This window comes from Planococcus sp. CAU13 (assembly GCF_000775575.1).
Lineage (GTDB): Bacteria > Bacillota > Bacilli > Bacillales_A > Planococcaceae > Planococcus.
The window spans coordinates 1-57,671 of the sequence record NZ_JRGN01000047.1 but is presented as its reverse complement, the minus strand read 5'-3'; the positions used below and the strand labels follow the sequence as shown (position 1 = coordinate 57,671).

The 57,671-nt window shown below is 41.0% G+C and carries 57 protein-coding genes, 1 pseudogene and 1 other annotated feature (1 of these 59 running past the window's edge); of the genes and pseudogenes, 20 read left to right on the top strand and 38 right to left on the bottom strand.

What is annotated here, in order from left to right:
* From KW93_RS01960 to KW93_RS01925, 8 genes are all read left to right on the top strand, one after another.
* Window positions 1-1,591: the 3' portion of a PTS fructose transporter subunit IIABC gene (locus KW93_RS01960; protein WP_033541268.1), read on the top strand. The gene continues 344 nt to the left of window position 1, outside the view; the window shows 1,591 of its 1,935 coding nt (coding positions 345-1,935); its start codon lies off the left edge, out of view; the stop codon is at window positions 1,589-1,591.
* 115 nt (window positions 1,592-1,706) lie between these two features.
* Window positions 1,707-2,459 carry an AAA family ATPase gene (locus tag KW93_RS01955; RefSeq protein ID WP_033541267.1) on the top strand — a complete coding sequence of 251 codons (753 nt, stop codon included), beginning with the start codon at window positions 1,707-1,709 and terminating at the stop codon, window positions 2,457-2,459.
* Window positions 2,460-2,563: 104 nt separating this feature from the next.
* The gene (locus KW93_RS01950; RefSeq protein ID WP_033541266.1) at window positions 2,564-3,283 is read left to right on the top strand and encodes a 3-ketoacyl-ACP reductase; all 720 of its coding nucleotides are present in this window, start codon (window positions 2,564-2,566) and stop codon (window positions 3,281-3,283) included.
* 155 nt (window positions 3,284-3,438) lie between these two features.
* A complete protein-coding gene (locus KW93_RS01945) occupies window positions 3,439-3,897 on the top strand; it encodes an SRPBCC family protein (protein ID WP_235318343.1) in 459 nt (152 codons plus the stop codon).
* A 72-nt stretch (window positions 3,898-3,969) separates the two neighbouring features.
* Window positions 3,970-4,422, top strand: coding sequence for an SRPBCC family protein (locus KW93_RS01940; protein ID WP_033541264.1), 453 nt, complete (start codon window positions 3,970-3,972; stop codon window positions 4,420-4,422).
* 596 nt (window positions 4,423-5,018) lie between these two features.
* Window positions 5,019-5,501, top strand: coding sequence for an NUDIX hydrolase (locus KW93_RS01935; RefSeq protein WP_033541263.1), 483 nt, complete (start codon window positions 5,019-5,021; stop codon window positions 5,499-5,501).
* Window positions 5,502-5,637: 136 nt separating this feature from the next.
* The gene (locus KW93_RS01930; protein WP_033541294.1) at window positions 5,638-7,644 is read left to right on the top strand and encodes an ABC1 kinase family protein; all 2,007 of its coding nucleotides are present in this window, start codon (window positions 5,638-5,640) and stop codon (window positions 7,642-7,644) included.
* 51 nt (window positions 7,645-7,695) lie between these two features.
* The gene (locus KW93_RS01925) at window positions 7,696-8,304 is read left to right on the top strand and encodes a 3'-5' exonuclease (RefSeq protein ID WP_052131425.1); all 609 of its coding nucleotides are present in this window, start codon (window positions 7,696-7,698) and stop codon (window positions 8,302-8,304) included.
* A 438-nt stretch (window positions 8,305-8,742) separates the two neighbouring features.
* Here KW93_RS01925 and KW93_RS01920 read toward each other — a convergent pair whose 3' ends face one another.
* From KW93_RS01920 to KW93_RS01900, 5 genes are all read right to left on the bottom strand, one after another.
* The gene (locus KW93_RS01920; RefSeq protein WP_033541262.1) at window positions 8,743-9,138 is read right to left on the bottom strand and encodes a VOC family protein; all 396 of its coding nucleotides are present in this window, start codon (window positions 9,136-9,138) and stop codon (window positions 8,743-8,745) included.
* A gap of 50 nt (window positions 9,139-9,188) precedes the next feature.
* Window positions 9,189-9,902, bottom strand: a complete 714-nt coding sequence (locus tag KW93_RS01915; protein WP_052131424.1) for a hypothetical protein — start codon at window positions 9,900-9,902, stop codon at window positions 9,189-9,191.
* Window positions 9,903-9,939: 37 nt separating this feature from the next.
* Window positions 9,940-11,544: a pyruvate oxidase gene (locus tag KW93_RS01910; protein WP_033541261.1), complete on the bottom strand. Its 1,605-nt coding sequence runs from the start codon at window positions 11,542-11,544 to the stop codon at window positions 9,940-9,942.
* Between the two features lie 144 nt (window positions 11,545-11,688).
* Window positions 11,689-12,669, bottom strand: a complete 981-nt coding sequence (locus KW93_RS01905; RefSeq protein ID WP_033541260.1) for a carbohydrate kinase family protein — start codon at window positions 12,667-12,669, stop codon at window positions 11,689-11,691.
* A gap of 31 nt (window positions 12,670-12,700) precedes the next feature.
* Entirely contained in the window at window positions 12,701-14,170 is a 1,470-nt protein-coding gene (locus KW93_RS01900) for a glycoside hydrolase family 32 protein (protein WP_033541259.1), read from the bottom strand.
* Window positions 14,171-14,586: 416 nt separating this feature from the next.
* Here KW93_RS01900 and KW93_RS17065 point away from each other — a divergent pair, with 416 nt between their 5' ends.
* From KW93_RS17065 to KW93_RS01890, 3 genes are all read left to right on the top strand, one after another.
* The gene (locus KW93_RS17065) at window positions 14,587-14,796 is read left to right on the top strand and encodes a hypothetical protein (RefSeq protein ID WP_081986906.1); all 210 of its coding nucleotides are present in this window, start codon (window positions 14,587-14,589) and stop codon (window positions 14,794-14,796) included.
* 339 nt (window positions 14,797-15,135) lie between these two features.
* Window positions 15,136-15,834 (top strand): Na-translocating system protein MpsC family protein, encoded by a 699-nt coding sequence (locus tag KW93_RS01895; RefSeq protein WP_033541258.1) that lies wholly within the window; start codon window positions 15,136-15,138, stop codon window positions 15,832-15,834.
* 66 nt (window positions 15,835-15,900) lie between these two features.
* Window positions 15,901-16,596: a Na-translocating system protein MpsC family protein gene (locus KW93_RS01890; RefSeq protein WP_033541257.1), complete on the top strand. Its 696-nt coding sequence runs from the start codon at window positions 15,901-15,903 to the stop codon at window positions 16,594-16,596.
* 115 nt (window positions 16,597-16,711) lie between these two features.
* On the opposite strand, the gene KW93_RS01885 is transcribed toward KW93_RS01890, so the two are convergent.
* The gene (locus tag KW93_RS01885) at window positions 16,712-17,467 is read right to left on the bottom strand and encodes an amidohydrolase family protein (protein ID WP_052131423.1); all 756 of its coding nucleotides are present in this window, start codon (window positions 17,465-17,467) and stop codon (window positions 16,712-16,714) included.
* A gap of 327 nt (window positions 17,468-17,794) precedes the next feature.
* Window positions 17,795-18,595, bottom strand: a complete 801-nt coding sequence (locus KW93_RS01880; protein WP_033541256.1) for a nucleotidyltransferase domain-containing protein — start codon at window positions 18,593-18,595, stop codon at window positions 17,795-17,797.
* 303 nt (window positions 18,596-18,898) lie between these two features.
* Here KW93_RS01880 and KW93_RS01875 point away from each other — a divergent pair, with 303 nt between their 5' ends.
* On the top strand, window positions 18,899-20,008 hold the full coding sequence (locus KW93_RS01875; protein ID WP_033541255.1) for an NAD(P)-dependent alcohol dehydrogenase: 1,110 nt from the start codon (window positions 18,899-18,901) through the stop codon (window positions 20,006-20,008).
* A gap of 232 nt (window positions 20,009-20,240) precedes the next feature.
* Here KW93_RS01875 and KW93_RS17720 read toward each other — a convergent pair whose 3' ends face one another.
* Both KW93_RS17720 and KW93_RS17715 read right to left on the bottom strand, forming a co-directional pair.
* Complete coding sequence (locus KW93_RS17720) at window positions 20,241-20,531, bottom strand: hypothetical protein (RefSeq protein WP_235318341.1); 291 nt, start codon at window positions 20,529-20,531, stop codon at window positions 20,241-20,243.
* Window positions 20,474-20,746, bottom strand: coding sequence for a nucleotidyltransferase domain-containing protein (locus KW93_RS17715; RefSeq protein WP_081986905.1), 273 nt, complete (start codon window positions 20,744-20,746; stop codon window positions 20,474-20,476). Before KW93_RS17715 ends, KW93_RS17720 begins: the two co-directional genes overlap by 58 nt.
* Window positions 20,747-21,143: 397 nt before the next feature.
* On the opposite strand from KW93_RS17715, the gene KW93_RS01865 reads away from it, so the two are divergent.
* From KW93_RS01865 to KW93_RS01840, 6 genes are all read left to right on the top strand, one after another.
* Window positions 21,144-21,605: a PH domain-containing protein gene (locus KW93_RS01865; RefSeq protein ID WP_033541254.1), complete on the top strand. Its 462-nt coding sequence runs from the start codon at window positions 21,144-21,146 to the stop codon at window positions 21,603-21,605.
* Between the two features lie 246 nt (window positions 21,606-21,851).
* On the top strand, window positions 21,852-22,202 hold the full coding sequence (locus KW93_RS01860) for a PadR family transcriptional regulator (RefSeq protein WP_033541253.1): 351 nt from the start codon (window positions 21,852-21,854) through the stop codon (window positions 22,200-22,202).
* Window positions 22,186-22,884, top strand: coding sequence for a permease prefix domain 1-containing protein (locus KW93_RS16855; protein ID WP_052131422.1), 699 nt, complete (start codon window positions 22,186-22,188; stop codon window positions 22,882-22,884). The genes KW93_RS01860 and KW93_RS16855 overlap by 17 nt, the downstream gene beginning before the upstream one ends.
* 25 nt (window positions 22,885-22,909) lie before the next feature.
* Window positions 22,910-23,698, top strand: coding sequence for an ABC transporter permease (locus KW93_RS01850; protein ID WP_033541252.1), 789 nt, complete (start codon window positions 22,910-22,912; stop codon window positions 23,696-23,698).
* On the top strand, window positions 23,682-25,181 hold the full coding sequence (locus KW93_RS01845) for a permease (RefSeq protein WP_235318340.1): 1,500 nt from the start codon (window positions 23,682-23,684) through the stop codon (window positions 25,179-25,181). The genes KW93_RS01850 and KW93_RS01845 overlap by 17 nt, the downstream gene beginning before the upstream one ends.
* 14 nt (window positions 25,182-25,195) lie before the next feature.
* Window positions 25,196-25,834 carry an ABC transporter ATP-binding protein gene (locus tag KW93_RS01840; protein WP_033541251.1) on the top strand — a complete coding sequence of 213 codons (639 nt, stop codon included), beginning with the start codon at window positions 25,196-25,198 and terminating at the stop codon, window positions 25,832-25,834.
* A gap of 122 nt (window positions 25,835-25,956) precedes the next feature.
* On the opposite strand, the pseudogene KW93_RS01835 reads toward KW93_RS01840, so the two are convergent.
* From KW93_RS01835 to KW93_RS16850, 6 genes and pseudogenes are all read right to left on the bottom strand, one after another.
* Window positions 25,957-26,280: pseudogene (locus tag KW93_RS01835) on the bottom strand (polyprenyl synthetase family protein); the annotation flags it as partial.
* Between the two features lie 106 nt (window positions 26,281-26,386).
* Window positions 26,387-27,070, bottom strand: coding sequence for a hypothetical protein (locus KW93_RS01830; protein WP_152602406.1), 684 nt, complete (start codon window positions 27,068-27,070; stop codon window positions 26,387-26,389).
* Between the two features lie 88 nt (window positions 27,071-27,158).
* Window positions 27,159-27,356: a hypothetical protein gene (locus KW93_RS01825; RefSeq protein ID WP_033541249.1), complete on the bottom strand. Its 198-nt coding sequence runs from the start codon at window positions 27,354-27,356 to the stop codon at window positions 27,159-27,161.
* Between the two features lie 101 nt (window positions 27,357-27,457).
* Window positions 27,458-28,147 carry a hypothetical protein gene (locus KW93_RS01820; protein WP_033541248.1) on the bottom strand — a complete coding sequence of 230 codons (690 nt, stop codon included), beginning with the start codon at window positions 28,145-28,147 and terminating at the stop codon, window positions 27,458-27,460.
* 94 nt (window positions 28,148-28,241) lie between these two features.
* Window positions 28,242-28,811, bottom strand: coding sequence for a TetR/AcrR family transcriptional regulator (locus tag KW93_RS01815; protein WP_033541247.1), 570 nt, complete (start codon window positions 28,809-28,811; stop codon window positions 28,242-28,244).
* A 395-nt stretch (window positions 28,812-29,206) separates the two neighbouring features.
* A complete protein-coding gene (locus KW93_RS16850; protein ID WP_052131420.1) occupies window positions 29,207-29,947 on the bottom strand; it encodes a helix-turn-helix domain-containing protein in 741 nt (246 codons plus the stop codon).
* Between the two features lie 119 nt (window positions 29,948-30,066).
* On the opposite strand from KW93_RS16850, the gene KW93_RS01805 reads away from it, so the two are divergent.
* Window positions 30,067-32,310: an ATP-binding cassette domain-containing protein gene (locus KW93_RS01805; RefSeq protein ID WP_033541246.1), complete on the top strand. Its 2,244-nt coding sequence runs from the start codon at window positions 30,067-30,069 to the stop codon at window positions 32,308-32,310.
* Between the two features lie 236 nt (window positions 32,311-32,546).
* Here KW93_RS01805 and KW93_RS16845 read toward each other — a convergent pair whose 3' ends face one another.
* From KW93_RS16845 to KW93_RS01740, 12 genes are all read right to left on the bottom strand, one after another.
* Entirely contained in the window at window positions 32,547-33,227 is a 681-nt protein-coding gene (locus KW93_RS16845) for a hypothetical protein (RefSeq protein WP_052131419.1), read from the bottom strand.
* Window positions 33,228-33,423: 196 nt separating this feature from the next.
* Window positions 33,424-34,113, bottom strand: a complete 690-nt coding sequence (locus KW93_RS01795) for a hypothetical protein (RefSeq protein WP_033541245.1) — start codon at window positions 34,111-34,113, stop codon at window positions 33,424-33,426.
* A 77-nt stretch (window positions 34,114-34,190) separates the two neighbouring features.
* Window positions 34,191-35,561 carry an MATE family efflux transporter gene (locus KW93_RS01790; protein WP_052131418.1) on the bottom strand — a complete coding sequence of 457 codons (1,371 nt, stop codon included), beginning with the start codon at window positions 35,559-35,561 and terminating at the stop codon, window positions 34,191-34,193.
* A gap of 179 nt (window positions 35,562-35,740) precedes the next feature.
* Entirely contained in the window at window positions 35,741-36,397 is a 657-nt protein-coding gene (locus KW93_RS01785; RefSeq protein WP_033541244.1) for a potassium channel family protein, read from the bottom strand.
* Between the two features lie 349 nt (window positions 36,398-36,746).
* Complete coding sequence (locus KW93_RS01780) at window positions 36,747-37,301, bottom strand: TetR/AcrR family transcriptional regulator (protein WP_033541243.1); 555 nt, start codon at window positions 37,299-37,301, stop codon at window positions 36,747-36,749.
* Window positions 37,302-37,811: 510 nt separating this feature from the next.
* Complete coding sequence (locus KW93_RS01775) at window positions 37,812-38,195, bottom strand: winged helix-turn-helix transcriptional regulator (RefSeq protein ID WP_033541242.1); 384 nt, start codon at window positions 38,193-38,195, stop codon at window positions 37,812-37,814.
* Between the two features lie 215 nt (window positions 38,196-38,410).
* Window positions 38,411-39,184, bottom strand: a complete 774-nt coding sequence (locus KW93_RS01770; protein ID WP_033541241.1) for an SDR family NAD(P)-dependent oxidoreductase — start codon at window positions 39,182-39,184, stop codon at window positions 38,411-38,413.
* 50 nt (window positions 39,185-39,234) lie between these two features.
* Window positions 39,235-39,801: a TetR/AcrR family transcriptional regulator gene (locus KW93_RS01765; protein ID WP_033541240.1), complete on the bottom strand. Its 567-nt coding sequence runs from the start codon at window positions 39,799-39,801 to the stop codon at window positions 39,235-39,237.
* Window positions 39,802-40,536: 735 nt separating this feature from the next.
* Window positions 40,537-41,049 carry a type 1 glutamine amidotransferase domain-containing protein gene (locus tag KW93_RS01755; protein ID WP_033541238.1) on the bottom strand — a complete coding sequence of 171 codons (513 nt, stop codon included), beginning with the start codon at window positions 41,047-41,049 and terminating at the stop codon, window positions 40,537-40,539.
* A 431-nt stretch (window positions 41,050-41,480) separates the two neighbouring features.
* On the bottom strand, window positions 41,481-42,731 hold the full coding sequence (gene tyrS / locus KW93_RS01750; protein ID WP_033541237.1) for a tyrosine--tRNA ligase: 1,251 nt from the start codon (window positions 42,729-42,731) through the stop codon (window positions 41,481-41,483).
* A gap of 46 nt (window positions 42,732-42,777) precedes the next feature.
* Window positions 42,778-42,991, bottom strand: a binding site (T-box leader).
* A 17-nt stretch (window positions 42,992-43,008) separates the two neighbouring features.
* Complete coding sequence (locus tag KW93_RS01745; protein ID WP_235318339.1) at window positions 43,009-43,371, bottom strand: MarR family winged helix-turn-helix transcriptional regulator; 363 nt, start codon at window positions 43,369-43,371, stop codon at window positions 43,009-43,011.
* A 408-nt stretch (window positions 43,372-43,779) separates the two neighbouring features.
* A complete protein-coding gene (locus KW93_RS01740; protein ID WP_033541235.1) occupies window positions 43,780-44,265 on the bottom strand; it encodes a hypothetical protein in 486 nt (161 codons plus the stop codon).
* A 403-nt stretch (window positions 44,266-44,668) separates the two neighbouring features.
* On the opposite strand from KW93_RS01740, the gene KW93_RS01735 reads away from it, so the two are divergent.
* On the top strand, window positions 44,669-45,247 hold the full coding sequence (locus KW93_RS01735) for a DUF7010 family protein (protein WP_033541234.1): 579 nt from the start codon (window positions 44,669-44,671) through the stop codon (window positions 45,245-45,247).
* 1,849 nt (window positions 45,248-47,096) lie between these two features.
* On the opposite strand, the gene KW93_RS01725 is transcribed toward KW93_RS01735, so the two are convergent.
* From KW93_RS01725 to KW93_RS17710, 11 genes are all read right to left on the bottom strand, one after another.
* Window positions 47,097-48,899 carry an ABC transporter ATP-binding protein gene (locus KW93_RS01725; protein ID WP_200883313.1) on the bottom strand — a complete coding sequence of 601 codons (1,803 nt, stop codon included), beginning with the start codon at window positions 48,897-48,899 and terminating at the stop codon, window positions 47,097-47,099.
* A gap of 184 nt (window positions 48,900-49,083) precedes the next feature.
* Entirely contained in the window at window positions 49,084-50,853 is a 1,770-nt protein-coding gene (locus tag KW93_RS01720; protein WP_033541232.1) for a sensor histidine kinase, read from the bottom strand.
* Window positions 50,850-51,530, bottom strand: coding sequence for a response regulator transcription factor (locus KW93_RS01715; protein WP_152602405.1), 681 nt, complete (start codon window positions 51,528-51,530; stop codon window positions 50,850-50,852). The genes KW93_RS01720 and KW93_RS01715 overlap by 4 nt, the downstream gene beginning before the upstream one ends.
* A 176-nt stretch (window positions 51,531-51,706) precedes the next feature.
* Window positions 51,707-52,195: a DedA family protein gene (locus tag KW93_RS01710; RefSeq protein WP_033541230.1), complete on the bottom strand. Its 489-nt coding sequence runs from the start codon at window positions 52,193-52,195 to the stop codon at window positions 51,707-51,709.
* Window positions 52,195-52,719 (bottom strand): CDP-diacylglycerol--serine O-phosphatidyltransferase, encoded by a 525-nt coding sequence (gene pssA, locus KW93_RS01705; RefSeq protein ID WP_033541229.1) that lies wholly within the window; start codon window positions 52,717-52,719, stop codon window positions 52,195-52,197. The genes KW93_RS01710 and pssA overlap by 1 nt, the downstream gene beginning before the upstream one ends.
* 232 nt (window positions 52,720-52,951) lie before the next feature.
* The gene (locus KW93_RS01700) at window positions 52,952-54,520 is read right to left on the bottom strand and encodes a serine hydrolase domain-containing protein (protein ID WP_033541228.1); all 1,569 of its coding nucleotides are present in this window, start codon (window positions 54,518-54,520) and stop codon (window positions 52,952-52,954) included.
* Window positions 54,521-54,733: 213 nt separating this feature from the next.
* A complete protein-coding gene (locus KW93_RS01695; RefSeq protein WP_033541227.1) occupies window positions 54,734-55,201 on the bottom strand; it encodes a GNAT family N-acetyltransferase in 468 nt (155 codons plus the stop codon).
* 73 nt (window positions 55,202-55,274) lie between these two features.
* Window positions 55,275-55,862 (bottom strand): GNAT family N-acetyltransferase, encoded by a 588-nt coding sequence (locus KW93_RS01690; protein WP_033541226.1) that lies wholly within the window; start codon window positions 55,860-55,862, stop codon window positions 55,275-55,277.
* 11 nt (window positions 55,863-55,873) lie between these two features.
* The gene (locus KW93_RS01685; protein WP_052131429.1) at window positions 55,874-56,767 is read right to left on the bottom strand and encodes a GNAT family N-acetyltransferase; all 894 of its coding nucleotides are present in this window, start codon (window positions 56,765-56,767) and stop codon (window positions 55,874-55,876) included.
* 180 nt (window positions 56,768-56,947) lie between these two features.
* On the bottom strand, window positions 56,948-57,421 hold the full coding sequence (locus KW93_RS16740) for a hypothetical protein (RefSeq protein WP_235318338.1): 474 nt from the start codon (window positions 57,419-57,421) through the stop codon (window positions 56,948-56,950).
* A gap of 82 nt (window positions 57,422-57,503) precedes the next feature.
* A complete protein-coding gene (locus tag KW93_RS17710; RefSeq protein ID WP_235318342.1) occupies window positions 57,504-57,644 on the bottom strand; it encodes a GNAT family N-acetyltransferase in 141 nt (46 codons plus the stop codon).
* Between the last annotated feature and the right edge of the window lie 27 nt (window positions 57,645-57,671).

Sequence of the window (57,671 nt, the reverse complement as noted above, 5' to 3'; positions counted from 1 at the left end):
AGCATTGTCACGACTGGCAACATTTCTGATGGATGAAAAATTCCGGGAAAGAATTCTTGCTGCCGCTACGAAAGAAGAAGTGTTGAAAGCTGTATCGGATAAAGAAACCGAAGTGGACGGACCGGAAGAAGATCCGACATCACAAGGAGATCCGGCACCACAGGGAGAAACGGCAGGAACCGGCAAGAAAGTGCTTGCAGTCACCGCTTGTCCAACAGGAATTGCCCATACGTACATGGCTGCTGAAAAGCTTAATGAACGTGCAAAAGAACTTGGAATTGCACTGAAAGTGGAAACGAATGGCTCCAGCGGCGTGAAAAATCGGCTGACCGATGCCGATATCGCAGAAGCGGACGCCATCATTGTGGCCGCGGACACGAAAGTGGATATGGCCCGTTTTGACGGCAAGCCGGTCATCCAGACAGCCGTCGGCAAAGCGATTTATGAGACGGATAATCTGCTGAACCGCGCCGTTACCAATGACGCACCGGTCTATAAACATGACAAGTCGAAAGACGAAGCAAGTGATTCAGATTCAAAAGGCGGATTCTACAAGCATTTAATGAACGGTGTCTCGAACATGCTGCCGTTTGTTGTCGGCGGCGGGATTCTGATTGCCATTTCGTTTTTCTGGGGAATAAATGCCAACGATCCCACGCACCCCGATTATAACGAATTTGCCGCAATGCTGAATACAATTGGAGGTGGCAACGCATTCTTCCTGATGGTTCCAGTACTTGCCGGTTTTATTGCCATGAGTATTGCTGACCGCCCCGGATTTGCGCCGGGTATGATTGGCGGTTTAATCGCCATTACGGTTTCCGGTGTTGATGAAGTGAGCGGCGGTTCGGGCTTCCTCGGCGGTTTGATCGCCGGTTTCCTGGCCGGTTACGTGACGCTCTTAGTGAAAAAAGCATTTTCGGGTCTGCCGAATGCACTTGAAGGCTTGAAGCCTGTCCTGTTCTACCCGGTGTTCAGCATTGCCATTACCGGTATCATCATGATGCTCGTCAATCCGCAGCTGACAAGTGTTTATACGGGCATTTCATCGTTTCTGGAAAGTCTCGGAGGCACGAATCTGATCCTCGTCGGCCTGCTTCTTGGCGGAATGATGGCCGTCGATATGGGCGGTCCGGTCAATAAAGCGGCTTATACGTTCGGCATTGCCATGCTGGATGCAGAAAACTTCAATTTCATGGCCACTGTCATGGCTGCCGGCATGGTGCCGCCGCTTGGTATGGCCATCGCGACAACTCTGTTCAAGAAGAAATTCACCAAACCGGAACGTGAAGCTGGCAAAACGGCCTACGTTCTCGGTGCGTGCTTTATAACGGAAGGCGTCATCCCGTTCGCAGCCGCTGATCCAGCCCGTGTCATTCCAGCATCTGTTGCAGGTGCCGCAACGACCGGAGCGCTGGTCATGCTGTTCGATATCGGCCTTCGCGCCCCGCACGGCGGTATTTTCGTCATGGGATTCGTTGAAGGAAGCGCCATGAATATTCTGCTTTATGCTGTGGCCATCATTGCCGGAGCAGTTGTCACAGCAGTGGCGGCAGGTCTTCTGAAGAAGAACATCGCTGCAGCTGCATAATGAAGTAATGTGAGTCCTCAGAAATTGAGGGCTCTTTTTTTAATCATTAAGACTGATGCCATATGATAAAATAAGGGGAATAAGTGCAAAAAATTCAAAGTCTGCAGGTGAAAATATGTCCCTGAAAAAAATAAGCCTGATCAATCGAAATGGAATCGACACGAATAGGTACCCTTTCACGATTCCTTCCATTCAAAGTTTTGAAGAATTGGAATTAAGTGCTGACATTACATTTTTTGTCGGTGAAAACGGTTCAGGAAAATCAACGTTGCTCGAGGCAATTGCTGAAAAATGTGATTTCAATCCAGCGGGAGGAGGCCGCAATAATTATTACGAAGTCCATGCCTCCAATTCAGTTTTGGGTGATTTCATCCGTCTGTCCTGGATGCCCAAAATCACCAATGGCTTTTTCATGAGAGCGGAAACTTTTTATCATTTTGCTACGCACATCGATGAATTGTATCAGGACGGAGCTGATGCCTACCGCAGTTACGGTGGCCGCTCACTTCACGAACAATCACACGGGGAATCGTTTTTCTCTCTTTTTCAGAATCGTTTTCACGAGCGGGAACGGGCCATCTACCTGCTGGATGAGCCGGAAGCTGCACTTTCACCCCAGCGTCAATTGGCTTTCCTGCGCATTCTGCATGATTTAACTGTCAGAGGCAATTGCCAGTTTATTATAGCCACCCATTCACCTATCCTGCTGGGATATCCGGGGGCAACTATTCTGAGTTTTGATGAAGGTAAAATAGAAGAAGTCAGCTACGAGCAGACAGACCATTACCAGATTACCAAGTATTTTCTGGATCACCGGGATAAATTCCTGAAAGATATCCTGGCAGATGAAACAGATATAGAGGAATGAGCTGGAGTCATCTTTCATTCGAATAGACGTGTAGAATTTCCGGAAGAGGGAAACTCTGTAATGGATGATAAATTCGAAAGAGTTCAGAAAGGAATGAAAGATTAATGGCACAATCACTGAAGGGCAAGACAGCATTTATCACCGGAGCGGGAAAAGGGATTGGCCGGGCAACCGCATTGGCGCTTACTGAAGAAGGTGTCAATATCGGTTTGATGGCGCGGACGGAAAGGGATTTGCAGGCGGTGGCGGATGAACTGATGGCTCGCGGCGTTCAGGCAGCCTATGCAGCAGTCGATGTTTCTTCTATGGAACAGGTCGAAGCGGCAGTTGCGAAATTGACAGAAGAACTGGGGGAAGCAGACATCCTCATCAATAATGCCGGGGTGGGCGCATTCGGACCGTTTCTTGAAATCGATCCTGAACAATGGAAGCGGGTAATCGATGTCAATCTGCTGGGCATGTACTATATGACACGCGCTGTCCTGCCGCAATTGATCGGGAAAAACGGCGGCGATATCATCAATATATCATCGATGTCCGGTGTTAAAGGCACAGCGGGTTCAAGTGCCTACAGCGCCTCCAAATTCGGCGTCCTTGGTCTTACCGAATCCTTGTCCCAGGAAGTCCGCAAGCATAATATCCGCGTTTTTGCGCTAACGCCGAGCCGGGTCATCACTGAATTTTCCGGCGGCACTCCACCTGAAAAGAGCGAAGAAAAATTCATGCAGGCAGAAGATATTGCTGAATATATAGTGGCCCAGTTAAAGCTCCATCCGCGGATTTTCATTCCGCAGTCGAGCCAGTGGGCAACCAATCCCTTCTAAAATCGCTCCGGACAGTAAAGTCGTCTTTCCGGACAGTATTTTCAGAATGCGGACAGTATTTCATTGATTCCGGATAGTATTTGGTCCTTTCCGGACGGTATATCCATTCAACTGGAAATAAAACATCCATTAAACAGCTGGGAGGCATTCATTTGGTGAAATGGAAAGAGGAAATGATGATCAAGCAACCGATTGATAAGGTATGGGAGCTGTTTTTGGATGAAAACGCCAAAATTCTCTACCCGAAACTGGAAGATCATGTGCTGGTCGAAAATCAGAACAACGAAATCGGGGCTAAACACGCCCAAAGTTATAAGGAAGGCAAACAGCTTCAGACGTATGTCGTGGAAACTGTTGGACTCGAAGATACGCCAACGAAAAAATTGCGCCATACCCGTTTTCAAATGAACGGACTGTTTGAAATCAATTACAAGTTCACACTGGATAAAAAAAGCGAGAACGAGACTCTTTTTACATATGAAGGGTCGCAGAAGGGGCTGACATTGACTGGAAAGATGATGCTTTTGGCCGGCAGCAAAAAAAGAAGGCAGGAGACCGTCCGTGATTTCATGCAGCGGGTGGAAATGAAAGCTGAAAAAACAACAAGTGAATGATGATTACTATGGAGGATTGATTGCCGGTTTTTCTATATTGTCCACCCAAAGGTCGGAAAGAGGAGATTGAAAATGATTGAATGGGAAGAAGAACGCGTCATCCAACAAAATATTGAAAAGGTCTGGTCGCTGTTTGCGGATGCAAATATCCGTAAAATCATGCCGCAGGTCAAAAAACATGAGCTGATTGAAAAGACGGAGCAGGAGACAGGTGCAAAGCATATGCAGACATTTCGAGAAGGCAAGCGGACCGAGAGCTATGTCGTCGAAACACTGGCCTATGAAGATCAGCCGGAGAAGAAGCATAAGCAAATCTTTTTTACCATAGCCAAGGCTTTTGAAGTCGATTTATGTTTTACACTAATTAAACTGAGCGATAATGAGACGAAGTTCATCTATTCCGGCTGCAACCAGGGGCGTAATTTTATCGGCAAGGCAATGATGAAAATGGCCAGCAATAAAAGCAATTTGAAAACGGTGGAGGATTTCCTGGACAGAGTGGAGCAGGAAGCGCTCAAAGTTTAGCATTCAGCAGGAGCGGGTTATGTTCCTGTTATTTTTTGCTCACTTCTGGAAAGGGTCCAGTTAGAGGAAAGAAAATCGGTATAATTAATTGAAGATAAAAGACAAAATTTATAACACTAGTTATAGGGTTGGTCACAGCTAATATATGTAGTAAATTACATAAGGATTACTTATAATTTTTAAAAAAGCATACAAGAAGTCAAAAGAACCAGCAGGAGTTCACTACTTAACGGTAACAAAGACAAGGCCCCAAATCGATAGTGAATATAGCGGAACTTATACCAAGTTTCCGAGACTTTTAACAAATCATTGGAAAAAACACAGGAAAGGGAAGCCAGCATGATACTAAAGCGGGAATGGAGGAAAGCGAGGGGAAAGGCGTATTAAATCTGAAGCAACAGCAGGTTTATCGAGGTCTGTAAAAAAGATCAAGAATGAAAACATTCATTGAATTGTACTACTGAAATGAGTATCATTTAATCTTGATAGCGGTTGAAATTGAAAATGTTCATTTAACTTATGTAGGTAACTACAAAAGGATTTATTAAAATTAACAAATTCGTAACAAGAAATCCAAAGACCCAGGAGGGAGATAAATGACAGCAGACTATCCGAAACACATTGTGGCCGTATCCGCATATATAACGAATCAAGACGGGGAAGCGCTGCTTGTCAAAGCCCACTGGCGCAAAGATACTTGGGAGCCGCCGGGCGGGCAAGTGGAACAGGGGGAAGCTCTCGATGTGGCCGTGCGCCGTGAAGTGCTGGAGGAGACCGGTATTGCCATAAATGTCCTTGGTATTACCGGTGTCTATTATAATGCAAGCAGTGAAATATTATCTGTCGTTTTCAGGGCCGAATGCAGCAACTGTGAAATCATTATGCAGCCGGAAGAAATTTATGATGCAAGATTTATTAAACTGACTGAAAAAAACATAGGCGAATACATAACCCGTCCACATATGGTCTCCCGTACAATCGATGCGATGCAGGCTGAAAGTTTTGTGCCCTATGAGACGTGGGAAGTCCGTCCCTATAATCTGCTGGGGCGGATGGAAAAGAAAAAGTATACTTTATAGTGGATAGACCGGCTTCCATAATGAGATCTTAACTTCCTCTCGAGGAGGTTTTTTTCATTTTCCTGCAGCTATTTTGCTATACTTATTGAAACTGTATTATCGTGCTTTTCTGATTATGGTGGAAGGAGTTGCCGGAATGTGGTATTTGAAATTCATAATTGAATTATTGGTGATCGCTGTACTGATATATATGATCAGCGGCCGTCTGATGGGACCGAAAGTGGATTTCCGCAAACGGGTGCTTTCAGTTTCGCTGGGAGTCGTCTCTACAACGTTCATCTACTGGTACTCCTATTTGCGATTTACGAATTATTTGGACCTGGATGCAATACAGGTTGTCCAGGATGAGACCGCTATCCTATGGATCGGCAGCATGCTGCTGATTTCGATGCTTCTGTATTTATTCTTTGAACTATTCGATCCTGTGGAACTGGGGGAACTTGGAGACCCCAAGACCGGCGGCGAATTCTTTTTGTTCCGCTGGCGAAACCGGCTGCGTGAACAAAAACGGCTCAGCCGGATTCTGGAAATTTCTGTCCGCAACGGTTTTTCACAGGCGCTGGATTTTGCCCGTCGCCGGGGAGAAAATGACAGGGAACTTGCACGGGCATTCCGTGTTACATTGGAAGAGAGTGGAGGCATCTTCATAAAGTTCGGACAGATGCTTTCCACGCACAGTGAATTATTTCCTCCAGCTTTCATCAAGGAACTCGGTTCATTGCAGCAGAATGTCAAACCGCTGACAAGTCAGCAGGTGGAAAAACTGTTGAATGAAAAACTGGCTTACCGGATTGAAGATGTATTTTCGGAAGTGGATAAAGAACCGCTGGCTGCCGGGTCAATTGGCCAGGTACACCGTGCACTCCTGAAAAACGGCGATGAAGTGGTCGTTAAACTGCTGCGGCCGGATATCCGGAGCATCATGCGGGATGATTTGAACCTGCTTCTGGAATTTACGCAATGGCTGTCGAATAAATCCGCCTGGATCAACAGCATCGGCATCCAGGACCTCGCTGTCGGATTTGCGGACAGCATGAGGGAAGAAGTAAATTTCAATATTGAAATCCGCAATACCATCCAGCTGGGCAATATCATGGAGAAAAGCGACCACCGCCTGAAAGTACCGAAAGTTTACACGGAATACAGCAATGACCGATTGATCGTCCTGGAATATTTGGAAGGCAAAAGCATTGCTGAAGGCCAGGATCTGTTTACTTTCTTTGATGTCGACCGCAGTGAATTCGCCAGGACCGTCCTGTTTTCCTATCTTGAACAGATCTTTTTCAATGGCATTTTCCACGCAGACCCTCATCCGGGCAATATCTTCATTGACCGGATGGATGGCAGTCCAGTCCTTATGGATTTCGGTGCAGTTGGCAGGCTGTCGGAAGATCAGCGGAACGCGCTTTATCAATTTGTGCTCGGCATCCAGCAAAATGACACGGATCTCATGAGTGACGCTGTGCTGCAGCTTGTCCACGACAATGAGTCGCTTGACCGGAATCAATTCGAATACGCTCTTGGGCAGACCGTGATGCGCATTTCTCATATCGATAAGATACCGACAAGGGAATTGATCCATTCCATGTTTGATATCGTCCGTGATTTCGGCCTGAAATTCTATGCGCCGGTCGGTACGGCTTTACGCGCCTTAATCGTGCTCGACAGCACACTTCGTACGGTGGATCCGAATTTCGACATGTTCAGGGAAGCAAAAACGTTTGCCAAAAAGTATAAAGCTTCGTATTTATTCAAGCCATTTACACAGCCATCAGCAACCAAAGCGAAAATCGAAGAAGAACTGGCCGTGTGGCTGCCGGAACTGATGAAAGTCCCGAAACGGCTTGACCGGCTCATACAGCGTGTCGAATCGGGCAAAGTCATTCTCCATCATGATGTATTTTCCGATAAGCACAATTCAATGTTCGTCACACAATTATTTTCCCGTTTCGTCCTTTTGATGTCCGGTATTACGTTTGGCGTGATTTCTGCGGCTTTATTGGCCATCGCGCAGTTTATCGATACGGCTTATGCGGTATATTTAAATATAGCGTCCTACGCCGGTTTATTCCTGAGTGTCGTATTATTGGTAAGACTGTCCATCCAGGCGATTAGGGATATGAAACGGACCAGCGGACTGTAGAACGCTGAAGGCTCGTGCAGGGACACTGCAGGAGCGATAAGGAGTGAAAGTATGGAACGACCAAGCCCAAGAGAAATTCTGGAACAGAAAATGCGCGAAACCCGTCCCAAATGGACTCGCAATGCGCCGGCAAAACCGCGCAAATATAAATCAAGCCTGAAACGCGTCGAAGATTATGTCGTCCTGGATTTCGAGACGACCGGACTGCGTGCCGGAAGCGATAAAATCATCCAGATCGGCGCCGTTAAATATATGAACCACATGCACGTCGATACGATGTATGTGACAATCAATCCGGAATGTCCGATATCCAGTACGATTACACGCATTACCGGCATCACGAATAAGGACGTGCAGGGTGCCCCTGTAATAGAAGAAGTGGCGCATGAACTGATCGCTTTTATCGGCGGACTGCCGATCATCGCGCACAACGCGCCGTTTGACATGGGATTCCTGTATGCGCTGGAGGATATAACGCCGATACCGGAGTATACGGTTATCGATACAGTGAAACTGGCGCGCAGAGTGATTCATGAGACACCGAATCATAAACTGACGACGCTGACAGCATTTCTGGAGCTCGAACACAATGCGCACGATGCGCTCGGCGATTGTCTGGCGACCGCTGCGATCTATCAGTTTTGCATTGGTCGGATGTAATGGTCGAATGTAAATCGCAGCAAATCAAACATGGAAGCCGTTGTATGCAGCGGTTTTCATATTTTTTCTGTTGAAGAGGAATGTGTGATAACGTACGATAGAATGAATAATGGGAAGAGGGGCAAATCTTTGAATATAAGTAAAAAAATAATTAAGTAGACATAATATAAATTATAGGAAGTTGCGTTTCATTTTATAAGTATACTTTTGATATTGAGACGAAAGCGATTTTTTCATTGAATTTGGCTCATTTACGCTTTTTCGTATAAATCACTCTTTGCACAGTTTTACGGAGTTTTATGCAGATACGTCTTGTCGCTGATATTATTTCAGATCGCTGAATTTCAAAAATGATTTCATCTCAAAACAAAAACGAAATCGCTTAACGGCTGTCAGCAATCTCGTTTCGGCATTTTTTTCATTTAATCAATCATTTAATCATTCATTCATAACCAGCAAATTCCAACGATGTCCATCCAAATCGCAAAATCCCGCTCCGTACATGCCATTTTGCTCACCGGGATCAGCGAATACCGTACCGCCGGCTTGCTGGATCCTGAAGATTAAACTGTCAACTTCTTCACGGGTTCCTGCTGACAATGAAAACAAAACTTCGGTTCCGAGCGACGTTTTCGCCACTTCATTACGTGTAATCCCTTTAAACATTTTTTCCTGAAACAGCATGATTCTCACATTATGGTCTTCAACAACGAATCCTGCCATGTTTTCGTTGTCGTGCGACCCTTCATGCAGTAAAAAACCGGATTGAGTGTAAAATTCCTTTGCTGCTTCCAAATCACTCACCGGCAAATTGATCCAAATCTCTTTCGGCATGCGTTTTCACCTCATTTTGGCCAAAAATAAGCCATATTGAATTCTTAATATTACTCTCCCAGAATTTTATCCTTCACTTTCTTCACAGCCTGTACCGCAGCTTTATTGCCAATCGTCGTTTTATCTGTATCGTATTGTTTCGTCTCCGGCAGTTCGAACTGGATACGTTCCGCATAAGGAGCCGGCCGGTTCATGGCATAGGCCGCCATTTCACTGGCAGTAAATTTCCGTGCCTGTTTTACTGTCTTCTTGCCTGTGACGATTTCGTGCATCATATTCAATGCCAGGATATTCGCAGCTTCCAGGTCACAGCGGGCCGCCACTTCCCCTTTTGTCCGTTCAACAATGATGCTGCCGTCAAAAGCGGCAATGTCACTCACTTTATCAGGCGGCACATGGTAATCGATCACCGATTCGAGCATGTCTGAATGCGGTTCGGGAAAATCATGAGGAATTTCATCACGGTAGACAACCGTCCGTTTCCAGGGTCCGTTATAAAACCAGAACAAGCGGCTTGCCGTCGCTTCGTTCGGCGGACCGTAAAAACCGATTGTCTGTTCTGCCGCCATGCGGGACGTCTCCGGCCATAAGCGAATGATCGCTTCAACCTGCTCCATATCCACCCGCGTCACAGAGCCTTTGTCTCCTCCGTGATCTGTATTGTGCAATTCTTTATTGCTGGCGGCTGCAGTTGCTGCGATTCTTGCCCGTTTTTCCGGTTTCAGCTGGCTGGCGGCCGTAGTTAGAGCTTCTATGTTTCTCATCTAATCATTCCTTCCTGCTTGTTCGATTCGGATTCATTTACATCGTCTCAAAATCGATGTCTTCCACATAAGCATCAATCACTGCCGGTTTTCCGCTGTTCTTCGCCTGCATTAACGCCTCTTTCAATTCACTTCTTGTCTTAGCTGTAAAACCCGCTCCGCCGCAAGCTTCTGCAAACGCCGCATAATCGATATTGGCCAAATCGATATTTGTCGCTTTATTTCCCATCTCCTCTTGTTCGGTTTCGATCAGCTGAATTTTTTGGTTATTGAATATAACAATGATCATCGGCAAATCGTATTTGACTGCTGTTACAAAATCCTGCATGCCCATCGAAAATCCGCCATCTCCGGTCAGTGCGACCACTTGTTTATCCGGATACGCCAGTTTTCCTGCTATTGCGCCAGGCAATCCGCAGCCCATTGTCGCAATCCATGCGGAAACGACCATTTTCTGGTCCGTCAAATGCAAGTAACGAGCAGCCCAAAGCGTCACACTGCCGACATCCAATGAAACGACGGCCTCCGGTTCCAAAATGGCCTGAACTTCGGCTATCACTTGCTGCGGCTGCAGATGTTCCGTTTCTTTATCCATATCCGCCTGCAGTTTGTCATACCAATCTTTCCGTTTCTCCTGGTATTTCGTCAGGAAACCATCATCTTTCGGTTCGATGTGTTCAATCAGCCAGGACATCACTGGCTCCAGTTCACTGGCAATGCCCAAAGTCACCGGATAATATTTGCCGATGGCTGCAGAATCAATATCGATCTGAATCGCAGACGCATCGTCCGGGAGATAGTCGCGGTAAGGATATGCCGTCCCTGCCAGTATGAGCAGATCCGCTTCCTTCATCACCTGCTTCGCCGGTTCTGTCCCCAATTGCCCAAGGTGACCCAGGTTATTCGGGTGCTCATCCGGAATCAGCCCTTTTGACGGAAATGACGCAATGACCGGCGCTTTTATCTGTTCCGCAAACATCAGCACTTCAGCTGCTGCACCGTCAGACCCTTTTCCTGCTAAAATCACCGGTTTTTCGGCAGCGTTTATCAGTTTGGCGGCCGTTGCTAAATCCTCATCGGCCGGCAGCATATGTGGCCTCGCATAGACCGCAGAAGAAAGTTCTTTTTCCCGCTTGATTTTTTCGGCAAACAAATCGTCCGACACAATGAGGACAGCCGGCCCTTTTTTTGCATAAGCCGTCTTTATCGCCTGATTCAGCATGTCCGGCAGCTGTTCGGCTTTTTGAACACGGCGATTATATACCGCAACTTCCTCGAACATCGACTCCAGTTTCATCTCCTGAAAAGCATCCGTCCCGACAAGTTCAGTGCTGACCTGTCCCACAAGCGCGAGTACCGGCACTTTGTCTTTTTTCGCGTCATACAGGCCATTTTGCAGGTGAACCGCTCCTGGCCCCGCAATCGACAGGCAGACACCAATCTGCCCGGTCAATTTTGCATATGCTGCCGCAGCCAGTGCACCTGTCTCTTCATGGCGAATCTGGATAAAACGGATGGCTTCTTCCTTCCGCAATTCCTCCATGAACTCATTGATGGAATCCCCGGGCATGCCGTATATATGACTCACCTGCCACTGTTTCAGTAAATCGATGACATATGCGCCTGCCTTCTTTTCAAACATCCAATCACTCCTCCAGGTATTTGTGAACATCGGGTCGCCCCGCCTTCTATTCTTTTCCATACCCGCTCTGACGAAAAGCAATGCTAATCCAATAAAAAAGAAGAAACCCATTGCCGGGTTTCTTCTTTCATCAATAAATCTTTTTCACTGGAGACTGTTTGAACTGAGGAACTTTAACAGCTGTTCTTTGGAAGGAATGGAAGACATAGCTCCTTTTCCGGCAGCAGTCAGTGCACCGCTGGCATTGGCAAACGCCAGCAGTTCTTCAGCATGCCCATTTAAAATTTCTTCTACATTATCGGGATTTGCATTCCTGTCCAGCAATTGATACAAAAAAGCGCCCATGAATGCATCTCCTGCACCTGTTGTATCTTCCACTTTCACGCGATATCCCGCAGAGGAATATTTACTGTTCTGTACGAACAGATCGGCCCCATTTGCCCCTTTCGTACACACAACTGCTTTTACATCACCCGTAAACAACGACGCAATGGCTTTTTGTTCATCCGCTGTCTCTGCAATAAACTCAAGTTCATCATCGGATATTTTGACTATATGCGCCATCGGAAGAAATTCAAGGATGGTGTTTCGGCATTCCTGCGGATTTTCCCATAGAGGCAGCCGTACATTCGGATCAAAACTGATGATCCCGCCGTGAACACGAGCTGATTGAATCGCCTTCCTATGAGCTTGTTTCATGGGGCTTTCCACCAAATCCACAGAACCGAAATGCAGGATATCCCCTTGACTGAACCACTCGGCAACAATGTCTGAAGCTGCAAGCAGCAGATCTGCAGAAGGATTGCGGTAGAACGATAAATCACGTTCTCCGTCCTCTCGCAAAGATACAAATGCCAGTCCGGTGTTTGCTTCTTTTGTTCTAAAAATCTTATCTGTCCCAACACCGGACTCTGTCAGCCGTTCCAAAAGAAAATCACCAAAGGCATCAACTCCTAATTTGGTGATCAACGAAGCATTTCCTCCCAATCTTGCAACGGTTACGGCAACATTTGCCGGAGCACCGCCTGGAACCCGCTCAAAAGAGACAACTTCTTTTAATGCCATTCCCTTTTGCTGGGGAATAAAATCGATCAAGATTTCGCCAATTGACAGCAGACTTCCCATTCGGCACGACTCCCTCTTCCCTGTCATTCTGTTAATAGTCCCATTTTATCGCTTTGAAGGCCATAGTACCGCCATGTGCAAAAAAGCGAATTTCTCTGCTTCTTAAAGCCGGAAAAATCCGGGAGGTGAATACTTCTTCTCCGTCGTTCACAAAAACTTCCACGGATGAAGAATCGACAAACAGGTGGAACTTGATTTTTTCTCCGGAGATTCGGCATTTTCTCACGGTTCCGTACTCTTTTCCTACTTCTTTGCCCGACAGCGTGCGGTCCAGTATGACTTTTCTTTGAGAAGCATCATATTTGATCACCGTTTTTTCGTCTTCCCCCGCACGGAACTCGATTCCATATTCAGCGGCCTCTCCCTGATCAAACTCACATACGAGTTCATAGGTCACCCCGGAAAATCCTTCATACTGTTTCGTTTCATTGGACAGTGTATCTGCTGTTTTGACTCTTTCTTTACGAAGCCGATGGAGTTCTTCGACAGGTTTTTGTATCAGTTTACCATCTCGAGCCGATAATTCTCTTGGCACCGTCAAGCAGTGTGCCCATCCATTGATATCGGTCGGATACTCGACTTCAGGCAAGCCCATCCAGCCGACCAGAATCCGTCTGCCCGCAGGATCCGCCATTGTATGAGGAGCATAGAAATCAAATCCTCTGTCAAGCTCGACAAAACTGCCATGATTCAATACTTTTTGCTGCAAGTCCAGTTTATCACCCAGCACATATCCGGCCTGGTAAATATTCTGATGGAAATCTCCGTCCGATTCCAGTCCCTGCGGAGAGAATATCAGGACTCCATGATTTTCCAGTTCAAAATAATCCGGACATTCCCACATAAAGCCGAAGAGATTTAAAGCAGTAGCGATTTCACCTTCAAATTTCCACTCAAGCAAGTCTGGTGAACTGAGCAAACAGACGCCTCCTGTTTTATCCGTTCTTTGCACACCGATTACAGCATAAAATTTTTTCCCATCTTTCCATACTTTCGGATCGCGGAAATGCTCTGTGTATCCTTCAGGTACTTTATCCAACACAGATTTCTCCAATTTGGTGATGGTTCCATCAAAATCCATTACAGCTATACATTGATGGGGATGCCTTTCGAAATTTCCATCCCGGGTATTGCCAGTATAAAGCAGATATAGTTTTTCGTTATGCTCAATGGCACTGCCCGAGTATGCGCCGTGGCTGTCAAAATAATCGTGTGGTTTAATGGCAATCCCCACATTTTCCCAGTGCACAAGATCTTTTGACTTGGTGTGGTACCAATATTTCAATCCATGAAATGGCCCCAGCGGATGCCATTGATAAAACAAATGATATTCCCCGTTGTAAAAACAGAAGCCGTTTGGGTCATTGAGCAGACCTGAAACCGGTTGAATATGAAAAGTCTGCCGCCAGAAACAATTATTGACCCTTGAAACTAGCGCATCTATTTCTTGCTGGCTTACTTGTTCTATCCGTATATATTTCTTTCTTTTTTGAGCTTCCATTCTCTATTTCGCCCCTTTTGTGGAAGTGGAATACCTTGAAAGTTACAAGACAATTGCTGCGGTTTCCGGGCAGACGGCTTTACTCATTTGAAGGGCAGTACATTAGTTCCTATCTCTATTTTAATCCAAGTATAATCCTGTTAGCTTGTAAAATGAACTGAAATAATGTGACAATTTCAAAAACTTTCGGGCTTTCAAATAATCTGTTTAAGAGGTCCGGAGTGTGTTCAATTTATCAGAAATTTATTTTTATCTTTACTTTTTGTCAAAATGGAGTTAAAGTTTATTTAAAGCAACAGAATTATCAAAATAGATTACATGGTTGAGTATCCCAGACTATAGCGCTGAAGATAACGCCGAAAAGGATTTCTATTCTTTTCGGCGTTTTTTTTATAACCCAAAAGGAGTGAGGGAATATGAAGTTCTTTATCGATCACCTGAGAAAAAGCATTCACTTCCAAAGGTTCGCCGGAGATTCCTGCGGCTTTATTTCAACGCCTGTCGCTTACCGGGAATTCACGAATTGTCCGGTCTATGTCAAACGGCTGATCACCGAGCAGGATTATTCCAAGTGCACTCATTGTGTCACCGCTCCAACGAGACTCACGAAAAAATCGTACAGTTAGCCGTCTCTGTGCACCCTTTATTTCTGGAAACAACGGGTACCTGCCATAAGCTTCCTTTACAACATCCGGGAAATTCTGTATAGTATTCTATACAAGAGTAAGCAATGGCACAGGAATTCAGTGCCTACTCCGTTTTTCCCAGGTTTCCAATAAAAGAGCGAGGCAGAGTATTTCAGACGATAGAGCTGACAATAACGCCAAAAAAGGAATGCAGCATTCCTTTTTTGGCGTTTTTTTTGTTTGAAAATACTTTTAAAACTGTCATCTTTCTGAAGACTGCTGTTGAAAAGCGGAACTTGCTCTTCTTTCTATTCATTCACCGATTAAGGAGTGTTGCAGATGACGGGCGATCAAGCCATTCATTCTCAAATTTCTGCGTATGCAGCTGATTTTCTGAAAGAGCATTTCAACGAAGCACCAAGTGAGACGGTTGTTTTCTTTAAAGCCCCTTTCCTGCTTATCCACTTTAAAGGTTTTTTATTGGCACCCGAACGGCTATTGGTTGGCCAGGGCGAATCAACACGGGTGCTGGAAAGCCGGGATTTACTGCTGAATGCCTTAAAGGAAGACTTTCTTGAAGGTTTGCAGCCGGTTGTAAAAATGCAGCTGAACGATCTCTTTTTTGACTGGAACCTCGAGAAACAGACAGGTTTGCTGCTGGCTGTGGCTGAAAATGAAATTGCAGAAGACAACTTTCCCCCTCCGGGTGAAATTGATGCGGCACCGATTAAAGAGATCATCCAGATGAACAGCGCGCTTTCTCAAAAGAAACCGGAACGCACTGAGTTATTCTGGCTCGGTCCCAGCATACTGCTTGTTAAGAGAAAAGGAATTCTGGTGGATATCGAAAAGGAATTGCTCAAAAATGGGGCCGCGGAAGAATTGCGTTTAGCCAAAAGGCCGCTCGAATACAGGCTTACAAAATTGTTTAATCTGGACTCTTTCCTGCCTGTACCGGTTGAAGAAATCTTCGTTGATTGGAATTTCGGCAGAGACATGAGTTATATGGTGCTGTTACTGGAAAGACAGATGCCTTAAAAATGCTGACTTATGAGCGACTGCTCGCTCTAAAGCTGATTAACTTGTTGAAAGGAATTGCATTACATGCCTAAAGAGAGAAATATAGAAACAGAAATAGGCGGATTCATCTCGACTTTATTGCGAAAACATTTCGGAAAAGGGCCGACTTCTGTTTATGTAAGTGTAAATCCACCCTACATATCGATCCATTTCAGAGGATTCTCCACGACAATGGAAAAAATCCTGATGAAACAGGATGAATGGAAACGTGTTCTGGAAACACGTAATCTGCTGGTAAATGATTTGAAGCCGATCATTCAGGAGCATTTGAAGAATCTTGGCGGATGGACGATCGAAGAGTTTTACGTGGAATGGAACCTGGAACTGGAAACCGGCACATTTTTGACCGTCCTGGAGGACTCCATCATTTCTCAGGAGTTTTCATGGCCCTCTGACGATCAAAAGACCGCTTTTGAAACGGCTATGCAAACTATAGAGAGTACATTGAACCGAGATCCGGAACAGACAGAAAGTCATTGGCTGAATGAGCGGACGTTACTGATCAAATGGACCGGTGTATTGACAGGCATTGAACAAGCTTTGATAGCGGATGGCTACAGTGAAATCCTGAAGTATACGAAACGGTCCTATGAACGGTCCGTGCTGGAAAAGGCCGGGTTTGAAAATGTTTTCGAGCGGCGGATCCAGGAGCTTTTCATGGATTGGAATTTTGATCTGAACGTCGGTTATGTCATTTTCGTGCTGGAAGCGAAAAGATAAAGTGAGCGGCTTCCAGTAAACATTGACGATCATTGACTACATAAGTAAAGCCGGTTTGTCCTTTAGAGACGAGCCGGCTTTTATCTTTTGCAGCATACATCTGCTTATCCTGTTATTACTGAACTCTCATGATTTTCTCGAATTCTCCTATGAATTTTTCATATCGCTCGAAAGTATCCGCGGGATTCGGCACATGTGCTAAAATCTCGTCTTGCGTGTAGACTTCTCCGCCTTTGATGACCAGATCGATTGCTTGGGTATTTTTGATATCCGTCAACGGATTTTCGGACAAGACAATCAAATCAGCCAGCTTCCCTTTATCGATAACTCCACGGTCCGTCAGCCCAATAGATTCAGCCGCTTTTATGGTGGCCGCCTGCAACGCTTCCATTTCAGTAAAGCCGATCTCGACGAATAATTCCAACTCTCTGTGCAGGGCAGCACCAGGATAGGAGTGGATTCCTCCCGGTGTATCTGTTCCGGTTACAACCGTTCCGCCCATATCAAAGTAGATTTTGCTTACTTTCTTCGTGAATGCCAGGAGCAGACCCAGCTGCTTTCTCGCATCATCGATGTATCCGGCCGCAGCCTGCCAGTGTTCATTTAATTGGAAATCACTTGATACGCTTTTGGAAACCTTATTGTGCGGGTTCCAATTATCGGGGTGTTGCATGACTTGATCACTGAGCACCAGCGTCGGACACAGCTTCACTTTGTATGCGAGCATCTCTGTGCATAATTTTATGATTGCACTCTCATCCGGCTCTGTCCAGTTGATTTTCTCCCATTCTTCGGGGGCCGCCTGCGTATTCCATTTTGGATAGAGCACCTGCAAGAAACCAGAAGCATTCTCGAACCATGTGACCCCCATTTTGCTGCATCAAGCACATTGACCTCCACGTAATGTTCATTGACGGCCTATATAAAATCAAAACTGGCAACAAAGAGGATGGTATTGAACTGGCTGCTTCTGCACTCCGCACTCTCGAACAATTGGATGCGCCGAACATAGCTCTCGGGCTTAAAACTTATTTGGATTTTGTCTTGAAGTACACGGCTTAACTTAAAAAAATTAAACGACTTATTTAAGGGATATTTCCAATAAAAGAGAAGAAACTCAAAATCAAGTTTCTTCTCTTTGGAGTAATCTTATGTGCAAGCTGATTAATCATTTTTAAAGATTTCTGTCGTGTAATAGTCAATTCCCTAAATTTGAAACCTCAGTCTTGCTTAAGGGACGACTTTTGATCATTTCTCTTAAAAGTGCTTCAACAAGGGAGCGATCACTTACCTGCGACAGTATCCATTCACACTCTTTTTCTAGCAAATGGCGAATTTTTGAAAAGGCTATCGCATGATTCCTGGGAGTTATATGTTCAAAAATAGCTTCCACTTCCATTAAGACATGATTCGGCAACGATTGGTTCAGCGTTTTTAATCCTAACTGCGCTCTCCCTGGACAATGCTTATATAGCAGCACTCGTGCCAAATGTTCCATCACGTTGGTTAACATTCTAACAGCCCAAATGTCATTCCCTCTTTCTATCGCTTTTTTATACTGGAATAAAAACCAGGCAATATCCGTCGCACTGTCGCTGAATTCACTGTCACTGACCTCCAGACTCTGAGTTTCAATAAATTGCTCTAATAAATTGTCAGGATCATGCAAGACTTTGAAATAATCTTTTTCAGTAAAATTTTCTTCCGTAACGGTAAACAAATCGAGATGCAGTAAATTATCAAATACCGCTATTATTTGAGGAGCGATGATATAAATATCATCATAAAAAATAATATCCCGATAAGCTTTTATATGATCCAGTCTTTTTTCCAAAAAAAGCTCTTCATCATCTTTTCCCACTAAGCAATAAAGATCAATGTCCGAATACTCGTCGTGCTCCCCTCTCCCCATTGAGCCTTTTAAGAAAATAGCCTTCACTAGATTATCTCTTTTTAAGCTTAAACATATTTTTTCCAGTGCCAATTCTTGCTGTAACATATATACCTCCCCAAACGTTTCTGTTTTTAAGCATTACAACAATATACCATATTTATACTTTTATAATACAGCTATAAATATAAGAAAAATTATCTTAGGTGCTTAAGGGATGTAATTTGATGATTCAAAATTCTTTACTGACGTCAATTTTAATATAGCAAATTTAGCATCCAAGAGATTCTATTTAATTAAGCTTTAAATTTTGCTAACAAAAAATAGCTCAGGTAAAATGAAAGCGTGCAGATTTGTTGCGATAAGCGTGTACATCGCAATAAAAATAAATCTTAAGTGAGGTTTTTAACTATGAAAATTCAAGCAATGGTGACCACTCCCGAAAAAGACTTTAAGCAACAAACGTTGAACCTGGTTGAACCGAAGGCTGGAGAAGTGCTCGTTCGCCTTGTTGCTTCCGGGGTATGCCATACAGATGCGACAGTTCTGGATGAAACATTTCCAGTACCGCGTCCAGTAGTATTGGGTCATGAAGGGTCTGGTATTGTTGAAAGTGTAGGGGAGAACGTGACCTCAGTAGTGCCGGGTGATCATGTCGTAATGAGCTTCTCTTACTGTGGTACTTGCGACAATTGCCTGGAAGGTAACGCGGGCGGCTGCGAGAATATGATTCAATTGAACTTCGGGGGCAAAAACCATCACGGTGTGACGCCACTTTCTACAGAAGAAAATGAAGAAGTCTCTCAATTTTTCGGCCAGTCTTCCTTTGCTACTTACTCTACGGCCAATGAAAAGAATATTATTAAAGTAGATAAAGAAGTGGACTTGCGCTATCTGGGGCCATTGGGCTGCGGTATTATGACCGGCAGCGGAACTGTATTTAATTCCCTTAAACCGAATGCCGGCGACAGCTTTGTTGTATTTGGTACAGGCGCAGTAGGGCTAAGCGGTTTGCTCGCAGCAAAAATTGCTGGCTGCTATCCGATTATCGCAGTTGATATTCACGACAACCGTTTGGAACTTGCAAAAGAGCTCGGTGCTACGCATACCATCAATTCCAAAAACGAAGATCCAGCAGAAAAAATCAAAGAAATCACCGGTAAAGGTGCCCATTACTCGTTCGAAACAACAGGCGTTCCGGAAGTTACATTAGCTGCACTACGCTGCCTGCGTGTCAAAGGGACATGTGCAACAGTAGCTGTTGGAAAACGCGACCTGACCTTCAACGTATTCAACGATGTAGTGGCTAACGCATTGACCCTAAAGGGTGTAATCGAAGGGGATGCCGTACCACAATTGATCATCCCGAAACTTGTATCCTTCTTTAAAAACGGTCAATTCCCAGTTGATAAATTGGTGAAATTCTATGACCTTGAGAATGTGGATGAAGCATTTACGGACTCTAAAAATGGATCTGCCATCAAGCCGATTCTCGTTATTGACAAAGAATATAAAGCTTAATAAATGCCTGAAAAGGAGACAGGATTGTCTCCTTTTCTTTTTTATTTCCCGCTGTTATTCCACTGAAAGCAGAATGCAATAACTTCTTTGCACGTCATATAAATTTTTCTAAATATAAAAAATATTCAAAAGCAGCAACCGTCATTTAGAGGGCGGAAATTGACATGAAAATTGAGTCTTCTGTTGAAAAACCATTCAAAACTGAAAGAATTATTTTATCTGGCATCCCTTATTAGTTGGCAAAGTACTTTTTACTTTCGATATCCTTTAATCGGGGTGTTCGGCCAATTTGTTCATAGACTTCCTTTTCCTCCAGAAGTTGTTGGGGACTTAAGACCATTACTGATAGTCCGCATAATGTATAGCGATCAGGCAGCAGCGAGTCATGCTGCCATACCCATTCCGGCAAACCGTTCAGGATCAGATTGCCATCAATGGATCGCGTGATATAGCAAACTGTGACTTCTACTTCGTTTTTGCGAAAATCCGACTGTCTATTCTGGAACAGCTGTTTGACAGGCAATCGTTTATAGCCTGCTTCGGAAAGTTCTTTTCAAAAAGGTCCCGATTTTGAATCCACGTTATCAAATCGATGTCGCCGTGTGGCCTGGAGATTTTTCCGAGCAGAAAGTCAATGGCCCAGCCACCACGCAGCCAAAACTCCAATTCCAATTGATCCGTCAACAGGCAAATTTCTGTCAACACTTCTAATTGCGTTTGCGTCTGTGCATCAGTCATTAGGAGACCTCCTCAAATATTCCCAATCTCTTGAAATACTCCAGGGAATCTCATTCTCTTTACAAAATACCCGGTTACGATCATTGCCACAATTAAAGTCACTTCCATATAAAACGCATCCTTTCACTAAACTGCCCTTGATTCACCATTCGCTTTTACATCTTAAAAGTCCTTCCTAATATTCTTTATCAATTACTTAGCAAATCCGATAATGATACAAAAGTAGAACCATTAGTAAAAATGCAGTTTTTTAAAATAAAGATTAAGAAGTTGTGTATTGATAAACCCTATCTCTACCCTTCTCTTTGATTAGCCTCTAATAATTCTTTATCTTTTCTTAATGAAACCTATGAATTATTAAGCCCGTATACAAAGGTAATGAAAGGAAGTGGATGAAATGTATTTCCCTTCAAAAAAAGATATGTGGATGTCGATTATACTTTGGTCGTGTTCAATACTCTTTATTGTTCCTCCACTTTTTTTCCCAGATTTAGGAGTTTGGATGACACCAGATTTTTTAGATAAGCAATGGATTAAAATTGTTGTTTTATTTCCATTTGGCTTCTGCCTCTTGTGGATGTGGTTTAAGACGGGATATACAATCCAAGACAATTTTCTTCTAATACAATTTGGCCCTTTTAACTGGAAGATCAGGATTGATCTAATACATAGTGTTAGAAAAACTAGAAACCCGTTTACAGATCCTGCTTTGTCTATGGATAAAATAGAAATAAATTACGGAAGATTTCAAACGATAGGAATTTCACCAAAGAATAAATTCGAGTTTATTTCTGAATTAAGAAAGCAAAACTCGAATATAAAAATTGACAGCAATTTTGAAAAGGCTAAGGAAAGTTAACAGTAATTTTCCTTAGCCTTTATTATTTTTAAAATCAATAACATCCTTTCGGCAAACCGTATGCAAAAGTACATATTTGCGCACAAAAAGGAGAGAAGAGCTTTATTTCAGCTTCTTCTCTCCTTTTTTAAACCAGCATCTTCTGATAATTCACCAAAAGTTAATTTCATTTTTTGAATATCTCTAAAAGTAATACCTTGCATTATTAGGTATAGTAATTTATGTTAATTGAAAGAGGTGAATTTCGTGGAAATAAACAAAGAAGTGCTGAAGGGACATATCGACACCATCATCCTCTCCCTTCTCTTTACCAAAGACCGATACGGCTACGAAATTGCCAAACTCGTCCGGGAAAAGAGCGGGAACCAGTTTGAGATGAAAGAAGGCACACTCTATCTTTCCTTGAAACGGATGGAGAAAAATAACTGGATTGAATCTTACTGGGGAGACGAGCAAGGCGCTGGCGGGCGGCGAAAGTATTACAAGCTGACCCCCTTAGGCCAGGAAGGCTATCGCCAAAAGCAGGATGAGTGGAAATTTGTAAAAGGGATAATCGATGGATTTATCGGAGGTGGAAAAGATGACGCGGAAGATTGATGAATATGTGGATCAGGTATATCGCCATGCCAAAGGAAACGACCAGGAAATCCAGGAACTTAAAATGGAAATGAAAAATCATTTACTGGAAACGGTTCAGGAACTGCAGGCTGAAGGCATGACAGAGGATCAGGCAGTCCAGATCGCCAAGGAACGTTTCGGAGAAGTCAACGAGCTGCGCAACTTGGTCAATCAGCTGTTTGAACGCCAGAAAAACTTCGGGAAATGGGTTCTTTCCATCGGAATTGGACTGCTGCTGACAACAGTTATTGCGGCTGTTCTCACCCTTATAAACGGCAGTAACCAGGCTGTGGAACAGGCTGATATCGCTTACGCAATTAGCGAAATCGCTGGAAATGGGGACGAACTGGCAGATGCTGATGAACAGAAGATTAAAACGCTTCTTGACCAAATCAGCTTTATCAAGGAAACAAGAGTGTACGCAGATCCATCTTCTGCTGATCCATTTTATACCTCAGGCAATGGTTCCAGTTTCCCCGCCAGCCTATTTACCGGTGAATACAGCTATGGGACAGATGACAACTTTGTGGTGTTGGAAGTTACGGATACATGGGTTATCGGGGTGTTGTTCCTGGCAATTGGCTTCACAGGATTTATTACCCTGTTTTCAATTTGGTTTGCGATCAACCGCTACCATGCAAAAAGAAAAATTCAAAAATAAACGGGCTTTAGGAAAGGAGAACATTATGAAGCATCTGATCAAAACGGAATGGCAAAAGGCGATGACACTGCAGCGGTTGCTTTTAGCCCTGGCGGTCGTATTCCTTATACCGACTATACAGTTTCTCGCGGTACGCACCGGTTATGTATTTTACCGGCCCATAGAAGTGCACACGGAAGCCATCGGAAGCGTCATTGCACTGCTGTTTCCTTTGTTTTTCATCATCCTCTACGCCAACAGTTACGCTGTTGAACAGAAAGAGAATTTCATTACGTATACGAAGACACGCGTCCGCCTTTCTCACTATTTAACTGCAAAAGGCATTGTGAACGCAGCGGTCGTTTTTGGCACCGCTTTTCTGATGATTTTCCTGCCCTTTGTGTTTATCGTCTATATTGAACCGGCCATTGGACTCGTCAGCTATTACACACAGATACAAGGCGTCGTTTCGGTTGGCACATTCGAGCCTTTTCTTCGCTACGGAACCTTGGTATACGCCATCATCTATTCTTTATGGGTGGCCGTAAACGCGGTCCTTTATGCGACGGCCGCCTATGTCTTGACACTGCTGATTAAAAACAGCTTCCTGGCTCTTTCACTGCCTTTCCTTTGGTATTTCGTCATTGATTTTGCCATTGCGGTTTTGGGATACCCGCAGTTCTCAATGACCAGTACGGTCTTCCCTTTTAACATCATCCAACAGCCACTTTGGACAGTGCTTGTGCCATTTTCGGTAAATCTATTGTTGTTGTCCGCACTGGTCATTTATACGAAAACGCGGTTTGAGAAGGCTGTTTATGAGTATGCGGAATAGCTGGCCGGCGTTCAATTGGCTGTGGCTTGTACCGGTGATCGGGCTGTATGCATGGAGCATCCGGCAGTCCCTCATTGCCATCTCAGAAATTGAAGAAAGCTCCTCTAATTTTTGGGATCTCTTGCTGCATGGGAGCAATGACGTCTACTTAATCAATTATTTGATGTTTCCATTGTTCCTGTTCAGAATCGGCTATCAGTTGACCAGTTTTTATGAATACACATTGTTGATCCGTTTCGGCTCGTATGCCAAATGGATCGTTCGCCAGGCACTTGATTTTTCCTTGTTCACGGTTTCATTGCTATTGCTTTGGAACGCAGCGATTCTAAGTCTGGCGATCGGCCTTCCCTTTTCGATGGAATGGAGTGAGATTTCAAGACTGGACCGGGACGGCAATGAAATCCTATTCACACTGAGCAGTTTCTTTTCCTCTCCTTTACTCGCTTGGGCTGGCCAGTTCCTGCTGTTTTTCCTGACCCTGACCACCATCCATTTGCTGGCTGCTTTGATATATGTGGTCTCGAAGAGCAGATGGCTGCTCAATTCATTTTTAACTTTAATGTTTATCCTGGCCGTTCTGTCCTTTAAAGTGTTTCCGCCATCCCTTAAATGGATTTCCTTGCCGAACTATTTAAGCCTGTTTCACGGCATTGCAAGTTTTGGCCATATTATTATTCCATTTGGTGTTCTGTGTACGCTTCTGCTGATGTGCATCGGCAGCTTATGGCTGATTGGAAGGGATTATCCCCTTTTTAGAACGCAGCTCAAAGAAAAATGGCCGATCCTGGCATTCAGCGGTTTCATCTTGTTTGCCCTTGTGATGAAAGCTGTTCAATTCCGCGGGCAGCAATTGACTCTCAGTGATTATTGGATTGTCTCCTTTCTCGGCACGACCCAGGAAAGTTTTGATATGCTGTCGTTCAGTTTTTATCTCATCGTCTTTTTAGGCTTCATGTATTTTGTCCAACTTTTTCTGCAAACACAGCTGAAGGAATTGAATTACACTTCCATTATCCGGCATCGGTCGATGCTGAAATGGCTGTTTGGATGGCTGACGAAGCTATTCGGATTGATCCTTCTTTTTTTAGCGCTATTGATGGTTAGTGCATTAATGACTGGCCTTGCTTTTGATTATCCGCTGATCGGGAACTCGGTGTTGTTTCCGGATATTCCTTACCCGCCTATTCTCTATCATTTTTGGGTAAACGGAGTTTTACAGATGGTATTCTATATCCTGCTGGTGATTTTAGTATCGCTGCTGACGGAAGATGTGATGAAAAGTTTTGCGGTTCTCCTTGGCATGAGCATTTTCATGTTTCCGGGTGTAAATTTCAATTACTTCTTTCCCTTCGGATTAAACAGCATGGGATTGTTGCTGGAAACGACACCACTCCTCCAGCATTCCGCAGTCCTGTTGATTTATACACTCGGATTGTCTGCGGCACTCGTTTATTTACTCCGCAAGAAAGATTTTAACTTTTAAAAGGATGTGGCAAAATGGTCTTGATTGAAATGAAAGATGTAAGCAAGTCCTATAAGGGATTGGTTCTCTTTGAGAACACGGATCTTTCCATTGAAAAAGGGAGAATTTACGGGCTGGTTGGCCCAAACGGATCCGGTAAGTCAGTGCTGTTTAAAATGATGTGTGGCTTTGTCTTTCCGGACCAGGGCACGGTTACCGTAAGAGGTGTACAACTGGGAAAACAAAACAGGTTCCCTGATAACTTTGGCGTCATTATCGATCGTCCGGGCTATCTGGGCAATAAAACCGGTTTTGAAAACCTCAAATACCTGGCGATGATTCAAAATCAGATTACTGATGAACAAATTAAAGATGCGATGACGGCCGTTGGTTTGCAGCCGGCAGCCCGGCAAAAGGTGAAGTATTACTCACTCGGCATGAAGCAGAAACTGGCGTTGGCCCAGGCCATCATGGAGGATCAGGAAGTACTTTTGCTGGATGAGCCTTTCAATGCGCTGGATATCGACAGCGTAGAAAAAATTCGTGATTTACTGTTTTCTCTTAAAGAGCAAGGCAAAACCATTGTGTTGACCAGCCACAACCAGGAAGACATCGATATTTTATCCGACCATGTTTTCCGTGTCCGGAATTACGGGCTCGAAAAACTGAAGTGAACAACAAAAAAGGCCAAAACGAAGGGGATTCTTCGTTTTAGCCTTTTGAAATTCCATTCGTTTTTATACAGCCTCCTATAAATTGTTGAGATGTAAACTAGCTATTTCACCTATTAAGGCAATTATTTACTTCGATAAGTAATATAGCTCGCAAATGCTTCGGGCAACGACGTATCAATTTCTGATTTTGACAAAGCTTCTATCGCCCGAAGGTAATGGTCTTGCAACTTTTCTTTGGCCCCTTTCATCTTCAATAAAGCTGGGTAGGTGTTTTTTTCGCAGGCTGCATCTTTTCCGGCGGTTTTCCCCAACTCTTCCGTCGGTCCTTCTATATTCAGAATATCGTCTTTGATCTGGAATGCCGGACCTGCATGATAAATGTATTCTTCAAGGATAGTCCGTTGCTGTTCTGTGGCACCGCCCAGGATGGCTCCTGCCAGCACACTGAATCGAAGAAGACAGTTTTAGCTAGAGGATAATAATTTTGGCCATATTTTAGCTCGGCTAGTCACCTGATAGTTTATTTGGATGGGGCATTCATTAATTGCCGTTTCATTTATCCTTTAAGCTTTTATAGAATTCGGTACGTTCATTTATCACATTTCCATCATAAATATCGAAAACCTTGATTTCATTTTCAGTTGCTGATAGGAAAATACCGGTTTCAAAGTCAGTAGTTTTTTCTTTGAAAAACAAACCTTCTATGCCTTCCTTTGCATGATAAGTTAAAGAGTAGCCGTCTTGTGTTTTTTGTAAAGATGATTTTTTTCCTCTTTCATAATTCCACTCTTCGTATGGAAACGCTAATCTCTGAGAAACGATATGCAATTCCATATCCGGATATTTTTTTAAAAAATAGTTTACAGTTGACCCGTGAAAAATTTCCTGCCACCGGCTTTCTATTGTACCGGTTAATACCAATTGTGTAATTTGCAGCTTTGTTTTAACTTCTTCAAAAGCAGCTTCAAAACCTCTGTTTGAATCATAGGTGCACATAGAGAAGCTTTCAGCACCAAAATAAATACTCATTTTTTTGCTTTCAGTCAACATAAAGTTCACTTCATCGGCATTGTCTTCCTGCTCCAGGCTCGAGATGCCATAAGAGACATGGAAAGGACATCCAAATGCATCCGCCAATTTAGCCCCTCTCTGAATGGTACTGGGGCTGTAGGAATCCGCGTCTAAAAAGATTAAAATACATTCATCCCGTTTCTGAGAAATCATAAAATTCTTCAAAGTAAACACCTTCTCTTCTGCTTTTTCCCAAAATGTTCTCAATACATTTTGCATGCTTGTTATACGAATAAATCCAGATAGCGCCGCTTTATTGTAATTCCAATACGATGATTGCTTCACTTTTGTCAGGAGAATGAAAAACAGTATGGTGTATGACCGATTTCACCAGATAGGTTTCTCCACCGGATGCGGTATCAGTTATCACATCGCCTATAACCGGCACAACCCTTAAATCGTCTTCCGCAACTGTCAAGGTCCTCTTCCCATCTTTAAACGTTATGTCCATTCCGAGTTCCCCCTTAATTTCATTTCTCACCGCCAAATCCACCTAATACAATAGGAGACTGCCAGATAATCCAGCATTTTAACCTGTGCTGAATAGGTGGTTCAAAAACCTCTTCGTGTAGTTAATTTTCTATACACTTCCTTATGTGACTCTTTAACGTTTCCCGCAGAAATTGTGTAGCTCCTGACTTGATCACCTTGGATAGAGATAAAAATTCCCGTTTCAAACTCAGCGTTTTTCTCTCTGAAAAATGTTCCCTTGATGCCCCGCAAAGCTCGATAACTTAAATAGTATCCGTCTTCATCATCCGCCAGAACTGCTTCTTTCCCTTGTTTGTAATCCCAATCTTCATAAGAAAAAGGCAAATTGGGTGATACCAACTGAACTTCTATATGTGGAAATTTATTCATCAGATAATGGATTGACGAGCCGAAAAGAAGCTCCTCCCAGCGGCTCTCAACTGATCCGGCAAGTACAAGTCGAGTGATGCTTAACTCTTGTACAATGGTTTCAAAGGCCGTTCGGAAATCTTTTTCGGAGTGGTAAGAACTTAAGATAAAACTTTCTGCTTCAAAATAGCTGCTCATTACTTTACTTTCAGACAATAAACTTTCCAATTGTTCTTTTTCCTTCTTTTCATTAGCCGGCGTTCCATACCATACATGAAACGGGCATCCGAAGGCCTTAGCCAACACAGCGCCACTTTGGATAGTGCTGGGATTATATGAATACGGTTCAAGAAAAATCAACACATTTTCTGCATGATTTTGGGAATTCCATGTTGCCGCCATTTAAAAACCTCCTTTTTTAAAAATTTCTAGTTAAAACTATAAAACTGTTGGTGTTTTAACAGTTTTCATGATGATGAATAAATACCGGCCGAATCTAGCCAGTATCATTTCTATTTTTTATAATCAGGCCGTGCAATAGAATTTCGGTAATGTCTTCAGTTGCCTGCTTTACAGAGGTCATCTGGTCGGAAAAGAATTTCTGCTCGAGTGTTGTATTAATTGCAGAAATGATCACCTTCATCAATACGTTAACATTTTGTTCTTTAATGATTCCTTCTTTCATCCCCTCTTCAAGCAAGATCTTCAATTCATCCCACTCATTCAATCTTTTAGTGACTTGATTCCATTGTTCTGGATAATAGCGTTTCAATTGCGATAGTATTCGCTCATCGTAAAAGTCATTGTGTTCAGGCATCATACTGATTGTCTGGCGAATTTTTTCCTGTAAAGTGATGGTTTCATTTCCAATAATTTCACGGGACCGCTTGTCAAAATCGTATAAGGTGGCATCGATAATCGTCTCTAATATTGCCAGCTTAGAGGAAAAGTGTTCATAAAGCGTTCGTTTGCTGATTCCTATTCGGCGGGCTAAATCGTCCATGGTAAATTTAATCCCATTTTCCTGGGTTTCTTCTATAAAAGCTTGTAGAATTCTAGATTTCACTCAATCTCCCCCCTCTAGAAAACTAATAATACACTATAAGTTTTGTTAGTTCAACTTTAAAGATATCTCTTACATTGGTGTATGAAACAAGTATTTAACATTATTCTTTTAGTTACCGTTCATATAAAGCTGTACTTCTGCGAATAAAAAAAAGAAAGTACTTCATTTGAAGTTCCTTCTTTAATAAATTTTGATATTTGAACTATATACTCCATAATTTTGACACATAAATATATGCAACAGTCTTTTGAAAGAATCTTTTATGCTGTATTGATTTTCCTTTTACCTCCTTATTTCTTAATGTAACAGCAATAACTGATAATCTTCATATGAAAACCTCGAGTTCCCACCGGATGCTTGATGAATCTTATTTCGCAAATCTGACCAATCCATTTTCATTCGGTCAACTCAATCCACATCTTAAAATAATCCCGATAATCATCTTGATCTCTAGCAGAAACTAAATATTGAAAAATCTGGTCTCCTATCTTTTCCTTTTTTATTCCCGCTTCTTTAAGTAAGTCTTGTAAGTTTGTGTCCTCGCTCTGGTTTCTCCAAACGATTCCGTAAAGGTAATTTTTTTCTTCTTTGTCCCCTTCACGCAGAAGGCAACTTGAATCTATATTAGCGAAAAGTCCACATACATATTCATTTTTCTCATCAAAATTCACAATATCAGCTGAGAGAGTGGGGTCTTCCAGATAAAGTTGGATAAGCTTTTTATCTGTGAAATCAAAATAATGTATGGGATCAAGTTTCTGCTTTCTAATTCGTGGTTTTTGATATTTCAAACTGTCCAACTGCTTTAGTATGTTTTCTCTCGCAGTGATCCTGTCAACCACCTTTTGTAAATGATCTATTGACCGCTCCAGATGATCTTTTGTTTCTGAAAATAAATTCAATAAATTTTCAGCTGTCATTTCTTCTCTTTTTTTTATTGTATAAAGAGGCACTTCCAACTCTCTGTAAAATATAATATCGCAGATATCTACCATTGTTTGAAAGGAGAATTGGCGATAATTATTTTCATTATTCCGCTCGAACCGAAGTACCCCTTGTTTATCCCAATACCTTAAGGTAGAGGCCGGTATGCCCAAAGCTTTCGAAACTTCCGTAATTGTAATAGTTTTTTCCATTTTAGTCCCCTTTTCACATTTGACCTTAAAGCAGCTTTAACGTTTAAAATTTATTATAGCTTATCAATTTACTGAAAAACAAAAGGCATTTTAATATCAACAATGATATGGAGGAAAAGATGAAACCTATACAAATAAGAAAAGCAATGGAAAACAATTTAAAAGGATTTGATATTACCATTCCGAAGAACCAATTAGTGGTGTTTTCAGGCGTGTCCGGATCTGGGAAATCATCATTAGTCTTTGACACTGTAGCTGTGGAATCACAAAGGCAGCTCAATGACACTTTTCCACTTTTTATCAAACACAAATTACCTAAATATGAAAGACCCAAAGCGGACAGTATAGAAAACTTAACTCCTGCTATTACGGTCAGTCAGAAAAAAGTAGTTGGAAGCTCCCGTTCCACTGTTTCCACCATGATTGATATAGCCCCCTTATTCCGTTTGTTATTCTCAAGGTGTGCAGAACCTGGTGCAGGTGTTGCTACGGCATATTCCTTTAATTCTCCTCGCGGAATGTGTCCTGTGTGCAAAGGGATTGGTGAAACAGTTAAACTTGATTTGACTAAACTTCTGGATACAAGTAAATCACTAAACGAAGGAGCCATTCAATTTAAACCATGGGCAACAACTACTTGGCAATGGAGGTTGTACGGCAACTCCGGTTTTTTTGACAATAACAAAAAACTGGCTGACTATACGAAAGAGGAATGGCACAATCTCCTGCACGGTTCGGGGCGCAAAGTGATTATTGAAAACGATCCATCCGGTGTATGGTACGAAGGCGTTGCAGATCGATTTAATCGCTTGTATATTCATAAAGACGTAGATTCGTTAAGCACCAATGTTCGAAGTTCCGTTCAAAAGGTTGTCTCTATTGAATGTTGCGATTCATGTAACGGAAAAAGATTAAATGAAAAAGCACTTCAGTCCAAAATTCAAGGCATGAATATCGCGGAAGTTTTCGATTTAGAGCTTGTAGAGGTAATGCCTTTTTTAGAAAAAATCACAGATGAAGTCGGAAAGTCACTTGCAGCTTCCATATTTGAAACCTTGGAACGTGTCATCGATTTAGGGTTGGGTTATTTAAAATTGAGCCGTACCACGAGTACACTGTCCGGTGGAGAAGCTCAAAGATTAAAACTGGTCAAACATCTTGGCAGCAGCTTGACTGGAATGACTTATATTCTGGATGAACCAAGTACAGGCATGCATCCGAGTGATGTGGAAAAAATTATAAAAATTTTAAAACAGCTTCGCGATAACGGAAATTCTGTTCTTGTTGTAGAGCATGACCAACAAATTATACAGGCAGCGGATGAAATAATAGAACTAGGTCCAGAAGCAGGTGCCACGGGTGGATATTTTGTTTTTCAGGGGACACCGAATGAATTGATAAACACTTCTACTGCAACCGCCCAAAACCTTTCCAAAAAAACAAAGATAAAGCAACCTTCCCGTACATTCGATGAATGGATTACGGTGGAAAATGCTTCACTTCACAATTTAAAAAATGTCAGCGCCCGTTTTCCGAAAAACGCTTTAACTACAGCAACCGGCGTTTCAGGTTCAGGAAAAAGTTCGTTAGTGCTCGGAGAACTAACAAAGCACTATCCAAAAGCGATTGTCATGGATCAAAAACCCGTTGGAACCTCCATTCGGTCAACTTTGGCTACTTACTTAGGAATTATGGACGCTGTGCGGGTAGAATTTGCTGATAAAACAGGTCAAAATCCAGGACTCTTCAGTTTTAATTCATTAGGAAAATGTCCAAACTGCGGCGGAAAAGGGGTAACGGAAGCGGATATGGTTTACGCCGACCCTGTGATTGTCATTTGCGAGGAATGCCAAGGCCTAAGATACAGCAATGAAGCACTTTCTTATAAATACCATAATAAAAATATTTCCGAAGTATTGGAAATGACCAGTTTAGAAGCAGCCAACTTCTTTAACAGTCCAGTCATTGCTAAAAAACTAGCTGTTTTGGATCAGGTTGGTCTTGGTTATATTACCCTTGGCCAGTCAACAACTACATTATCCGGCGGTGAAATCCAGCGAATGAAAATTGCAGCCAAATTAAAAAGTTCCGGCGAGCTCATTATACTTGATGAGCCAACTAATGGGCTTCATATGGCTGATGTGGAATTTTTGATGAAGTTACTCCGTTCGCTCGTGGATGATGGCAATACCGTTATCTTGATTGAACATGATTTACAAGTGATAGCCAAAAGCGATTGGGTAGTGGATATAGGTCCCGGCGGCGGCAAATTCGGTGGACAAGTATTATTTGAAGGTCCGCCATCTGGACTGATTAATTGTACAACTTCAATTACCGGTAAATGGATGGCCAGCTTCGAATGAACCAGCTCCATTATAATGCATGAACTATGAGTAAACAAAAGAGCGTTCCGCTAAAAAAAGTTAGTCATGGGGTGAATATAGATAGCAGACTGCCCTCGCCTCTTAGACTTTTTTATCCGATTACAGATAGAGAGCAGAACATTACCTTTATGGATAATGTTCTGCTCTCTTTGTTCGACTTCAGCAGCCAACGATATTTATTTCAATATATTTATTCCATGCATTTTAGGGATTCCTTAAGATTTTAAATCATTGTATAGTTCTTTACGTTGACCAGTAACATTTCCATCATAAACGTCAAAAACCTTTAATTCATTTTCATTCGCGGATAAAAAAATGCCTGTTTCAAAATCAGTTGCTTTTTCCTTAAAAAACAGCCCTTTCACCCCTTTATCCACATAATATGTCAAAGAATATCCTCCATCAGTTTCTTTTAAAGATGCTTTTTTTCCTCTTTCATAATTCCAGTCTTCATAAGAAAATGCCAGGCTTTGAGAAATAATGTGCAACTCAATTTCAGGAAACTTTTTTAACAGATAATTTACTGTCGACCCATGAAAAATCTCCTGCCACCGGCTCTCCGTAGTCCCCGTTAATACCAACTGTGTAATCTGCAGCTTATCTTTTACAGTTTCAAAAGCCTCTTGAAATCCTTTTTCTGAATTGTAAGGGCATAGAGAAAAACTGTCAGCGCCGAAATAGATGCTCATTTTCTTACTTTCAGCCAATACAAAGTCTACTTCGTCGGCATTATTTATTTCTTCATCACTGGAGATGGCAAAATATACATGGAATGGACATTTAAAGGCTTTTGCTAACATAGCCCCTCTTTGAATAGTGCTGGGACTATACGAATCTGATTCTAAAAGAATTAAGATATTTTCTTCGTGTTTTTGTGAAACAAGAATATTTTCCATTAAGAACACTCCTTCTCATCCTTCTTAAATTTGACTGGACTGATCAGCATTCTGGTTCCTTCTTGATCTACTGCTAGTTATGAACTTCAAGTTATCGTTCATGAGTTTGGTAACTTTTCTGTTGCACTTCTATAAATATAGGATTGGGTAAATGCTTATCTCAATTAATCTTTTTTCATTCAAAAATTGAAGGGTATTACTGTAGCCCTTCCACTTTTATCCGTTCACAAAATTCATGTTGACACCGAATAATAATGCCGTCATGGACAATATATACCGTGACCTCATCTTCGTACGGAGAAATGAAAATACCAGATTTTAATGGAGCTGCTTTTTCTTTAAAAAAGATTCCTTCTATCCCCTTTGTTTCCTGGAAGCTTAAGGCATAATTATCCTTGTTTTTTTCGATAAAGGCTGTTCTGCCCTTCTCAAAATCCCACTGTTCGTAGGAAAAGATTAATTCATCTGAAACGGCATGCAATTCCAGATCGGAATGACTTTTCATTAAATGGTTTACAGTCGAACCATGCGAAAGTTCTTCCCATCGACTTTCAATATTTTCTATGAATACCAGTTGAGTTATCTTCAATTCTGCTTTAATGGATTTAAAAACATACCGAAAGTCTTTTTCAGAATAATAGGTGCTTACAAGAAAACTTGCTGCTTCAAAGTACATACTCAGCTTTTTGCTTTCCGACAAAACAAAACCCAGTTGTTCCTTTTGTTTTTTGTCTTTATAGGTAGGTTTACTGAACCACACATGGAATGCACAGCCCAAAGCTTCAGCTAACCTGGCACCACGTTGGATTGCGCAAGCATTATATGAATCGATATCCAAGTAAACAAGTACTGCTTCATTGCGTTTTTTATGAAGCATGTTTCCCATATGACTACACCACTTTCGTCAATAGAAGTAATTCGCCAGTTTTGAAAAAGAGCTTTTACTGGTATTTCCTGCATATACTATCTTTCTTCTGCTATTGGCGGATTTAAATGGTTGTGTGCTATGCCGTTCCTTTTTTTCTGGTAATAAAAGATTGTCATCAAAACAATAAACTCTGAAACAGGAATAGCGAGCCATGCACCTGTCACACCGAAAGCAACCGGAAGAATACTCAAGAGAATCAGCAACAGGATAATTTCTCTCGCTGCTGTAATCCAAACCGCCATGCGGATTTTGCCCGTCGACTGGTAATAAGTCATCATGACGAAGTTGATGCCCATAAACAGATAAGCGATAAAGAACAAACGGATTCCCGGTATTGCCAATTCGACGACCGATTCCGGAAAGTCACCGAATATGCTGACGATATAGGAAGAAAAGAATTGTCCGAAAAGAAAGAATGCAGCGCCTGCAATAAATACAGTGACATTTGCCAACCTAACGGTCTTTCTCATTCTTTCCTTATTTCTTGAACCATTATAGTAACTGACCAATGGTTGGATCGCTGAACCCATGCCGAGAAAAGCCATGAGCATGACACCGTGCACATAATTCAGAATGGCAAATGCCGACACTCCTTCTGTACCTGCCAAACGCTCAAATACGTTGTTATGTGCGAGGGTGAAAACAGACATTCCCACTTCGGCTAAAAAGCTTGGGAACCCAATTACGATAATGATGATCAAAAGCTTACGATCAAATGTAAACTTGACGAACCGCAAGTTATTATCTTTTTTAAAGAAATGGATGAGCAGCACGAATGTCCCTACAAATGCTGATATCAATGTAGCTGCAGCTGCGCCCGATACCCCATAATCAAGGATATACAAGAATACGTAATTTAAGATGATATTCAGCACCGATGTTGTAACCAAAGCCATCATAGACAAGTTCGGGCTTCCATCATTTCTGACCATGACGCTGAGTGTGTTTTCAATTGTAAATACGAATCCAAACAACAAGATTAAATACAAATAATCGGCGACATATGGATATGTCTCTTCATTCGCCCCGAGTAAATAGGCAAGCTCTGTGCGGAACGGGAAAGCCACAAGACCGATGAGCAATGTAACGGCGGCAATGGTGGCAAGTGCAAGTGAGAAGACAGTACGTGCTTCATCAGTCCGTTTCGCACCCATTAGCGTTGAATACCTGGTGGCCGCTCCGACCCCGATCCATAGCGATACAGCAACAAAAAGTGTATAAACCGGAGAGGCTATTCCGACGCCCCCCAGCGCCACTGACCCCAAACGGTTCCCGACCATAATTCCATCTGCCACTACATTTATAGCCATCAGCAACATGCCGATTGTCGAAGGAATCAAGTAGCGGGCAAACGATTTTCCAACTGAATCTGTTTCTAAACGGTTTAGTGATCCCTGCTTTTTCATATTTTATATTCCTTTCTGATTTCAATAAAATCTTTGAATAGTTTATAGTTTCATTAGTTGAACTTGAGTCAGACGGTCCAAGAGAAAACATTTTAATGTTATTCAAGATAAACTGCGATTTTGCTTTAAAAAGTTTCTTTAGCCCTAATTAAAATCATTAGAAACCTCCAACTTACTTTTTAAAGTCCTTTTCTCTCAAACTGTTTCAAGTCATCGCGATGTCCTATCACAACAAGAACATCCCCTTTCTGTACTTCATCATCAGGCATAGGTGCAATATTCACATTTTCTCCTCTTTTTATAGCTAAAATCATACATCTGTACTTAGCAGTGATATTCAACTCCTTCAGAGTCTTATTCAGCATTTTTAGCGAAGCTTCCCACTCGATAATGCTGTAATCTTCTGAGAGGTCGATGTAATCAATTATCTTTTCCGAATCCATATGATGTGCAACCCGGATTCCCATTTCAAATTCAGGTTGAATAACCAAATCGGCTCCCACTTTTTCAAGGACCATTTGGTGCTGCAAGTCTCTGGCTTTCACCCACACGATCGGCACTCCGATTTCCTTTAATATCAAAGTAGCCAGTACACTTGCTTGCAGATTTTCTCCAATTGCTACAACAGCGTGATCAAAATTATTGACTCCCAGATCCTGAAGACTGGCTTCGTCCGTTGCATCTGCAATTGCTGAATACGTGACGTAATCCTTAACAGCATCAACGTGTTCCGGAATCAAGTCAATTGCTAAAACTTCGTGTCCAATCTTGTATAACTCCTTACAAATGCTGCTCCCAAACCTTCCGAGCCCAATTACGAGGAATTGTTTCTTCAAACTGGTCCCTCATTTCTTTTTTAACTTATAAAAACCTGGAGTTGCCATAAGAAAATCTATGAGTACTTGAATAAACTTAAATTTCATATGGTTCGCGGTGAGAACTTATGACATTTCCACCATGTAAAATATAAATTCTGATTTCATCATCAATGGGAGCTATAAAAACTCCCGATTCAAATTCAGCAGCTCTTTTTTAAGAAAAAAACTTTTACCATTTTTCTTCACGATAGCTAAGAAAATAACCATTTTCGTATTCTTCGCCTTCCTGAAAACAATAAAACTTTTTTTGTTTCGAAAGTTTTATAAGCTTGAAAAAATACTGGCTAGTGAAAGCCAGTGTATTCCTCTATTTTTCTTTTACCAACCCATGCAGCAGCAACTCAGTGATAGCTTCCACTGCTTCTTTAACGGAAATGCTATGATCGGAGAAGAACTTTAGATCCAGAGTAATATTAATTGCATCCATTATTATTTTCATTAACAACTCTATATTTTGTTCCTTAATCAGACCAGTTTCCATTCCTTCTTCCAGCAACTTTTTCAAATTATCCCATTGATGTATTTCCCGATCAATTCGTTCCCATTGTTCCGGATAATAGCGTTTCAACTGTTCCAAAATACGCAGATCGTAAAAATCATTATGTTCAGGCATAATAGTGATAGTCTGACGAATTTTCTCTTTTAGACCAAGCGATTGATCTTCAATAATTTGATTGGAACGTTCATCAAATTCAGATAAAGTTAGGTCGATTATGGATTCCAAGATTTCTAATTTGGAAGAAAAATGCTCATAAAGTGTCCGTTTACTGATGCCCAATCGCTTTGCTAAGTCATCCATTGTAAATTTAATTCCATTGACTCGAGTTTCTTCTATAAAGGCTCGGATGATTCGAGATTTCATTTAAACACTCCATTCTAAAAACTAATTATACAATAATAGTTTTTATAGTACAACTAAAAATGTGTCTAGCTTATTGTTTTTCAACTCTCTCAAAGCGTTCGTAAAAGTACACGTACAGACACTGGAATAGGAAAGAAGCTATTATGCTCCTTCCCTTCCGGTAATTCCTCATATGCAAACTATGTAAATACCAGTTTTCCTTATTTCATTATGAAAGGGATGGGAAAATAAAATCAGATTTTCCAGCTTTTAAAAAAACCTATCGTACCGGCCCTTTTATAGCGCTCATTATGCCGGACTCTTTTTCAATATAAATCCATTCAAAGATTTATTGACTATATTATCTGATAGTTCAACTTCTGTAACTCTAATTTAGCAGATCGAGTGCTGGATTCAAAAACTTCCTAAAAGCAGGCTTTCTTATTTAAATTTTAGTATACATCTTCTCGAATTCAGTTTCCAATGGCCTCCCTGGTTTTGAATTTAAACGTAATATAATTTTTAGTCGCACTATTTATCTTTCGGTTCACTCTCAGCTATCAATTGAACAATTCTAATTCTTCCCCATTCATACATCATCTCTATGACAGGCAGAAGAGTAAACCCGACTTCTGTCAGATGATATTCAACTTGCGGTGGAGAAACAGGATACACTTTCCGGGCAATTAACCCATCTTTCATCAGCTCTTTTAGTTGATTGGATAATGTTTTATGGGAAATATCCGTAAATAAACGTTCCAAATCGCTGTATCTGGTAGCGCCGTCAACCCCTAAATGATATAGGATAACGACTTTCCATTTACCGCTGATCATTGACAATGTAAACTCTTTAGCACAGTGATAATCACCATTTTCTAACCTTTTTCTGATACTGTCTCTAAGCGTTTCGGCCATTTTAATAACGTCCCTTCTTTGGATAACACTTAATTGGATACTCTGTACAAGAGTTTAGCATAAAAATGAACAGAGTTAGCAATAGGAAAATGCACCACCTCTTCCTATATTGAAGAGGTGGTGCATTTTTACAATTGCTTTGTTTGGCAAGAACAAAGGTGTAATTATTTTACTAATAAATTTCTTGGCAAGTAAATTTAAAAGTCAATCAGCAGTTATTCAGCCCACTTCGCCAATCCAGCAGGACTCGTACCCGCCATGTAGCCACCGTCAACAATAATGTTTTGGCCTGTCAGGTACAAACAGTCATCCGCAGACAAAGCATGAATAATAGCGGCAGCCTCTTCCGGCTCCATGAACCGTCCTAAAGGCCAAGCGTATTTTGCAATCTTACGTTCAGTGTCAACACCTTCTGCGTAAAGCATCGGTGTATTCATAGAACCCGGGGAGATACAATTGCAGCGCAAGCCGCGATGGGCTTGTTCCAAAGCCACAGTCTTCGTCAAGTTTGTGATGGCTGCTTTAGTAGGTCCATAAGCACCATATCCCGGCAAGGGCGAGATATCGCCAAGTGAGCTGGTGTTAACGATGGCTGATTTATCCGGCATCAGCGGCAATGCATATTTAATTGTATGGACTGTACCAAAGTAGTTAACATCCATTACTCTGCGTATATCTTTCATTTCCAATTCTTCTACAGGAATTTCAGGAGTTATGATGCCCGCACAGTTAACCAGAATATCAATGCGTCCGTGTTTTTCCTTGATGTTTTCCATCATCGCCTTAACTGCCATTTCATCAGTAACGTCAAGCTGATGGAATTCGCACTTGCCTGGAAGACTGTCGGCAACTTCCTGCCCACGTTCCGCCTTGATATCTGTACCGATTACATAAGCGCCCGCGTTTACAAAACGGCGCAATACACTTTCCCCCATGCCTTGGGCAGAACCCACTACTAAAGCCACTTTACCAGTTAAATCAAAATACATTCCAAACACTCCTTTTAATTTTTTTGTATATTACAATCTAGCCTGTTTCACTATTTAGTACAACTGATACCTTTCCAGAATATCTCAAATGAAACATCCAGTGAATGTTCATAAGATAAGCCGGTATTGTAAAAAAGATGGACTAGCAAACCATCAAAAAGCGTGACATAACCAAGGGTACATTCTTCTGTTCCTGAAGTGAAAGCTTCTTTTTCAAACACTTTTCTCACTTCATCCTTGAATACATTGAAGTTGGTCAAATACCGGGAAGCCACAAATGTGTCGATTTCCGAAGGCGGTGAATACGACATTAAATGAAGAAACACGACAGTGACATCTTCACTTGTCCGTCTTTTCATTTCCTTTAAAAATCGATAAAGCAACTCCTTGGCAGTAAGATCTGGCTGACCATTGAAATATGCTTGGAGAAATTTCATTTCTTCTTCAATCACTTCGTTGTAGAGTTCCGTAAACAAGTCTCTTTTGCTTGGATAATGGTAGGAAATGGACTGTTTTCTCATCCCTGCCTCTGCAGCAACCTGAGCCATTTTGACCCCTTCATACCCGTACCGGTGGAACTGATTGATCGCCGCCTGCTTAATTGATTGCTTCGACATATTTACCTCCGTATTTCACTGATTTTCTATTTACAATCAAGTGAACCATATAAATAACCAGAAGTACAACGTAAAATCAGAGTTGCGATGATATAGATAACTTGATAGGAACCAGTCGCAAATTCAATAAAATTCTGATAATCAACAACGTTTTTTTTGTCGGACTTGGTCGCCAATAACTTTGCGAACTGTCGCGTTAGTATTGCAGACAGGGTGAAAATGCCTGTTGCTGATCCTACTTGTCCTGCTCCTTCTCCTAACGCCGTTACAAATAAAGGCAAGAGCGGTAAAAGCATTTCAAAATCAAAAAGACCGAGGCATTAGCAATCCCGACAAAGATGAATGAAAATGACCAAGTTTTATTGCTTGCGGTTTCATTTCGAACTTCCTCTTAAATAATGTGTTCTTAAAGCAACTTTCACAGTATATATCTGACTCAAGTCAGTTGTCAATTCTATTGTATCAGATTTTCTATTTAATTTGTTTTGACTATGGTCAGTTTTGGAGAAATTAATTCCTGTTATGTTGGGAGGGAAAAAGCAATGGTTGTTGCTTCTTCGTTCCTGCTCTCAGTTTTAAAATAAGCAGTGAAAGCTTGGATACAGGTTTCTCCTCCTTCAACTTTGTTGACTGACAGGTAACATATCATCACTTTACCGGAAGCTGCATAAATAAAAGAAAGGAGAAAAGAGGAGGTGCTGCACCCCATCTTCTCTCCTTTTTGTATGGCTGAAATTAAGCTTCTAAAAGTTTAAGTGACTCGCGGTTAAATGCTTCCAAGTCATCCGGTGTACGGCTTGTAACAAGGTTGCGGTCTACAATAACTTCTGCATCCTTAACAATTGCCCCTGCATTTTTTAGATCCTTGCGAACTGATACAAAACTTGTCAGCTCATAACCTTCAATGAGATCTGTATCAATCAGGAACTGAGGACCGTGGCAGATTGAGAACACTGGCTTCTGTTCTTTAATAAAGTGGGCAGCAAACTCCGCATTTTTCGGATTAATTCTTAAAAGATCAGGAGAGAATCCGCCGGGAACTAAAAGTGCATCGTAATCTTCTGGAGAAACTTCATTAAGATTCTTCTCAATTTTGAATGTCCCGCCTTTATTTCCTGTAATTTCCATAGGTCCGTCAGCGTTAAGAAGTTCCACACTATGACCTGCTTCTTCCAAATGTTGAACCGGGTTAGTCAATTCAATATCCTCTACTCTATTAGTTACTAAAATTGCTACTTTCTTTGACATGTAACCATTCCTTTCTATTTTATACTCCCTATACTCTATAAGGGAATAAGGAGAAAGAAAAGAACGCACTTTTTTCATAGGTTCTTACATTATGGTTAGTATTGAGTCTTGCAGGGCCACAACGGCCATAATATTTTTTAAAATTTTTTGCTGATTATAAAGAAGTAAATAAGTTAGGCAAATAAAAAGGCATTTGTCTCTAGCATAATTTTTATGTTCTTTACTATGAACTAACCAAAACAGCCGTTAGATTACAATTTATATGGCCTGTTCCTCTTAAACAAGAGTCTGCCGCCAATATCTTCATATTTCTAAATGACATTTCTAAATTTTGAGTACTTACAGTGGTATTAGTATGGCTAAAACTATTTCCAAAAGGACCAGCTTTATCGAAGCTGTTTATCTGCGAACACTTAAACATCAATCTTTTGTTATGAATCAAAAACGATTTTAACGAATTTTCTTTTGCCCACCTGAATGATTGTTTCGTTTGCAAGCTGCACAATTGCTGCAGGATCAAGTATTTTCTGACTGTTCACTTGTATCCCTCCGTTATCAACCATGCGACGGGCTTCACTTTTAGAGCTCATCAGCTTCAGCTCAACTAATAGATTAATAATCAGAACTTGCTGTTCTCCACGCCATAATACTTCATCAATTTGGTCAGGCAGCTGTTTTCTTTGGAATACATTTTTGAAATGTTCTTCTGCTTTTTCCGCTGCTTCCGCGTCGTGGTACATCCGGACAATCGTTTTAGCCAATAGCATTTTTGCATCTCTTGGATGCAGTTTGCCTGATATGATCTCCTTTTTGATAATATTCAATCGTTCAGGCGTAAAGTCGGTGACAAGATCGAAGTATTTGGTCATCAATTCGTCCGGGATGGACATCGATTTTCCGTACATCTCTTCCGGCTTTTCATCAATGCCGATGTAGTTCTTCTTCGATTTGGACATTTTCTCCACGCCGTCAAGCCCTTCGAGCAGCGGCATGAGCAACGCTACCTGCTTATCTTTTCCGGACTTTTCCTGGAAATGCCGTCCCATCAAAATATTGAAATGCTGATCAGTTCCGCCGAGTTCGATATCGCATTCCAGCACGACAGAATCATATCCCTGCATTACCGGGTAGAAGAATTCATGAAGTGAAATCGGTTTTCCCTGAGCAGTTCGTTCTTCGAAATCGTCTCTTTCCATCAACCGGGCCACCGTAATTTTCCCGGCCAATTGAATGACATCTTCAAAGTTCAGCTTTGATAGCCAGGTGGAATTGTAGTGAAGTTCAATTTTGTCCATATCCATCACTTTGCCAAACTGTTCGAAATAGGTTTTGGCATTATGCTTCACTTCTTCATCCGTCAACGGCTTTCTGGCAACAGACTTCCCTGTAGGATCGCCGATCTTTCCGGTAAAATCACCGATTAGCAATTGAATGATATGGCCATTTTCCTGAAACTGCCTCATTTTTTTCAATACGACGGTATGGCCAAGATGGACATCCGGAGCAGAAGGATCCAATCCCAATTTGATTTTGAGCGGCCGGTTTTCCAGTATTGATTTGGTTACTTTCTTTTCCAGGTCTTCCATCGGAATAATGTCCTGTACGCCTTGTTTATAAATTCCCATTTGCCTCTTTACTTCATTCGCTTGTTCTTCTGAAAGTTGTTTCACCAGTTCATTCATTTTCCATTCCTCCAAATTAGAATATAAAAAGACCACATCCCTATAAAAAAGGGACGTGGTCTTGCACGCGGTACCACCCTTGTTGAAGAATTTCTTCTTCCACTCAACGAATAACGGCTCGTCCGTCCGTGTTACATAACTCAATAACACAGAAAGCTCCGGAAATGTAATTCGTGTTACCTGTGTGCCGATTCACACCAACCATCGACTCTCTGATACAGGGAGATAATCACTACTGGATTTTCCTTCAATGCTTTTTCTTTATTCAGTGAAATAATTAAAAATCATTTGCTTTGATCACTTTCCGGATCAACGCAGAGACTTGTTTTTGCTCAGCCACAGAAAGGATGGAAACAATTTGGGCTTCCCCTTTATGGAACTTGGGATATAAATCTTCCATAACTCTTCTTCCCTTATCGGTTATGGTCACATATGTCATTCTTCGATCCCGAACACCTGTTTTCCGGTAACAGAGCTCTTTGCGTTCCAGGGTTTTTGTAATGTTAGTTACAGTCGGCTTCGTCACGCCTGCCAACTCCGCTAACTTCTTTGTTTCAATAGATTCTTCTATCCATAAATCATATAACATCGAAAATGAGGTCCAGGATAACCCGTAATCAGCAAGCACTTCCCGGTCCATTTTATTTCTTATTCCTTGTGCCAATCTATATATATTCGTTACAACAGCAATGGCATCCAAATCCAGCGATTCGATCGGGATTTCCATCAAACGATTGATTGTTTTCTTTTCTTCAGGGAGCAGTTGCCCTTCTTCATTGAATGAATGGATAGTAACTACCCCCTTTAACTCCCTAATCGTTAGCTATGAAACGATATTAACAGGAAGTGAAAGAAGATGCAATAAATTAATTTTTGTAACAATGATATAAAATAATTTTCAATAGATAAAGGAAGAAGAGAAGCAATAATTATCACTTTTCTCCTTCCTCTAATCTTGGGATATGTAAGCTACTTAGTTTTGTCGTGGTTCTAGTTAGCTTCGATAAATTAATACTCTAAATACAAAAGTATGGAATAACTATAGTATTTAAGGGTTTTCCTTAATGGTTTTTTCAACATAACTAAGAAGACTAGTGTAGGGAGAGTTCCCTTTCAAGAATTGCACTACCACATCTAAAGGCAGTATGACTTTATCTCTTTTTTTAGAATACAGAAGGGTTCCAGAAGTATTATCTATTCCACCAAAATTGGAAGAATAATTGCGTACAGACCTGGACTCATACCATTGAAAGTCCTGTTTGATATTAGTCCTGATAACCTCACCAATATAAGCACCTATACGAACCATAATATTTTCGAAATGCTTATCCAACAATTCAGTGCCATGCTCCGTATTTAATAATCTGTATATATACTCATCAATATAACGAACGCTTTCAATAGTAAAATCTAAATTTTTTTTAGTAAGGTTCTCTTGATCCCAGGAATCTTCTGATACATCCAAGTACATAAACTTGGCAATGTTTTTTAAATCATCTTTTATTAATTTTGTTCTATATAAGAAACCAAACATAAGAATATTTCTCCTTTATCAATTATCATTTATCGTAGTTATCTTAATTATATTTCACACTTATATTTACATTGAGAAAAGCCGTTCGTAAAAGTACACTTTCACAGACAAATAAGAAGGCAATCTGCTAATTAACGCATATCCTCTTCCCCCTCTTTCTTTTAATCAGCTTCCGATAATTTGTCAAAAATACCTATTGCTATTATTTCCTTTTTGTAAATAGTTTCCTCAATTATATCTTACACGAGCATTTTGAATTATTATAAAACTACAGCCTAAAGAAATTACTGAAAATGCAGCTTATTAGTGGGGAACACCTATTTCTAAAAGCAAAAGATTGATAGCAAAGAGGGCATCCTTCAAATGTAAGTCTACTGAATAATCCAAGCTAGGAGAGTGTAATATGGTGACTGCTAAACAGAAAGTGACGCGGGTTTCGAATGATCAAAAAGAAATGAGATCTGCATTTTTAGGGGGTTTTTCCGGGCAGTTAATTTCCGGCCTGATTTGGTTGGCTGCTGCTGGTGTCAGTGTACTGATCTCAGAGCAGTATGGAATGGCCTTCTTATTTTTTGGCTGCATGGCCATTTTCCCTCTCACCCAATTAACCCTTAGGATGATGGGACGAAGTGCTAAAGTGAGTCAAGAAAACGGGTTATGGGCATTGGGATCCCAGATTGCGTTTACCGTCCCGCTCAACTTTCTTCTAGTTGGGGCAATTATCCTTTATCAGCCCTTATGGTTTTTCCCGGCTGCCACAATTGTGGTCGGAACGCACTACTTGCCCTTCATAACCCTATATGGAATGAGAATGTTTGGGGTATTGGCAGTCTTGTTGATTTTCTGCGGTGCAGGATTGGCGTTATACGGACCGCCTATTTTCAGCTTAGGGGGATGGCTGACAGGAGCAATTCTAATCCTTTTTGCATTAATCGGACGGGCAATCGTACTAAGCGAAGAGAAGTCTATTGGAGAAAGTTAAATCAGCAGGAATGCATAACTTGAAATATGCAATACGCCGTGTTTTATGAAAGCCTGGTTGGAATTTCGGCAAGCAGCCGTAAGGATGTTTTTGGCAAATTAAATGTAATCGGGATAGCTGCATAGAGAATTTCAACTCACTTTCAGTATGGCCGTATTGAATGTCTTACTGGAAAAAAAGAACGATGCAAAGCCTCTAGCCTCTATCTCGGGAACAATTCTCCGAGGCAGATTTATGCTTCTTAAAGGCGATTATATCTATTAAGTTGTAGATGTATTTTTTAAAATGCACAAGTATTGGGAATACATACCTTATCGGCCTTTTCTCCCCCTTTGGATTTGTATAGCTTCCTAGTAAATTCATAATATGTAAACTCCAATCAATTATGCCGAAACTCTATTTTAGTAAATAAACAGAAAAGATAGTTTAATAATCTTACACTTTTACAAATGAAAAGGGCGAAGATATGCTTTGATTAGCACCTTCTACCCCTTATTTCTTTATCGTTGCAATAAGTTAAACTAGTTTAGGATTTCTCATTTATCTGATCTAATTATTTTTCGTCAAAAGCTTATAAGATATTGATGTTCCTAGACTAATTAAAAATACAATGGCAATTATCCCTAAATACAAAAAAATGTTTTCTTTAATTGGGAATCCGTCGAAAGTTACGTAAAACAGAGGTTCTAAGAAAAGAAATATACTTGTTAAACTAATTTGAATCAATAAGAAAGTAAAAGAAATCAATAGAATTTTATTTATTACATTCTCATTGCCAGAAGTAATTCTTAAAAAATTCCGCTTAATTGCAGTCATACCCTTCCCCATTTGAGCGAATTTTTTTTGTATTCTGTTAATTATTATACTGTTTCTGCAGCAACTTATATACACTCATTTCTCAATTTTTACCTATTGAGAAAGCAGTCTTTGAGACGAGCAAGTTCAAGAAGGATTTAAATAAAAACTGAAAATAGTAATGTGGATCCTCTGTTCACTAACTATTAATAAAACATACCTTTACTCTCTAATGCTTTGGATGCAAGGCATTTTTTCTAGTTAAGAGTATTTGATTTCAGGGAAATAAAACCTTTCGTGAAAGTACACTTATACAAAAAAAAGGAAGAAAAGCAGCGATATCTTTTGCTCCTTTCCTTCCTATAATGGATTATATGTAAACTGAATCAGCACTTAAACTCGTCTATAAACAATTTATAGCCATATTGAATGGAAAAATCTTAAACTTCATGGTTTTAGAAAAAAATGAAACTCTAATGAAAATAACCAAGTAACTCTTCTGGAAAGCTTTATTACAAAAAACAAGGAAATTCCTGACGAAAGTTTGACTCTTGCTGTATACTCTTGGATTGGACTTTTTATTTTTTTCATGATATTTCTTGGATTTGTTGTAAGCATGATTGGTAACCTTTTTATCAAACATCATTATAAATATTAAGTTTCTATACCGGAACTAGGAGAAGTTTTCATCCTTTCTATGTTAAACGAGGAAATATGTATTTGTTCGGCTGATGCTAATATAAATCTTAAAGCAAGCGACCAAGAGTCATTCTTAATTGAAAAAAACACTATAATTAAACATCCTCTAGTAAAAGAAAAGATTTCAAAGCCGGAAAAGTCTTTTTTTAGAAAGCTGATAGACTAAGTATTTAAGGATATAAAAATGATCCGATATTGAAAATGCATGCTAATACAAAAGGAGAGAAAGCGCCACTATATGAGCGTTCTCTCTCCTTTTATATAGGTCTTAAACTTCGATAATCCCTCATATGTAAATTGCATTGTATATAAGTAGCTCTCATGTGACATGAAAAGCTTTGTCTATATACAAATGCTAATCTGTAGCGGCATGCTGAGTAGGGTCTTGATTATGTTGAAACTGTTTTTTCGTCCATTCCGTATAGGTGGGATGGGTTTTAAGCAGTTCATAGTGACGTCCTACGCCAGTAATTTGTCCAAATTCAAGTACGATAATTTTATCGGCATTCATTATGGTCGAGAGCCTATGGGCAATAACAACTGTTGTACAGTTACTCATCAAGTGCTGCAAAGCTTTCTGAACTTGGTGTTCAGAGTCACTGTCTAGACTGGCGGTCGCTTCGTCCAGGAGCAAAATATCCGGTTTGCGCAACAGCGCTCGGGCTATGGCAATGCGCTGCTTTTGGCCACCCGATAGTCGAAGTCCTCTTTCACCAACTTCCGTATCGTAGCCTTCCGGCAAGGATCCAATAAAATGGTGAGCATAAGCCTGTTTACTCGCCTCAATCATAACCTCTTCAGTGACTTCTTCTGCGTGACCGTAGACTATATTTTCTCGAATCGTTCCATGAACAAGGGGACTTTCTTGGGATACATAACCGATTTTGCTTCGGAACGATGCTATATCGAAGTCTTCGATTAGCTGGTTCCCATAGGTGATTTGTCCTTTTATCGGCGAGTAGAACCGTTCAATTAGTGAGAAGACTGTCGTTTTGCCACTACCGCTCGGTCCTACAAGAGCGGTAACCTGTCCGGCGCCAAGAGATAAATTAATCTTTTTAAGAACTGGTTCTTTTTTGGAATAGGCAAATTCCACATCGGAAAAAACTAAATTCTGTCGCTTATCCGGCATGCGAAGACCTCTCCCTCTTGGTTGACTTTCGCTATCGGCTTCAAGAATCGGCTTTAAGCGATCCACGGCTCCCGAGACCTTTTTCAAGTTCGAATAAAACGTAGCGAAAGTATTTATAGGAAGTATAATCTGGAATAGAAGCAAAACGAACGATACGAGTACCCCTGTGCTTAAAGCACCCGAAGAGACTCGCATTCCACCATAAGCGACGACAGCCGTAAGCAGCACTATCATAATCATTGACATAAGTGGTGAGAGAATAGCGTAAATTTTTGATTCTTTCATGCTGAGTTGGAAGAGATTGTCTATTTTTTCGAATCCGTTTTTTTCTTCGCGCTGTTCGGCATTCGAGTATTTCACAAGCCGCATTTCTCCAATAACCTGAGTCAATACGGAGGCAAACTGTCCTAACTGTTCATACATTTTCATTGAAATGTCATACATTTTTGTACCAATGGGCATAACGATGGCAGCCCCAAGTGGAGCGGCAAGCAAGACGACAAGTGTCAAGCGCCAGTCCAACCAGAACAGAATTGCCAAGGCACCGATCACTGTCAGCAAATTAGAGAAAAAAGAAATTAGATGTTCGGTGATAAGCGTTCGGATTTCGTCCGTGTCACGGCTAATTCGGCTCATCACGTCCGCCGATCGATGCCGATCGAAGAAGTGAATCGGTAAAGAGAGTGTTTTGCTCCATAGGCGCTTCCGTAACATCGTAACCGTTCGATTTCCTGCATAGGCGAGCATGTAATAGGAAACCCCAGAGGTCACGGCTTCCAAGACGAATACACTGATCAGTAAAGCGATCAACCACCCGCTAATTCCTATGGTGCTAAAACGATCAATGAAAATCCCCGTCATAACCGGCCAAATGAGACCTATCAACGAAGATACTACACTCAATAAGGCTGCACCACTCAATATTTTTTTCGGCATTCCTGTAGCAGTCAAAAGCTTGTATAAATAGTGGAGTGTTGATTTGTTCACACGTCCCACAGGTTCTTCTTTTTCAAACATCGTTTCCATTTTTTCAATCCCTCCAAATAGTTGTATACTTAGTTATAGTTTTTAATTAGCTTTAATAAACTTGGATTTATTTGCGACGGAGTACTTAAGGTTCTACGTAAATGCACATTTCGTGTTCCTATATGCGCTGAAGCAACATCGAATCCAAGGAATAGCTCCGTCTTCATTTGGGGTACCGGGCAGATTATTTACGGAACTTTAACGTGAACGTCACGCCATCATCCTTATTCTCCGCCTTGTACTCACATTCATGAAGCTCTAAAATTCGCTTGACAATGGCAAGACCTAACCCAGTTCCACCAAATTTTCGGTCCCGCGAGACTTCTGCACGGAAGAAACGCTCCCATATCCTGTTTAAAAAAGCATCAGGTATTCTTTCCCCTTTATTGTGTACAGAATAAGTAACGTTATTATCGTTTTCGGAAACAACAATTACAATAGTACTGTCGAATTCGGCATGGCGTATGGCATTCGTCATCAAGTTCTGCACCACTTGCTCCATCTTTCCAGCATCAGCCACAATTTCCTGTTCCTTATTCCGAACCACCCGTGCAGTAAGACGTTTCTTTTCCATTTGATGCACCAGTTTCTGGAGGGTATCTTCAGTTATTTCACTAAGTAGCACTGGAGACTTGTATAGTTTGACAGCTGGCGACTCAAGATGAAGCAAATCCAGCATATCTTGAACAAGCCGTTCCATTTTTTCACTTTCTTCCAAAATGACGTTTATATAATGTTCTTTTTTGGCCGTGTTAATTCCATCTCGTATACCCTCGGCAAATCCCCGGACAATGCTGATTGGTGTCTTTAATTCATGGGAGGCGTTGGCGAAGAAATCCTTTTGTAACTGCTCCAATTCCTTATTCTGCTTAATTTCGCTTTTCAATCTCTCGTTGGCCTTGTTTAGTTCCTCCAATGTCAACTCAAGTTTGCTAGACATTTCAAACAAGGTATTCGAAAGACTGCCCAGCTCATCTTTACGCTGTACCAGTTCTCCCTCTGAAAAATCCAAGTTTTTTATTTTCTCTGCTCTCTTGTTCAACAACAGGAGTGGGCGTGTCACCATCCGCGAGTATACCGTGGAAAGTAGAAGAATTAATACGAGCCCGCCTGCTCCAAGGTAAGCATATAATACTCGTAGGGCACTATTGGTTTCCTTGATTTCTTGCAAAGAGGTGACAAGAAAGAGGAGTTCTATTTCTCCTCCACTGTTTCGCACGGGCTGTATGATGACCCCACTCCTGCTTCCACTAAAAGAATCAAGCCACTTCAACTCAACAGGTTTCATGGAGTTCAACTGATCTATATAAGATTTAGATAAGGGAAAAAATTCATCCATGGCCAGGTAAAGGATTCCTAGCCGACGACCTACGTTGTTCAGATTGGGTAAGCTGACTTTCTCTACCATTCCTCTGACTCGATTGTTTTCGGGGACATCCACATCGACTTCTTCAAAATCCTTTACACCCGCATTGCTTCCATCGGAATTTTGAAGAAAATATGGATAAAAGGTGTTACTGTCCTGACCATCTCCAAATTCCCCATGCATCACAATCTCTTGTCCAGCTGAAATCTCTAATTGTTCAAATTCCTGCCTGTAGGCACTAACAATAAAATACAGCGAGATGTTGATTGATGTGCCGTCATTCTGCATAACTTGCATGCGAAACGGATCATTGGCCGTTATATTTCCTTCAAAATCTGTCAATGTAAAGTTTGTACCAGATTTAGCTAACCTCCGCATGATGGTCGAATCCGATTCCCAAATTCCTGTTGGATCGTCTTGATAAATCGAAGCAAGTGATGCCGCGTCTTGTTCGAGCTTTTGAATTTTCCTCTGTTCATAAAATTCAGGAAAAACCATTAGCTGTGCTAATAGAACGAGTACGTAAAAAAGAATGAATATAGCAGAAGTGGACATAAAAAGTTTGAATGTAATTCCAAACTTCTTCATGGGGCTTCCTCATAGATATAGCCGATACCAAAAACAGTCCGAATGTTGTTTGCTGCCTGGCACATTTTCCCTCGGAGTTTTTTAATATGTGTGTCAACGACTCGAATATCCCCTTCATAGTCCATTCCCCAGACATGGCCTAATATTGTTTCCCTAGACAGCACGATTCCTTTGTTACGCAGCAACATCTGCAAGATATCATACTCTTTGGGCGTTAAATCAAATGTTTCCTCCCCTTTTTCTAATTGCCTGCTCCGGGTATTCAGCAACACGTCAAATCCTAATACAATATGAGGGTTCGAGAACAGCTGGCCATTGACTCTTTTCATCAATACTTCCGCTTTGGAAACCAGGACTTTAGGACTGAATGGCTTAGTCACATAATCATCTGCTCCGAGTTCATAACCTTGAATTTGGCGTTCATCCCCCGATACAGCAGTGAGGATGATAATTGGAACATCGGATTGACGTCGTATCTGTCTACACACCTCCCAACCGTCCATTTCCGGCATCATCAGATCGAGAATCACCAAATCCGGAATTTCATTTTCATACATGTAGAGCCCTTCCCTGCCATTTTCTGCCTGGCAAACAATCCATTCTTTGGAATCAAAATAATCCGAAATCAGCTCTCGGATACGTTGTTCATCTTCAACAATTAGAACCTTATGCGTCAAAGCATTACACATCCTTCCTTGCTTTTAAATATTATCTTTTCATTTGCGTTTCCATTTGTTCTCCCAAAGGATATTCTTGACTCTTTTACACTGTTCTGTACTTCTTCATTCTTTAAAGATCTCTGTGAATAATTTTGTTCTATTGAATTTCTTTCTTCATTATAAGAGAGTTCAACTTAAACAGTCACATGCCCAAGAACTCTTCCTGTCACGATAAAAATTAAACACCATATCAAAGCGCCAATAGAAGAATAGATAATGTACTTATTGAAGGACATACGGCTGATTCCAGACAGGTAGCAGGTGATGTGTCGAATTCCTGGAATAAAGTAACCGATCACAATGGATATTGGTCCATATTTATTCATCCACTTTTCGGCCTTAGCAATACGCGATGGTTTTAAACCTACCCATTTTCCGTAACGTTCCAAGAAAGGGCGTCCAGCCTTTTTGCCAATAAAGTAGCTAAGTATCATTCCACTCATAGCTCCAGTAAAGCTAAAAAACAGAGCGTAAGAAAACTTCATTGTACCAATTGAGGTCAAGTATCCAACCGTTGTCATCAGCACCTCATCCGGTATCGGAAGTCCGATAATTCCAAGTGTCAACAACATGTATATCGCAGCATAACCATAATCCGATAGAAACGGTAAAATGGTTTCCATTAATAATCCTCCTTAACTTCTAATTCAATGTTCTTTAGACTCGGAAACCAAAGCCGACTAATCATAAGAAATGAAATTAGCAACGATCCAATCGCCGTTGCATAGGGATTCAATAAAGTGATAAATAGCATCAGTGTCGCCGCCAATGGCATCGGCATACCTATAAAGCTTGTTGATGGGTGCACTGAGATGTTAAAACGTGCCAATCGCAATGCGCTACAGCAGACATAAATCAGACAGCAGAAAACTCCAAAGAAATGGATTTCATGAACCGATCCAAAATAAGCCAACATTGCAGGTGCAACCCCAAATGTCACCATATCAGCTAACGAATCAAGCTCCTTACCCAATGCAGATTCGGCATTCAATTTTCTAGCACTATAGCCATCAATAAAGTCGAAGAATAAACCCAGTCCAATCAACATTGCTGCTGTTGAGTACTCCTTATTGGATATGAAGAGAATTGCCATAAACCCCAGCAACAAATTTCCCATGGTTAGTGTCGACGGTATTATTTTTTTCATGATTATCACTCCAAATTGTTTACTTGCTATCCTGCTTATCTTTTTGGCAGCCTGAAACCATTATAGTTTGGAGTTGTGTTTTTCTTGTGTTCTTTGTTAATTTATTTACGCTACATTTAAGCGAACAAAAGGAAGGAAAGAAGCTATAGCTAACACTTCTGCCCTTCCTATAATTGGTCATATGTAAACTAACATTATTTCTATCAATTTAGATAATCTAGATGGACTTATCTTACCTTCCAACCTTTTCGAACTTCCAATTATCTTGAATAATCAAGATTTTTCGTTTTTCTATTTCTTGTATTTCTAGTAATCCCTGTTCTTCTGTATAAAAAAAGTTACCGAACAATGGCTGACAGAATAGTTGTTGATCTTCATCCAGCATAAACAGTTGGTCTTTTATTACTTTAAGACCATATGAAACTGAACCATTGGAATACGTTCCTTCTAAAGAAGACTCACTTGTTCTTGGTTGAGAAATCAATTCTTTTTCAACACGTTTGCAGAACTGTCCATCCAGCACGATATAATCGACTTCGTCTCTCTCACCTAATACAAAACCAACAGTAGCAATTGGATTTCCTTCAGTGTCTTTAGCAAAATAGAGATTTTCCTCATAAGCATGCAAGGTCATTTCTTTGCCATTCAGTTGCATTTTTAGCTGTTGACCGTCAATGAAGATGTGCGCAAGCCCATTAAGATTTCCCAAATAATAGCCTGTGTATTGTTTCCAAATCAAGCTATTGGGTGTCATAGATTTTGGTTGAATGTGGATTGGATCGACTTCCAGCAGCTTATCCATGATGTCATAAGCAAGATCGATTCCATAATCTTGGTTGGACATGGTCACTATCGCCATTTTTTTCTCAGGTGCAGCCAAGATAAAACTAGTATATGTTCCTATAGCTCCGCCATGACGAAGGGTCTGAACTCCGTTATATTCTTCCGTAATAAAGGATAATCCACAACCAAGCTGATGCAGGTTATAGCGGCTTACTTGCAATTTTTGCATTTCGTTAACGGCTGAAGCAGAAAGAAGCGATTGATTGCCTAGTTGTCCAGCATTCAAGTGCATAAGTAGGAATTTAGCATAATCTTCTGCTGTAGACATCGCAAACCAAGAAGGATAGTTAGCCACGTTTTCATAAAATGGCCTTACAACTTTTTCGCCCTTCTCTGTTCGTTCATGGCCTAAAGCCACCGGGAATGTCATTGCCAGAAGCGGATCATATACCGTACGAGACATGCCTATAGGATTAAACAAGACTTCCTGCATAAACTCTGGAAAGTACTTTTCAGTCACGAATTCAGCAACATATCCAGCGATATTAAACCCATGATTGCTGTAGGAAAAGATAAGACCGGGGGGAGCAATCAACGATAATTGCGGAACATCATTTTGTATATAGTATTTTAAAGCATCCAAATTACGACTTCCTACTATGTCAGTGCCGTCTGGCAGCCCGGCGGTATGACTTAAAAGCATTCTAAGTGTAATTTTATTTGAAGCTGCTTGATCTTTTAGAGTAAAGAAAGGAACATATTCTTTAATCGGAATGTCTAAGTTCAAGATTCCCTGATCGACCAGTACCATGATTGCAGTTGCTGTTAAAGGCTTACTTAATGAGCCAATTCGAAATAGGGTATTCTCTGTGACAGGAATACCTCCCTCTTCCTTGTTCGTTACTCCAAATCCTTTAGAGTAAACGACTTCCTGTCCTTGCACAATCGCCATTGAAAATCCTGGGATTGACTGAGAAACCATTTGTTCATTAATTTGCTTTTCTATCGCAGAAAACATATCTTCACTCTCTTTCTTTATTGTATGGGGAACCGATTAAGCATCGATCTATATTTGGATTATTACAGTCGTTATAAAAGGTTACCACTTGTCCCTCATTCTTTAACAAAGATGAAAAAATCTTTCCTTGTCAAAGTTCTCTACTAAATTTTTTATAAATATCCCATTGAATGTAACTTACTTAGCAGTCTTTACATTCATCAGCTAAATAAATTAGATTCTTTTCCCCATTGACGTTGACTGCACTAGGTAGCCAAGTTTCTCATAAAGTTTATGAGCACTAGGATTTGTACCAAACACATTCAATCCCATAGAGGTGATCCCAGCACTTTTCATGGTTTCTTCTAATTCCTCCAATACGAAGGTAGCGAACCCTTTCTTTCTAAACTCTTCCTTGATTAAAATATGATAGATATAAGCTTTGTTGCTATCGGTTTGGATATTGTACCAGATCACTCCAATTGTTTTATCTTCGTCAATTGAATAAATATTGTAAACTAATTGACCTTCTGATTTTTGTTTATTTGGGAGTAACTTGTCCATTAAATCTTTTGATTCTTTCATTGCCTTTTCTAATGGAATCATAAAGTTTTCCGATAAGTCTATAGCGTAATCAGGTATAAAATAGGCCAAATATTGATCAAATTCTTCTTCTGTCATTTGTTGCAGTTTAGTTTTCATAGTATACCTTCCTCAGATTTCGTTATATTTCAAGAATATAACACTTAATATCACTGCAAATTATCAGTGGAAATTACACATTTTTTATCCAGTCTGATTTAGATAATATATAGTGGTTGTAAATTTCATTATCAATGGTTTGCTGACCTTTTAGGGCAAAATCACATTTCCTAATAACTTTGTTTGAAGAAACATTGTTAATTAGAGCAACCGCATTGAGAGATTCTATATCTGTATGAGTAAATAAAAAATCTATTAACCCTTTAGAAGCTTTGGTAGCATACCCATTATTTTGAAATTCACTTGAAATGGCATACATAATTTCTCTGTTCGGTGGAGGCAATTCCTCTTTAATCCCTGTACAACACCATCCAATAAATTCATCTGTTCCCTTGAGAAATACCCCTAATTTCAAAAAATGTCCATCGATGCTTGATGTAGCTGCAATGGCTTCAAGAGACGCGTGATTTGCTGGTATTTCGTAATTGGTCAACCAATGAAGCCTTTGTTCTTTCGTTGATCTCCAGTCTGGCAGAAAGTTAAAGATTTCGGGTTGGCTGGAGATTTGATAGATTTGATCGGCATCTTCAACGGAAAACTCTTGAAGGTATATCTCTTCGCATTCTATTCTAAATAAACTCCCAGGTGTATTAGTTTTCATCTCATTTCCCCTCATCGTTCATATTTTTTCTTATTAAGTTGCTTCTCCATCGTCTGGTAATAGACCTCAAGCAACTTTTCAACTGGAATGTGATCGATGGTCATTCCGGTTACATCACTGTCTGTAATTTTGACGTTCCGTAAATCACTGTTCCTTATTTCTGTTCCCTGCAAGTTACATCGTTCAAAGGAAATGGGTTCACCCACTTCTTCAAGATGAGTATCTGTAAAACGGACACCATTTAAAGTGACAAATCTAAACCTGCTTTGGGAAAAGTTTAAATCTGCGTATAGAGAACGGCTAAGATTAAGATTCTGGAACTTGGAACCACTAAGGTTGCAGTTATTGAAGTTTGTATTCATCAAGTTGCTGTTGCCAAAAGAACTTCCCGCTAAACTGACTTGATAGCACTCCAGCTCTTCCATATGGCATTCCTCGTACTGTTTGTTCGATAGGTCTTCATTTCTGACTCTATTGTCTTTTTCTAATGAAAGTTCTTTTCTTTTGATATAACCGTACTCACCTCGTGTTCTATAGGTATTTTCATATCCCTTCTTTTCATAGAACTGATGGTTATTCACTTGGCTGCTGGAAGTCTCGAGATCCCATGTGTGAACCGCCGGAAATTCCTCTTCAATCAAATCCATCGCTCTTGATCCAATTTTCTTACCTTGATAGGTGGGATCAATGAAAATCCGATCGATTCTTCCAAAAGTCTTGCCAGTTAACGTTACGATTACGCCACCCACTATACCTTCTTCATACCTAATTTTGTAATACGCTAGCTCTTCGATCATGTATTTCGTCATTTCAATGGAATCATAGCCGGGTGGCTGGAGATTGTTGTCTACAACTTCAGAGATTGGCAACCAGCGTCTGGCTTCTATATCAAATGTTCTTTTCATAATTTCGGTCAGTTTCTCAGCATCCAGAATACCGGCTTTTTCGATAGTGACGTTCAAGTGGTCTTCCCCCTCTATGTTCTTTCCATAAGTTAGTAACTCATTAATTTTATTCCTAATTTTAAATGTTTGTGAAATAGCAAGATAACTTTAAATTTAATATTTGACTGCACCATTTAAGTCTTAAGCATGGGAGGTTAATGGAAACAAAAAAGGGCTTGTGAGATTTTTTAATAACGGGCGGACGAACAAAAGATTATCACTCTCTGTTATTAACTCTGTATGAATGTTTTTACCAACATAATCGGGTGTGAAATAGAACTTGATTATCTCTATATTGGCAGAAACAATTCCAGTTAAAATTCTTTCTACTTCAATTCTTTTTTTGCTGATTACATCAAAAATATGAAGTACATGATTCTTCTGTTTAAAAATGACGATCATTTCCTCCTCGATATAATAAACAGCGTCATTGAATGCGAGGATAAAGTAAAACATTAAGAGATGCTCGTTGTTTTTCAGACCCAGTATCGAAGACACAGGCATGCTTTCAGCCGCGAACTCCCTCATTAGTGCTAGATCCGTCTTGTTATAAATGTCTAACTTGCGTAGGGTGAAATTTTTAGTCAGTGGCTTATTTAAATCTGAAGTCTTCATGCTGAAACTGCTTTCTTGAACTGGCTCAAACCCAAACTTAGGGTAAAAGTCGAGCACTGTCTCATTGGCAAATAAGTAAAAATCAATCATAGTTCTTTTCATATTTTTCAATGATATGATTCATCAGCTTGGCTGCCAGACCTTGATGACGATAAGCTGGATGTGTCATCACCGTCCCTACTTGAATTGCGTTGTATTCCTTCCCATCAGAGACGACGACCATCTTATTGACAGAAGCATTCGCAATGAC

Bases quoted from the DNA above. Each gene is read 5' to 3' on its own strand.
- KW93_RS01955 (WP_033541267.1), top strand. From the start codon at position 1,707: ATGTCCCTGAAAAAAATAAGCCTGATCAATCGAAATGGAATCGACACG.
- KW93_RS01950 (WP_033541266.1), top strand. From the start codon at position 2,564: ATGGCACAATCACTGAAGGGCAAGACAGCATTTATCACCGGAGCGGGA.
- KW93_RS01940 (WP_033541264.1), top strand. From the start codon at position 3,970: ATGATTGAATGGGAAGAAGAACGCGTCATCCAACAAAATATTGAAAAG.
- KW93_RS01935 (WP_033541263.1), top strand. From the start codon at position 5,019: ATGACAGCAGACTATCCGAAACACATTGTGGCCGTATCCGCATATATA.
- KW93_RS01930 (WP_033541294.1), top strand. From the start codon at position 5,638: ATGTGGTATTTGAAATTCATAATTGAATTATTGGTGATCGCTGTACTG.
- KW93_RS01925 (WP_052131425.1), top strand. From the start codon at position 7,696: ATGGAACGACCAAGCCCAAGAGAAATTCTGGAACAGAAAATGCGCGAA.
- KW93_RS01920 (WP_033541262.1), bottom strand. From the start codon at position 9,138: ATGCCGAAAGAGATTTGGATCAATTTGCCGGTGAGTGATTTGGAAGCA.
- KW93_RS01915 (WP_052131424.1), bottom strand. From the start codon at position 9,902: ATGAGAAACATAGAAGCTCTAACTACGGCCGCCAGCCAGCTGAAACCG.
- KW93_RS01910 (WP_033541261.1), bottom strand. From the start codon at position 11,544: ATGTTTGAAAAGAAGGCAGGCGCATATGTCATCGATTTACTGAAACAG.
- KW93_RS01905 (WP_033541260.1), bottom strand. From the start codon at position 12,669: ATGGGAAGTCTGCTGTCAATTGGCGAAATCTTGATCGATTTTATTCCC.
- KW93_RS01900 (WP_033541259.1), bottom strand. From the start codon at position 14,170: ATGGAAGCTCAAAAAAGAAAGAAATATATACGGATAGAACAAGTAAGC.
- KW93_RS17065 (WP_081986906.1), top strand. From the start codon at position 14,587: ATGAAGTTCTTTATCGATCACCTGAGAAAAAGCATTCACTTCCAAAGG.
- KW93_RS01895 (WP_033541258.1), top strand. From the start codon at position 15,136: ATGACGGGCGATCAAGCCATTCATTCTCAAATTTCTGCGTATGCAGCT.
- KW93_RS01890 (WP_033541257.1), top strand. From the start codon at position 15,901: ATGCCTAAAGAGAGAAATATAGAAACAGAAATAGGCGGATTCATCTCG.
- KW93_RS01885 (WP_052131423.1), bottom strand. From the start codon at position 17,467: ATGGGGGTCACATGGTTCGAGAATGCTTCTGGTTTCTTGCAGGTGCTC.
- KW93_RS01880 (WP_033541256.1), bottom strand. From the start codon at position 18,595: ATGTTACAGCAAGAATTGGCACTGGAAAAAATATGTTTAAGCTTAAAA.
- KW93_RS01875 (WP_033541255.1), top strand. From the start codon at position 18,899: ATGAAAATTCAAGCAATGGTGACCACTCCCGAAAAAGACTTTAAGCAA.
- KW93_RS17715 (WP_081986905.1), bottom strand. From the start codon at position 20,746: ATGACTGATGCACAGACGCAAACGCAATTAGAAGTGTTGACAGAAATT.
- KW93_RS01865 (WP_033541254.1), top strand. From the start codon at position 21,144: ATGTATTTCCCTTCAAAAAAAGATATGTGGATGTCGATTATACTTTGG.
- KW93_RS16855 (WP_052131422.1), top strand. From the start codon at position 22,186: ATGACGCGGAAGATTGATGAATATGTGGATCAGGTATATCGCCATGCC.
- KW93_RS01850 (WP_033541252.1), top strand. From the start codon at position 22,910: ATGAAGCATCTGATCAAAACGGAATGGCAAAAGGCGATGACACTGCAG.
- KW93_RS01845 (WP_235318340.1), top strand. From the start codon at position 23,682: ATGAGTATGCGGAATAGCTGGCCGGCGTTCAATTGGCTGTGGCTTGTA.
- KW93_RS01840 (WP_033541251.1), top strand. From the start codon at position 25,196: ATGGTCTTGATTGAAATGAAAGATGTAAGCAAGTCCTATAAGGGATTG.
- KW93_RS01825 (WP_033541249.1), bottom strand. From the start codon at position 27,356: ATGGACATAACGTTTAAAGATGGGAAGAGGACCTTGACAGTTGCGGAA.
- KW93_RS01820 (WP_033541248.1), bottom strand. From the start codon at position 28,147: ATGGCGGCAACATGGAATTCCCAAAATCATGCAGAAAATGTGTTGATT.
- KW93_RS16850 (WP_052131420.1), bottom strand. From the start codon at position 29,947: ATGGAAAAAACTATTACAATTACGGAAGTTTCGAAAGCTTTGGGCATA.
- KW93_RS01805 (WP_033541246.1), top strand. From the start codon at position 30,067: ATGAAACCTATACAAATAAGAAAAGCAATGGAAAACAATTTAAAAGGA.
- KW93_RS16845 (WP_052131419.1), bottom strand. From the start codon at position 33,227: ATGGAAAATATTCTTGTTTCACAAAAACACGAAGAAAATATCTTAATT.
- KW93_RS01795 (WP_033541245.1), bottom strand. From the start codon at position 34,113: ATGGGAAACATGCTTCATAAAAAACGCAATGAAGCAGTACTTGTTTAC.
- KW93_RS01790 (WP_052131418.1), bottom strand. From the start codon at position 35,561: ATGAAAAAGCAGGGATCACTAAACCGTTTAGAAACAGATTCAGTTGGA.
- KW93_RS01780 (WP_033541243.1), bottom strand. From the start codon at position 37,301: ATGAAATCTCGAATCATCCGAGCCTTTATAGAAGAAACTCGAGTCAAT.
- KW93_RS01775 (WP_033541242.1), bottom strand. From the start codon at position 38,195: ATGGCCGAAACGCTTAGAGACAGTATCAGAAAAAGGTTAGAAAATGGT.
- KW93_RS01770 (WP_033541241.1), bottom strand. From the start codon at position 39,184: ATGTATTTTGATTTAACTGGTAAAGTGGCTTTAGTAGTGGGTTCTGCC.
- KW93_RS01765 (WP_033541240.1), bottom strand. From the start codon at position 39,801: ATGTCGAAGCAATCAATTAAGCAGGCGGCGATCAATCAGTTCCACCGG.
- KW93_RS01755 (WP_033541238.1), bottom strand. From the start codon at position 41,049: ATGTCAAAGAAAGTAGCAATTTTAGTAACTAATAGAGTAGAGGATATT.
- tyrS (WP_033541237.1), bottom strand. From the start codon at position 42,731: ATGAATGAACTGGTGAAACAACTTTCAGAAGAACAAGCGAATGAAGTA.
- KW93_RS01745 (WP_235318339.1), bottom strand. From the start codon at position 43,371: ATGGACCGGGAAGTGCTTGCTGATTACGGGTTATCCTGGACCTCATTT.
- KW93_RS01740 (WP_033541235.1), bottom strand. From the start codon at position 44,265: ATGTTTGGTTTCTTATATAGAACAAAATTAATAAAAGATGATTTAAAA.
- KW93_RS01735 (WP_033541234.1), top strand. From the start codon at position 44,669: ATGGTGACTGCTAAACAGAAAGTGACGCGGGTTTCGAATGATCAAAAA.
- KW93_RS01725 (WP_200883313.1), bottom strand. From the start codon at position 48,899: ATGGAAACGATGTTTGAAAAAGAAGAACCTGTGGGACGTGTGAACAAA.
- KW93_RS01720 (WP_033541232.1), bottom strand. From the start codon at position 50,853: ATGAAGAAGTTTGGAATTACATTCAAACTTTTTATGTCCACTTCTGCT.
- KW93_RS01710 (WP_033541230.1), bottom strand. From the start codon at position 52,195: ATGGAAACCATTTTACCGTTTCTATCGGATTATGGTTATGCTGCGATA.
- pssA (WP_033541229.1), bottom strand. From the start codon at position 52,719: ATGAAAAAAATAATACCGTCGACACTAACCATGGGAAATTTGTTGCTG.
- KW93_RS01700 (WP_033541228.1), bottom strand. From the start codon at position 54,520: ATGTTTTCTGCGATAGAAAAGCAAATTAATGAACAAATGGTTTCTCAG.
- KW93_RS01695 (WP_033541227.1), bottom strand. From the start codon at position 55,201: ATGAAAACTAAACTGCAACAAATGACAGAAGAAGAATTTGATCAATAT.
- KW93_RS01690 (WP_033541226.1), bottom strand. From the start codon at position 55,862: ATGAAAACTAATACACCTGGGAGTTTATTTAGAATAGAATGCGAAGAG.
- KW93_RS01685 (WP_052131429.1), bottom strand. From the start codon at position 56,767: ATGAAAAGAACATTTGATATAGAAGCCAGACGCTGGTTGCCAATCTCT.
- KW93_RS16740 (WP_235318338.1), bottom strand. From the start codon at position 57,421: ATGAAGACTTCAGATTTAAATAAGCCACTGACTAAAAATTTCACCCTA.
- KW93_RS17710 (WP_235318342.1), bottom strand. From the start codon at position 57,644: ATGGTCGTCGTCTCTGATGGGAAGGAATACAACGCAATTCAAGTAGGG.